Raw genomic sequence first — 55,084 nt, 5'->3', positions numbered from 1 at the left:
CGAGTTCAAGGCCTGGCTCCTGTCCCTTTTGGCCGGTTGACGGGACGGTCCGATAGCCTCAACGCATCCATTCATTGAAGGGGAACCATTCGCATGCCCAAGATCAAGGTGGAGGGTCCGGTCGTCGAGCTCGACGGCGACGAGATGACCCGGATCATCTGGCAGTTCATCAAGGACCAGCTGATCCTTCCCTACCTCGACGTCGACCTGAAGTACTACGACCTGGGGATCGAGTACCGGGACTCGACGGACGACCAGGTCACCATCGACGCCGCCAACGCCATCAAGAAGTACGGCGTCGGTGTGAAGTGCGCCACCATCACCCCCGACGAGGCGCGGGTCGAGGAGTTCGGGCTCAAGAAGATGTGGAAGTCCCCCAACGGGACCATCCGCAACATCCTCGGCGGCGTGATCTTCCGTGAGCCGATCATCATGTCGAACGTGCCGCGGCTCGTGCCCGGCTGGACCAAGCCGATCGTCGTCGGCCGTCACGCCTTCGGCGACCAGTACCGCGCCACCGACCTGGTCATCCCCGGCGAGGGCACCCTGACCCTCACGTACACGCCGAAGGACGGCTCCGAGCCGATCGAGCTCGACGTGTACGACTTCCCGGGCGGCGGCGTCGCCATGGCGATGTACAACCTCGACGAGTCGATCCGCGACTTCGCCCGCGCCTCCATGCGCTACGGCCTGGCCCGCAACTACCCGGTCTACCTGTCGACGAAGAACACCATCCTCAAGGCGTACGACGGCCGCTTCAAGGACATCTTCGCCGAGGTCTTCGAGACCGAGTTCAAGGCCGACTTCGAGAAGGCCGGGCTCACCTACGAGCACCGCCTCATCGACGACATGGTCGCCGCGGCGCTCAAGTGGGAGGGCGGCTATGTCTGGGCCGCCAAGAACTACGACGGCGACGTGCAGTCCGACACCGTCGCCCAGGGCTTCGGCTCGCTCGGCCTGATGACCTCCGTCCTCATGACCCCCGACGGCCAGACCGTCGAGGCCGAGGCCGCCCACGGCACCGTGACCCGCCACTACCGCGAGCACCAGAAGGGCAACCCCACCTCCACGAACCCGATCGCCTCGATCTTCGCGTGGACGCGTGGCCTGGCCCACCGCGGCAAGCTGGACAACACCCCCGCCGTGACCGACTTCGCCAACAAGCTGGAGCAGGTCTGCATCGAGACCGTCGAGGGCGGTCAGATGACCAAGGACCTCGCCATGCTGGTCGGCGGCGACGCCAAGTGGCTCACCACCCAGGACTTCCTGGCCGCCCTGGACGAGAACCTCAAGAAGAAGATGTCTGCTTGAGAGAAAACGGCCTCTACCTGCGGCTTCGTCGCACGGTAGGGGCCGTTTCGCATGCCCGGGGCCGTCCGCGGGCCGAGGCCGGCTCACCCGCTCACGCGGTCGGCGTTGAGCTCCGCGAAGGGCTCGCGGTCGGAGGGGCGCCAGGGCCGCAGCAGGAGGCGCCCGGTACGCAGCTCGACCGGCGGCAGGTGGGTGGAGTCGAGCACCGGGAGCATCTTATGCGCGGGGCGAGGTGGGGGAGCTCGTACTCTTGGTCCCGTGTTGAGTAGTAACCGGCTGCGTGTCCTGCTTGAGGTGTTCAGGACGGGCAGTATCGCCGGTGCGGCCAGGGTGCTGAAGTTGTCGCCGTCCGCCGTGTCCCACCAGCTGTCCCGGCTGGAGCAGGAGGCGGGGGTCGGGCTGGTCGAGCGCAACGCCCAGAGCCTGCGGCTGACCGAGGCGGGACGCCGCCTGGCCATCCGCGCCCAGGAGGTCGTCGACATCATCGAGGCGGCCGAGAAGGACCTGCTCGCCCAGGCCAGGGTGGACGCCGGCGAGCTGCGCATCGGCTTCTTCGCCTCCGCCGGGTACCGGCTGCTGCCGCTGGCGTTGTCGCGGTTCGCCTCCCGGTATCCCAAGGTGGCGCTCGACCTGGTGGAGGGCCAGCCGTACGAGCTGCTGCCCGATCTGGAGCGCGGCGCGCTCGACGTGCTGGTGGTCTTCGAGCACGCGCTGGACCCGTGGCAGTGCCCGGAAGGGGTGGAGGTCGTCCACCTGTTCGACGAGCCGCAGCTGCTGGTCCTGCCGACCGGCCACGCCGCCGCCCAGCGGCCCAAGGTGCGGCTGGCGGACCTGGCCGAGGAGCCGTGGATCACCACGTTCGGCGCCGAGCACCCGGTGTCGATCCTGGAACGGGCCAGCATGCTGGAGGGCTTCTCGCCGCGGATCCGCTGCCGCAGCGACCACTACGAGGTGACGATCGGCCTGGTACGGGCCGGGCTCGGCGTGGCGCTGGTGCCGAGCCTCGGCCTGCAGGGCGCGACCGGGCTGCACACCTGCCGGCTGACCACGCCGAACCTGTTCCGCAGGATCGGCGTGGCCAGGCGGCCGACCAATCCCAACCCGGCCGCCCGGTCGTTCCTGGCCTACTTGCGTACGGCCTCGGCCCAGCTCAGGAACTCGCTGGAGCCGTCGCTGCGCTGAGGCGGGCGGCGACGTCCAGGCCGGCCCGCCGTACGGCGGAGGTCAGGTCGTGCTCGCTGCCCGCGGGGCCGTGGGCCAGGACGGCGTAGGCGATGCGGCCGTCCATGATGCCGACGTCGGACCGGACGCCCTCGTCGGTGCCGGTCTTGTTGGCCAGCCAGTCGCCCTCGGGATCGTGCCTGACCAGGGCGGGAACGAGCCCGTGGTCGGTGTTCTGGCGCATCCAGCCGCGCATGAGCGCCTGCCAGCCGCCCGGACCGGCAAGCTGAGCGGCCAGGCCGGACAGCTCGGCCGCGGTGCCGATCGCGAACGTCGGCGGGTCCTGCGGGGTGCGCGGTTCCCTGATGCGGTCGAGCAGCCTGGTCCGCGACAGCCCGAGGGCCGCGGCGGCGGCGTTGACCCGGTCCAGGCCGATCGTGCGCAGCAGCGCGTTCGTGGCGGTGTTGTCGCTGACGGCGGCGGTCAGCAGGGCGAGGTCGCCGATCGTCCAGACGCGCGCGGACAGCGACGTGAGCAGCCCTGAGCCGCCGCAGTAGTCGTCGTCGTGCAGCGTCACGGGCGTGTCGGGAGCCAGGATGCCGCCCTCGACGCTCATCGCCACCTCGGCCAGCAGCAGCAGCTTGCCGACGCTGGCCAGCGGCAGCTCGGCGTCCTCGTTGACGCCGTGGAACTCGCCCGTCACCAGATTCCGCGTCGCGACGGCGAGCGTGATGTCGTTCACCGCCCGATGATCCTTCCTGGTCTGTCCTCGGTGAGCCTGTTGTCCTGCACGGCGAGCCGTCCGGCCACCACGACGGCCCTGATGCCGACGGGGGGCAGCAGCGGGTCGGCGTAGGTCGCGCCGTCGGCCACCGTGGCGGGGTCGAAGAGCACCAGGTCGGCGTGCGCTCCGTCGCGCACGACGCCCCGGCCCGTCAGCCCGAACCGGTCGGCCGCCATACCGGTCATCTTGTGGACGGCGGTCTCCACCGGGAACAGCCCCTGGTCGCGGGAGTAGCGGCCGAGCACCCTGGGGAAGGTGCCGGCCAAGCGCGGGTGCGGATGGCCCGGCTTGGGCACGCCGTCCGAGCCGATCATGGCGAACTCGCTCGCCAGGACCCGCTGGACGTCGTCCTCGCGCATGGAGTGGCTGATGATGGTCACCTCGCCGTCCTCGGCGAGCAGCAGCTCGGCCGCCGCGTCCACCGGGTCGCCGCCCAGCTCGGCGATCGTGCGGCCCTCGGCCTCGGGATGACGGGTGGCGCAGGCGACCGAAATGCGGTCCCAGCCGCCGTTGCCGACGGTGTTCTCCCAGCCCGGCACGCCGTCCTCGATGGCCGCGCGCATCCGGTCGCGCTGGCCGGGGTCGCGCAGCCGGTCGAGCAGCGCCTCGGTGCCGCCGTCGTTGGCCCACGGGGGGAACATCGCCGACAGCGACGTGCTGCCCTCGGTGTAGGGGTAGACGTCGCAGGTCAGGTCCATGCCCTGGGCGCGCAGCGCGGCGATGCGGGGGAGCGTGCGCAGGGTCTTGCCCCAGGCGTGCTTCCCGGCCGTCTTGTGGTGGCTGACGTGCAGCGCGGCCCCGCTCCTGCGGGCGATCTCGACGGCCTCCGCCAGCGCCTCCTCCACGCGCGACATCTCGTCCCGCAGGTGGGTGACGTACGGCTTGCCGTGCCGGGCCGCGACGCGGGCCAGCGCGACCACCTCGGCGGTGTCGCCGTACGTGCCGGGGGTGTAGATGAGGCCGGTGGACAGCCCGGCGGCGCCGGCCGCCAGCGCCTCGTCGAGCAGCGCGCACATGGTGGCGAGCTCGGCGGGGGTGGCCGGGCGGTCCTCGTAGCCGAGCACGCCGGCCCGCAGCGTGCCGTGGCCGACGAGGGAGGTCAGGTGGTTCGACCGGGGGGCCCGCTCGTGCGCCGCGACGAACCCGTCGTAGTCCTCAAAAATCGGGATGTCGCCGCCGAAACCGGCCCTGCTCGACCGGCGCAGCGCCGGCACCCGCTCGGGCAGCGCAGGGAACAGGCTCGACCCGCAGTTGCCGCAGATCTCCACCGTGACGCCCATGAGCACGGGCGCGGCGGCCAGCTCCCGGCCCGCCTCCCCGAGCAGGGTGACCGCGTCGGAGTGGGTGTGCACGTCGATGAACCCGGGCGCGACCACCAGCCCGGCGGCGTCGATCACCCGCCCTCCACCGCCGTCGGACGGGCCGCCCCCGGGCAGCAGGACGAGGCGGTCACCGCGGACGCCGACGTCGGCCCGGCGCAGCGGCGCGCCCGTCCCGTCGGCCACGAGGCCACCGCTGATCAGCATGTCGAGGCTCACGTGGCCGAACCCTCCCTGAGAAGCGAGCCGTTCACAGCACCTGCCCGAGGAAGGCGCGGGTGCGCTCGTGACGCGGCGCGGACAGCACCTCGCGCGGCGGCCCCTCCTCCACGATCACGCCGTCGTCGATGAACACCAGGTGGTCGCCCGCCTCCCTGGCGAAGCCCATCTCGTGGGTCACCACGATCATCGTCATCCCGCTGGCCGCCAGGTCGCGCATGACCTGCAATACCTCCTGCACCAGCTCGGGGTCGAGCGCGCTGGTCGGCTCGTCGAACAGCATGAGCTTGGGGTCCATGGCCAGGCTGCGCGCGATCGCGACCCGCTGCTGCTGGCCGCCCGACAGCTGCCTGGGGTAGTGGCCGGCCCGGTCGGCCAGCCCCACCCGGTCGAGCAGCGTCATCGCGCGCTCGGCCGCCTTCGCCTTCGGCAGGCGCTTGACCGTGCACGGGCCCTCCATGACGTTCTCCAGCGCGGTCATGTGCGGGAACAGGTGGAAGCGCTGGAAGACCATGCCGATCTCCTGGCGCTGGCGGCACAGCTCGCCGGGCCGCAGCAGGTGCAGCTTGCCGCCCTGCTCGCTGAAGCCCATGAGCTCGCCGTCGACCCACACCCGGCCCGCGTCGATCGTCTCCAGCCGGTTGACGCAGCGCAACAGCGTCGACTTGCCGGACCCGGACGGGCCCACGACGCAGACCACCGCGCCGGTCGGCACGTCGAGGCTGACGCCCTTCAGCACCTCCAGCTGGCCGAAGCGCTTCCGGACCGATTCGATCTTCACCATGCTAGTGGCCACGGCTGAACCTCCTCTCCAGGGAGCGCTGGCCGAAGGTGGCCACGGTGGTGAGCAGCAGGTACCAGGTGGAGGCGACCACCAGCAGCGCGATCACCTCGAAGTTGTCCAGGTAGATGCGCTGGGAGACGGTCAGCAGCTCCGCGCCGGAGATGACCGAGACCATCGAGGTGGTCTTCAGCATGGAGATGAACTGGTTGCCGGTCGGCGGGATGATCACCCGCATCGCCTGCGGCAGCACGACCCTGCGCAGGATCTGCCGGTGCGTCATGCCCAGCGACTCGGCGGCCTCCCGCTGCCCGGGATCCACCGAACGGATGCCCGCGCGGACGATCTCGGCCATGTACGCGCCCTCGTTGATGGTCAGCCCGAGCAGCGCCGCCGTGAACGGCGTGATCAGCTCGTTGGCCGGCCACTGGAGGAACATCGGCCCGCCGAACGGCACGCCGAGCCCGATCTCGGGGAAGACCAGGCCGATGTTGAACCAGAAGATGAGCTGCACCAGCAGCGGCGTGCCCCGGAAGAACCAGGTGTAGAGGCCGGCCGCGCCGCGCAGCACCGGGCTGTCCGACAGCTGCATGACGGCGGCGGCCACGCCGAGGGCGACGCCGATGACCATGGACAGCGCGGTGAGCGCGATCGTGATCCACAGGCCGCCGAGCACCCGGCCGTCCAGCAGGAACTCGGCGATGACGTCCCAGTGGAGGTTGGGGTTGACGATGACGGTGTAGGCCAGCCACGCCATCACCAGCGCCGCGACCACCGCCGCGACGAGCCGCCCGGGCCTGGGCGGCTTCACCGCCTCGATCGGGAGTTCCATCATGCGCCGGTGTTGATCGTGACCTTGGACACGGCGTTGGCCGTCGTGCCGTACTTCTCCAGGATCTTGCCGTACTCGCCGCTGTCGATCAGCTCCTGGAGCGCCTTGGCGACGGCGTCGCGCAGGCCGGTCTGCTTCTTGTCGATCGCGATGCCCCAGGGGCCGGCGTCGTACTGCTCGGCCAGGACCTCGTACTTGCCGGTCTCCTTGGCGTACATGGCGGCCACGGGGGAGTCGACGATCGTGGCGACGGTACGGCCGGAGTCGATGGTGAGCAGGCCGGTGGGGGCGTCCTCGCTCTGCATGATCTCCATCTTCTGGGCGCACTTCTCGTTCTGGCGCTTGCCGATCTCCAGGTTGGAGCTGCCCTTGGCCAGGACGACCTTCTTGCCGCACAGGTCCTCAAGGGTCTTGATGCCCTCGGGGTTGCCCTTCTTGACCATGATCGAGCCGCCGGCGTTGAAGTAGTCGACGAAGTCGACGGCCTTGCGGCGCTGTTCGAGGTCGCTGAGCGCGGCCATGGCGATGTCCCACCGGCCGCCCTGCAGGCCGGGGATGAGACCGTCGAAGGAGGCGTTGATGATCCGGGTCTTCAGCCCGAGCCGCTCGCCGACCGCCACGGCCAGGTCGGCGTCGACGCCGGTCATCTCCTGGGTGCCCGGCTTGTACATCTCCATCGGGGGATAGCCTTCCGAGGTCGCCATGCGGAGCTCGCCGGACTTCCGTACGGATTCCGGGACGAGGTCCTTGGCGCTCTTGCCGGCCGAGGAGGGCGGCGTGGGGGCGGCCGCCGTACCCGAGGTGGACCTCCCGCATCCCGCGCCGAGCGCGCAGGCCGCCACCAGGGCGATGACCAGGTGTGTTCGCATGGCATGTCATCGTGGCCAGGCCGTCAGGCGGCACCAAGCCTCGTGAAGGCATGCGACCCTCAGCAACGAATCCGTCGATGCTCGACCCCGCGTGCCCTCGCAGTTGTTTACGCTCGCCCTTCATGAGTTTGGACATCTGGCCCCAGACCGCCACATGGCACGACGGGGAGCTGCGGCTCGGCGGGATCGGCGCGGTCGAACTGGCCCGGGAGCACGGCACGCCCGCGTACGTGCTGGACGAGGCCGACTTCACCGCCCGCGCCCGCGCCTGGCTGGACGCGCTGCCCGACGGCGACGTGCACTACGGCGGCAAGGCGTTCCTCTGCCCCGAGGTGGTGCGCTGGCTGGACCGGCTGGGCCTGTCCCTCGACGTCTGCACGGGCGGCGAGCTGGCCGTGGCCATGGCCGGCGGGATGCCGCCGGAGCGGGTCGTCTTCCACGGCAACAACAAGTCGGCCGACGAACTGCGCCGGGCCGTGGCCTGGGGCATCGGCTGCGTGGTCGTCGACTCCTTCGCCGAGATCGCCAGGCTCGCCGAGATCGCCGCCTCCCTGGGCGTCCGGCAGCGGGTGATGATCAGGGTGACGCCGGGCGTGGACCCGCACACCCACGCCTTCATCGCCACCGGCGGCGAGGACTCCAAGTTCGGCTTCTCGCTGAGCGCCGGCGCCGCCGCGCTCGCGGTGGCGCAGGTGACCGCCGAGCCCGCGCTGGAGCTGTACGGCCTGCACTCCCACATCGGCTCGCAGATCTTCGAGCTGGACGGCTTCGGCACCGCCGCCGCCAGGATGGGCGCCTTCGCCGCCGAGACCGGCGTCACCAGGCTCGACCTGGGCGGCGGCCTCGGCATCGGCTACACGCCGGACGACCCCACCCCGCCCACGCCCGCCGAGCTGCTCGCCGTGCTCAGGAAGGAGACCGCGGGCCTGCACCTGGCCGTCGAGCCCGGCAGGTCGATCGCCGGGCCGTCCACGGTCGCCCTGTACGAGATCGGCACGATCAAGGGCCGGTACGTGAGCGTGAACGGCGGCATGAGCGACAACCCCCGCCCCGGCATGTACGGCGCCGCCTACACCGCCACCCTGGCCAACCGCTCCTCCGACGCCCCCACGAGCGCGTTCACCGTGGTCGGCAAGCACTGCGAGAGCGGGGACGTGCTGGTCAGGGACATCGCGCTGCCCGGCGACGTGCGGCCCGGCGACCTGCTCGCCGTCCCGGTGTCGGGCGCCTACCAGCGCTCGATGGCCAGCAACTACAACCACGTGCCCAGGCCGCCGGTGGTCGCGGTGCGCGACGGGGAGGCGCGGGTCATCGTCCGCCGCGAGAGCGAGGAGGACCTGCTGCGGCTCTACCTGTGACGCGGCCGCGAAGCCGCGCCGGCGGTCAGGGCGTGAGCTCGGCCCAGGGCGGGGGCGTGGACGGTCAGGGCGTGAGCTTGGCCAGGTCGGGGGCGTAGACGGTCATCCAGCTCGGGTGCAGCCGGTAGTAGACCACGTCGTTCTCCCAGTCGAAGGCGTCCGCGCCGTAGAAGTCCTTGAAGTAGTCCAGGAGGGCCGGCCAGTCGGCGGCCGGCTCGCCGTCCTGCGGGTTGAGGATCTCCACCCTGCCGTGGGTGAACACGCCCAGGTCCTCCCCGCGCATGTGGGCGATGCTGGCCGCCGGGCGGGCGGCGAGGTGGCGCGCCTTGGCGGCGTCGCGGGCCGTGCCGAAGTGCCACTTGCCGTGCAGGAAGTGGCCGTCGGCGCCGCTGATCCGCGGCTCGCCCTTCGCCGTCACGGTGGACACGGCGAGGACGCGCATGCCGGTCAGGATCCCGGTGAGCTGCTCGGCGTTCAGGGTGCGCTCGGTGACGATCGAGCGCAGGTGCGAGGTGGAGCGGGAGAGCGAGGCGTCGAGGAGCGCCTGGAGCTCTGCGAGCTCCTGCGGGGTTTCGCGCATTGAGGTCCTTGTCTGTACGTACGTACCGGCCCGCGGTCGGCGCCGGCCGGTGGAACAATGCTCGACCGGAAACCCGACACCCTGTGTCGTGTTTTCCGGAACTCAGGACGAATCTGTGACGCGTTCCCGTCCTGGAGATCGCAGCTGACGGCCCGGGGCGCCGGCCGGCTCGGCCTCGGCACGGGATGACGCTTTTCGCAATCCCTGACCCTTCTTTGACGAGGTCGCGGCGTGGCGCAGTTGATCATCTGGGTAAGGCCCAACCTGTAACAGTCGTACGCGTCTCGGGGGGTTCGGATGCGACTGGGTATTTTGACAGGAGCGGGGCTCCTTGCGGCCGCCGTCGTCCTGACCGGGTGCGACTCGCCGCCCGACACTGCCAAGATCACTGACAGCAAGGCCGAGGCCGCGGCCAGGCTGAAGCAGAGCAAGGCGGCCAAGATCGCGCTGGCGCGCAAGGTGAAGGCGAACGAGCTGGGCCAGATCCCGGTGCTGATGTTCCACCGGATCATCAAGAACCCGGCCACCACCGACGACAGGACGCCGCAGCAGTTCCGCTCGGACCTCGAACGGCTGGTCAAGGAGGACTACGTCCCGATCAGCGCGTCGGAGATGGTGACCGGGAAGATCAACGTCCCGGCGGGCAAGCATCCCGTGGTCCTGACGTTCGACGACTCCTCGCCCTCGCAGCTCACGCTGAACGAGATGGGCGTCCCGCAGCCGGACACCGCCGTGGCGATCCTGCGCGAGGTGGCCGCCAAGCACCCGGGTTTCCGGCCGGCCGCCACCTTCTACGTCACCCGCGACATGTTCGGCAAGACCGTGCGTGAGGAGCAGGCCCAGACGCTGGGCTGGCTCAAGGACAACGGCTTCGACATCGGCAACCACACCCGTGACCACGTCAACCTGCACGGACGCTCGGAGAAGGAGGTGGAGGACCAGATCGGCGGCATCGCCAAGCAGATCGACGACCTGACCAAGGTCAAGCCCAACTCCATCGCCCTGCCGTACGGCAACCAGCCGCGCAAGAAGGAATGGGCGCTGCACGGCAAGCTCTACAACCACGCCGGCGCCTTCTTGGCCGGGTACACGCCCGCGCCGTCGCCGTTCAGCAAGGCGTTCGACCCGGGCGGCATCCCGCGCATCCGGGTCATGGAGAAGAAGGGCGACTGCGCGCAGTTCTGCTCGGCGGCCTGGCTCGACTGGCTCAAGAACAACCCGGACATGCGCTACACCTCGGACGGTGACGTCAGCACGGTCGCGTACCCGAAGTTCAAGAACCCGTACCTGCGCAAGTCCTTCACCACCTGGAGCCTGCCCTACTGACGGACGCGCCCGAGCACCACGCTCAGCTCGGCGGGCCGCAGCATGAGGTCGGCCACCTCGCCGGTGACGTCGATCGGGCGGATGGCCGCGGTGCGCAGGTCCAGCACCAGGTAGGAGGTCTCGCCCAGCGGGCCGTCAGCCCTGACCGTGAGGGTGTCCTCGTCCTCCCAGCGCAGCAGGGAGGCGAGCCACCAGCCGGTGGCCAGTCGCGGCGTGACCGTGCGCACGTGCTCACCCGTCTCCGTGTCGAACAGGGCGACGCCCTGCTGGAGCACGCCGCCGGGGGTGAGTTCCCGGTGCCGTGACGCGATCAGGCGGCCGGAGGGGGACGGCTCGATGGTCCACTCCACGTTGCCCGGCATGGTGTATCTGCGCAGCAGGTCGCCCTTGGGCGAGTAGACGGCGAACCGCACCGACCTGAGGTGGCCCGGGGAGCGGCGGGAGGGCTCGCCGCTCTTCATGACGAGACCTTCCGACGTCCATCCGGCGACCTGCCCGCGGTCCGGGAGGCGGATGGCCGTGCCGCGCGCGACGTCCACGATCACGGGCGTCTCCAGCACCACGTCGGTGTCCTTGGTCAGCCGGTCGGGCTGGACGAGCACGTGGCGGCCGTCCAGGGAGAACAGCGGCGGCTGAGCTCCGAACAACGCCGTGACGGTCCCGCGCGGCTGCCTGACGGGGAGCCGTTCGACGACTCCCGTCCGCAGGTCGGCCACGACGTAGGTGTTGTCGCTGTCCCTCAGGAAGGCGGCACGCCGGCCGTCCCGGCTGAGGGCGAACATCGTCTCGTCGAAGCTGTACGGCAGGCGCCCGCGCTCCGCGCCGTCCCCGACGAGGATCATGTGCGCGCACGCGCCGGGGTCGTCGCAGCTCGGCGCGTACGCGTAGCGGATCGGGCTGGCGTACTTCGTGCGCTTCGCGGGCTTCGCCGGCTTCTCGGCCGTCTTGCTCGTCGTGACCGGCTGGGAGCGGACGAACCGCACGCCGGGCTCCGCCGGCAGGGGCGCGGCGACCCACGCGGCGGCCAGAACCACGGTCAGGGCGGCGGCCCCCGCCCGCCAGGGAAGCCTCCGGCGGCGCGTCACGCCAGCCTGCCGACGACGACCTCGCCCAGGCGGGAGGGGACGTTCTTCACCTGGCGGCTCTTCCCCGTCTCCAGGTCCACGAGGTACAGGACGGGATCGTCCCAGCCGAGCATGACCAGCAGGCGGCCGTCCTCCGTCCACCGCACCAGCTCGGCCTCGGCGCCCGGTCCGCCCAGCGTCGCGCGCGCCCGCACCCGGCCGCCGGTGCGCGGATCCATGGTCAGCACCTCGTTGTCCGAGACGAGGACCAGGCGCTCGCCGTCGGGGGTGAGCAGCGCCTGCAGCGCCGGGTCGAAGGGCGTCCTGGTGCGTACGGCCCCCCGCGCGTCGAGCGTGACCAGCTCGGTGTCGGGGGCGCCCTCCAGGGCCCGCCGGCCGGTGGTGGCCACCACCTTGCCGGGCACGACGCCGATCACGCGGCCGACGCCGGGCAGCCGCCTCCGGGCCCCGGTGACGGCGTCCACCAGGTCCACCCCGTTCGGCCAGGTCAGGATGACGTGCCGGTCGTCCTGACCGAAGGCCGCGTCAGGCACGCCTTCGCCGGGCCCGGTCAGCGGGCGCGGGGCTGACGATGACGTCGGCGCGGGGGGAGGACGGGCGCGCCCTGCCCCTGACGATCCCCGCCGGGCAGGGCGTGTCGCTGAGCCTCGGCCTGGTCGTCACGGACTGCGCGGCCGCCGCCTCCACGGGTCCCCATGTGGTGCTGGAGGTCGATCGCTGGTGGGGGAGCGTCGCCGTGCGGCCGGAGACCGGAGGCGACCTGTACCACGCGGTGGACCTGGACTGCCGGTGACCCGCTCGTGCCGCGCGGCGCGCGATCGTCGCCGGCGCGGGACGCCACTCCGTCCACGTGGTCTCCTCGGACGCGACCGGGAATGCGCTCTCTCCTGTTGATCAACCGTAGCGATCGGCAGAGTTAGGACGCCAGGTTGGAAGGAGGATTTCCTGATTGCAGCCTGATGTCCGCGGCGCGCGAGGAGGTCGTCGAAGACCCGATCCGTGATCTGCGACCAACCAGTCAAGACCGCTGTTACAGGGTCCGAATGGACGCTGTGTACGGGCTTTGTGCAAAAACCGGTGAGTCACGAACGGTTAACGGATCCCTGGGAAGTTGCTGAGCGTCGTAAAGTTTGCGTGGTTGGGGTTCAGTGAACGTGGGGAAAGACGAATGCCGCAGATCGCGCCGCTGGTGGCCGGCGATCCAGCGCTGCTGGGATCGTTCCGGCTGTCCGGACGGATCGGCGAGGGCGGCCAGGGGATCGTCTACCTGGGCGTCAACGAGCAGGGCGAACGGGCCGCGATCAAGCTGCTGCACGTGAAGTTCAGCGGTGACACGATCGCCAGGTCGCGCTTCGCCAGGGAGCTGAAGGCGGCCCAGCGGGTGGCCTCCTTCTGCACCGCGCGGGTGATGGAGGCCGACCTCGACGGCGACACGCCGTACATCGCCAGCGAGTACATCGACGGGCGGGCGCTGCGCGACATCGTCGAGACCGACGGCCCGCTCAGCGGCACGGTGCTCGACCGGCTGGCCATCGGCACGGCCACCGCGCTCACCGCCATCCACCATGCCTCGATCGTCCACCGGGACTTCAAGCCCGACAACGTGCTCATCGCCGCCGACGGGCCGCGCGTGGTCGACTTCGGCATCGCCCGCATCATCGACTCGACCGGCACGATCACCAGCCGCGCGATCGGCACGCCCGCCTACATGGCGCCCGAGCAGATCGCCGGCGACGACATCGGGCCCTTCACGGACGTGTTCGCCTGGGGCGCGACCATGGCCTTCGCCGCCACCGGGAAGGCGGCCTTCGAGGGCAAGTCGATCGCCGTGGTGCTCAACCGCATCCTGAACCACGAGGTCGACGTGGAGATGATGCACGAGCCGCTGCGGGGCGTGGTGCGTTCGGCGCTGGCCAAGTCGCCCGACGAGCGTCCCTCGGCCGACCAGCTCCTGCTGCGCCTGCTCGGGCAGACCGGCACGGCGGCCGGGGCCTCGACGGCGGTGCTCACCAGGGGCGTGCAGGTGGCCGGCGACGACACGACGCCGTTCATGCGGGTGTCGGCCACGTCCATCACCGACCGGCCCGCCACGCAGGCCACCGGCCACCCCACCGGCCACTCGTCCGGCACGGCCCCGGGCCCCGCCCCCGCCCGCCCGACCACGACCGGCACCGGCTCCGCACACCCGACCGGGACCGGCCCCGGCACTCCGCACACGACCGGCACCGGGACCGGTGTCTCCGGGCGTGTGGAGACCGTGCAGTCCGGCCAAGGCCAGGGTCAGGGCCAAGGTCAGGGCCCGGCGGCGCGGCCCCTTGACGAGCCCGTGCCGTCCGGCGGCCGGCGGCGGCTCAAGGTGTGGCTCGCGCTCGCCGCCGCGCTCGTCATGCTGGCGGTCGTGGCCGTCGCGGCGATGGCGAACGGCTGGTCGCCGCTGGCGTTCAAGGGCGAGGTCGTGACCCCCGCGCCGACGGGGAAGAAGAACCCGCGGCCCCCCACGTTCGCCTCGGTGGTGGACAAGGTGGCCCAGACCGGAAAGATCATCGTCGGCGTCAAGGGCGACCTGCCGGGCGTCGGCCTGCAGAACGGCGACGACTTCAGCGGGTTCGACGTCGAGGTGGCCAAGCTCGTGGCCGCCGCGCTCGGGGCCGAGGAGACGGTGTTCACCCGGGTCGGCCGGAACGACCGGGCGGCCGCGCTGGCCGAGGGCAGGGTCGACCTGGTCGTCGCCACGTACTCGGTGGACAAGAGCGAGACCAGGTTCGCCGGGCCGTACTACGTGGCCCACCGCGACGTGCTGGTCCGCGCCGGCACCGGCATCGACTCGCTGGACGACCTCAAGGGCAAGAAGATCTGCGCGCTCGACACCCCGACGGTCGGCGAGGTGCAGGACCGGGTGAAGGTCGAGCCCGTGACCGCCGGCGACTACGCGGCCTGCATGGACCTGCTCAGGAACGGCAAGGTCGACGCGGTGCCCGGCGAGGACCTGATCCTGGCCGGGTTCGCCAGCCGGGAGAACATGCGCTTCAAGATCATCGGTGCCAAGCTGGACAACGAGCGGTACGCGGTCGGCATCCGCGACGGCGACGCCAAGACCTGCACCGCGGTCAAGGGCGTCATCGCCGACCTCTACCGCACGGGCACCATCAAGAAGCTCCTGAACAGCCACTTCGACAAGGTCGACTTCCAGCCCGAGCTGAAGGTGCCCGCGATGGAGCCCTGCGGATGACGAGCGGTAACATCCGAAAGTCCAACGAATTCATCCAGTGAGTTAGGGGAAGGCCATGGCCACGCCCGTCAAGGTAACCGTCACCGGGGCCGCCGGTCAGATCGGCTACGCACTGCTGTTCCGCATCGCGTCGGGACAGCTGCTCGGCGCTGACGTCCCGGTCAAGCTGAGCCTGCTGGAGATCCCGCAGGCGGTGAAGGCGGCCGAGGGCACCGCCATGGAGCTCGACGACTGCGCGTTCCCGCTGCTGTCCGGCATCGAGATCACCGACGACGCCAACGTGGCCTTCGCCGGCGCCAACGTCGCCCTGCTGGTCGGCGCCATGCCGCGCAAGGCCGGCATGGAGCGCGGCGACCTGCTCGGCGCCAACGGCGGCATCTTCGGCCCCCAGGGCAAGGCGATCAACGAGCACGCCGCCGACGACATCCGCGTCCTGGTCGTGGGCAACCCGGCCAACACCAACGCGCTCATCGCCCAGCAGCACGCGCCCGACGTCCCGGCCGAGCGTTTCACCGCGATGACCCGCCTCGACCACAACCGCGCGCTGTCCCAGCTCGCCGCCAAGCTCCAGGTCCCGGTCACCGAGATCAAGAAGATGACCATCTGGGGCAACCACTCCGCCACCCAGTACCCCGACCTGTTCCACGCCGAGGTCGGCGGCAAGATCGCGGCCGAGCAGGTCGAGGGCGAGTGGCTGCGCGAGACGTTCATCCCGACGGTCGCCAAGCGCGGCGCCGCCATCATCGAGGCCCGTGGCGCCTCCTCGGCCGCCTCGGCCGCCAACGCCGCGATCGACCACGTCCACGACTGGGTCAACGGCACCGAGTGGACCTCGGCCGCCGTCGTCTCCGACGGCTCGTACGGCGTGCCCGAGGGGCTCATCTCGTCCTTCCCGGTGCGTTCGGTCGACGGCCGGTACGAGATCATCCAGGGCCTGGAGATCGACTCCTTCTCCCGCGAGCGCATCGACGCCAGCGTGCGCGAGCTGACCGAGGAGCGCGACGCCGTCCGCGAGCTCGGCCTCATCTGAGCCCGGCGCGACACCTCGGACGCGCGTCCCGGCTCAGCGGGGGCGCGCGTCCGCCGTCGTGCGGGGGAGCGCGGCCCCGCGGGTGCGCTCGGCCCAGCGGGTCACCGGCGGCACGGCGAGCCCGGCGGCCAGGAAGACCCCGCCGAACAGCAGCCAGCCCGGCAGCCCCCAGCCGACGATGACCGTGGTCATGACGGCGGGCACGACGATGTTGGACACCTGCTGGCCCATGCCGTACAGGCCCTGGTACTGGCCGATGGCGTGCGGCGGGGCCAGCTCGTACGACAACCCCCACGAGCCGGCGGCCTGCAGCAGCTCCCCGAAGACGTGCAGCAGCGCGCCGCCGAACAGGGCGACCACCGCCACCCAGGCCGGCTGTCCGGCGGCCAGGGCCAGCAGCACGCAGGCCAGCAGCAGGAACACGCCCGAGCGGCGCTGGGCGCGGGCCGCGCCGGCCGCGTCGTCGGTGCCGCGGCTGAGCCGCATCTGAAGAACGGTGACGGTGACGGTGTTGATCATGGCGACGGCCGCCACCGTCCACGTGGGCGCCGAGGTCCGGCCGGCCACCCAGAGCGGGATCGCGATGGTGAGCAGCCCGTTCTGCATGAACAGCACCGCGTTGAGCAGCGCCAGCACCGCGTACGGCCGGTCGCGCAGCACGATCCAGACCGGTTCGCCCGCCTTGCGCCGGACCGGCGCGACGGGCGGCACGCGGAACGTCAGCGCCGCGCTGCCGAGGTAGCAGAGCGCGCACCCGAAGATCATCCCCAGGTACATGGGACGGCTGTCGAAGTGCAGCGCCGCGCCCGCCCCGAGCCCGCCGACCGACCAGCCGACGTTGGTCACGGCCCGCAGGTACGCGCGCACCCGCACCCGGTCGGCCGCCGGCACCGCGCCCCCGACCAGCGCCGCCCGCGCGGTGCCCTCACCGGCCTCGGCGAACGTCACCAGGGTGACCACCACGACGAACCCGGCGAACCCCGACACCAGCGCGTACACCGGCACCAGCAGGCCGCCCGCGGCGGCGAAGGCCATCGCCACCCCGCGCGGGCCGACCACGTCGGACAGCCGCCCGGCGGGCAATCCGGCGGCGAGCCCGACGGCCGCGGCGATCGTCATCCCCAGCCCGATCTCGCCGTCCGACAGGCCGACCGACAGTTTGAAGAACAGCACGCTCACCGTGACGAACAGGCCGCGGCCGAGGGAGCGCAGGAGTGTGGCGTACGTGAGCGCGCGCACGGGCCCGCTCTCGGGGAGGAGTGACACGGCGGAACAGGCTACTGGTGCCGGGAATCGTCCGTTTCGTCCGCCCCCGGACAGGTGGGGACGGGCTGGGCGGCCGGCGCGGGCTGGGAGGTCGCGTAGATCACCCCGGCCGCCGCGGCGAGGCTGCCCAGCAGGATGAGGGCACCAAAGAGCAGCTTCGTGACCCTTGGTGAAAAGCTCCTCACATTTCGGTATCACAGCATATAAACGCCGCTCACATCAGGCGTTCCAGGAAAGTGCCGTCCACGCGTCGGAGACGATGTCGCGCAGCGCCGCCCGCTCCGCCTTCCAGCCCAGGTCGCGCTGGATCCGCGCGGACGAGGCCACCAGGACGGCCGGGTCGCCGGGCCGCCGGTCGCCGACGACGACCGGGATCTCGTGGCCGGTGACCTCGCGGCAGACCGAGATCACCTCCTGCACGCTGAACCCGGTGCCGCTGCCCAGGTTGTAGATCTTGTGCTCGCCCTCCGCGACCGCCTCCAGCGCCAGCAGGTGCGCCCGCGCCAGGTCGCCCACGTGGACGTAGTCGCGCACGCAGGTGCCGTCGGCGGTGGGGTAGTCGGTGCCGAAGACGCTCACCGAGTCGCGCTCGCCGGTGGCCACCTTGAGCACGTTCGGGATGAGGTGGGTCTCGATCGTGTGGCGCTCGCGGAAGCGGCCGTGGGCGCCGGCCACGTTGAAGTAGCGCAGGCTCACCGCGCCGAGCCCGCGGACGCCCGCGTAGGCGCTCAGGGCGGTGTCCACGGCCAGCTTCGAGGCGCCGTAGGGGTTGGTCGGGCGCGTCGGGTCGTCCTCCTCGATGGGGGAGCGCTCGGGCTCGCCGTACGTGGCCGCCGTGGAGGAGAAGACGATTCGGCGCACGCCCTTGTCGCGCATCGCGTCGAGCAGGGCCAGCGTGCCGCCGAGGTTGCTCGCCCAGTAAAGGCCCGGCTTCTCCACCGACTCGCCCACCAGGGACTTGGCCGCGAAGTGCAGCACGGCGTCCATGCCGTCGAGCGCGTCGTGGGCGTTCGTGATCGACTCACGCACGAACCGGGCGCCCTCGGGCACCGCGTCCTCGTGGCCCGTGGACAGGTCGTCGAGCACGGTCACCTCGTGCCCCGCCTCGACGAGCTGCGCGGCGACGACGCTGCCGACGTACCCGGCGCCTCCGGTGACCAACAGCCTCATGTGTACTCCTGTTTACATATGTTTGATTTTGTACGGCTTGCCGTTCAGCATACGCGGGAAACCCGCCGAGTACGCTGCCAACCACCATGTTTGACACCCTCGCGGCGAACATCGCCCTGGTCCTGCTCTTCATCCTGGTCGGCGGGTTCTTCGCGGGCGCGGAGATCGCGATGGTCTCCCTGCGCGAGAGCCAGGTCCGCAAGCTCGCCGAGCGCGGCCGGCGGGGCGAGCGCGTGGCCAAGCTGGCCCGCGACCCCAACCGCTTCCTGTCGGCGGTGCAGATCGGGGTGACCGTCGCCACGATGCTCTCGGCCGCCTTCGGCGCCGACCGGCTCGGGATGGAGCTCGTCCCGGTGCTCGAACGCTGGGGGGTGCCGCACGCGGTCGCGCCCGTGCTCGGGCTCGTGCTGGTGACGCTGGCCATCTCGTACGTCTCCCTGGTGCTCGGCGAGCTGGCCCCCAAGCGGCTGGCCCTGCAGCGCACCGAAGGGCTGTCGTTGTTCGTCGCGCCCTTCCTCGACCGGATCGCCGCCCTGTCGCGTCCGATCATCTGGATGTTGTCGAAGTCGACCGACCTGGTCGTCCGGCTGCTCGGCGGCAACCCGGAGGCCGACCGCGAGGAGGTCACCACCGAGGAACTGCGCGACATGGTCGTCGGGCACGCCGAGCTCACCGCCGACGAGCGCAAGCTCATCGCCGAGGTGTTCGCCGCCGGCAAGCGCCAGCTCCGCGAGGTCATGCTGCCCCGCACCGAGGTCGAGTTCATGGACGCCGAGACGCCGCTGGCCGAGGCCGCGAACCTGGCCGCCGCGCTCCCGCACTCCCGCTTCCCCGTGTACCGCGACTCATACGACGAGGTCATCGGTTTCGTGCACGTGCGCGACCTGCTCGACCCCCAGCTGATCGGGCGTACGGAGCCCATCAGCGCGGTCGTGCCGATCCGGCCCGCCAAGTTCGTGCCCGCCTCCAAGCGCCTGCTGAGCACCCTGAACGAGATGCGCGACGAGGGGCAGCACCTGGCCATCGTGGTCGACGAGTACGGCGGCACCGCCGGCATCGTCACCATGGAGGACCTGGTCGAGGAGCTGATCGGCGACATCAGGGACGAGTACGACGTCGAGGAGGACGTCGTCGTCCTGCCCGCCGGCGAGATCGAGATCGACGGCCTGACCAACCTCAACGACTTCGCCACCGAGACCGGCGTACGGCTGCCCGACGGCCCCTACGAGACGCTGGGCGGGTTCGTGATGGCCATGCTGGGGCACGTGCCCGCCGCCGGCGAGCAGGTGGAGATCCAGGGCTTCGAGCTGACCGTCACCGAGCTGGACGGGCGCCGGATCGCGCGGGTGCGGGTGAAACGCCGGGCCGCCGCCGAGTCGCCGCCCGACCAGGATTCCTGACACAATTGCCAGCTATGGCCAGACCTCGTGTTCTCTCCGGCATCCAGCCCACCGCGGACTCCTTCCACCTGGGCAACTACCTGGGTGCGGTCCGTCAGTGGGTCACCATGCAGGAGACCCACGACGCCTTCTACTGCGTGGTCGATCTGCACGCGATCACCGTGCCGACTGAGCCCGCCGCCCTGCGCAGGCGCAGCCGGGTGGCCGCCGCGCAGCTCTTCGCCGCCGGCCTCGACGCCGAGCGCTCGACCGTCTTCGTGCAGTCGCACGTGCGCGAGCACACCGAGCTCGCCTGGATCCTGATCTGCCTCACCGGCATGGGCGAGGCTGCCCGGATGACGCAGTTCAAGGACAAGTCGGCCAAGTTCGGCGAGAGCGCGGCCAGCGTCGGGCTGTTCACCTACCCGATCCTGCAGGCCGCCGACATCCTGCTCTACCAGGCCAACGCCGTCCCGGTGGGGGCCGACCAGAAGCAGCACCTGGAGCTCACCCGCGACCTGGGCCAGCGCTTCAACCACCGCTTCGGCGACACGTTCACGCTGCCCGACCCGTACATCCTCAAGGAGGTCGAGAAGATCACCGACCTCCAGGACCCGACGGCGAAGATGTCGAAGTCGTCCTCCAGCCCGGCGGGCATCCTCGACGTGCTGGAGCAGCCGGGGCCGCTGCGCAAGAAGGTCATGCGCGCGGTGACCGACACGGGCTCGGAGGTGCTGTTCGACGAGGAGAACAAGCCGGGCATCTCCAACCTGCTGCGCATCCAGTCGGCGCTGACCGGCACGCCCATCCCCGACCTGGTCGCCCGCTACGAGGGCCAGGGCTACGGCACGTTCAAGAAGGACGTCGCCGAGGCGGTCGTGGAGACGTTCACGCCGATCCGCGAGCGCACGGAGAAGCTGCTGGCCGACGAGGTCGAGCTCGACCGCCTGCTGGCCGTCGGCGCCGAGCGCGCCGCCGCCGTGGCGCGGCGGACGATGGCCGAGGTCCGCGACCGGGTGGGCTTCCTGCCCAAGGTGTGACGCGGGAAGGGCGGCGGGCCTGCCGCCCTTCTTCTGCTCGTCACAGGCGCCGGTCGAGTGGGCGTACGCGCAGGCGGGCGCGGAGCGCGGCCAGGCTCCGGCCGGTCAGCCGCACACCGCCCGACACGGCGGTCCATCCCGACCGTCCCCGGCTGAACGCCCAGCCGGGGAACTCGCGCATGGCCTCTTCCAGCAGGCGTTCCATGACGACGTCAGCACTCGGCGTTGTGGTCATGGACGCACAGTGCCACTCCGGACCCGCTCGGTGACGAACCGCGGCGACAGATCTCCCCGTTCGGCCGGAGCGAACTCAGAGTTCGGGGGGCGGCCTCACACGTCGATGTTGTGGCGTTCGGCGAGGAAACGCACCTCCGGCGCCCACGATGGCCGCGCGCGGCGCGCCAGCGAGCGCACCATCTCCCGCAGCAGCAGCTTGTGGTCGAGCTCCTCGGGGCTCTCGCGCTCGATCCGCAGCAGGTAGACCAGGCTCGCGGCGTCGTCGCCCAGGTCTTCGCAGGCGCGGGCGACGTGGCACAGATGCGTGGTGCGCCGCTCGATGGACGGGGTCCTGCGGATGTCGATGTCGTCGGCCAGCCGCAGCACGGCCTCGGGGCGGCCGGCGTCGTGCTCGATGCCGGCCATGTGGATGGCGACGTTGGTGGGGCCGAAGAAGGCCAGGTCGTAGGCGTCGGAGTGGTCGTCGGCGCGGTCGGCGAGCCGGGCGGCGGTGCCGCGCACGGTCTCCCTGGCCTGCTCGTCGTCGCCGCCCCTGGCCGCGCTGACGGCGGCCAGCAGGTGCAGCGCGCCGAGCGCCTTGATGTGCCGTACGTCGCCGTCGGCCACGTGGGGTTCGAGGATCTCGATGCCGCGCCGGGCCACGTCGTGGGCGATCTGGTGCATGTCGTCGGAGAGCATCGACTGGCCGAGGTTCCAGTGGGCCCAGGCGAGCATCAGCGGGTCGGCCGACTCCTCGGCGTAACGCATGGCCCGGTCGGCGGCCAGGTGCGCGAGATCCACCCGTTGCAGGTGCTTGAGCACCCCCCTGGCCAGCATGTACGCGTCCGTCGCCGTCCGGTAGGCCGCGGGGGTGCGCTCGGCCGCCAGGCTCTCGGCGTCGGCGACCAGCGAGGGCAGCGCGGCCATCAGGATCGAGTACCGGCGGGCCGAGGTGAACCAGGCGTTGCGCGCCGCCGCCACGCGTTCGGTCAGCTGCTCGGCGTCGGGCGGTTCGAGGTCGGGCTCGCCGGCGCGGCAGGCGAACAGGGCGCGCTCGATGTCGCGGATCTGCGGCCTGCTGGGCTCGTGGGAGTCGCGGGGGGTCTCGCCCAGGAGCACGGCGGTGCGTACGCCGAGCACCTTGGCGATCTCGCGGAGAAGGGGCAGCGAGGGGGTGCGTTTTCCGTGTTCGATCAGTTCGATGTGCCGGGTGGTGCAGCCGGACTGGGTCGCCAGCGCGGTCGTGCTCATGCCCCTTCGTTCGCGCTGGAGTCGCACCATCTGCCCGGTGCTGATTTCGGTCATGGGCGTGACGCCTCCTGGCTTGGTCCCAACACAGCACAGGCTAGGGTCAGCGGAGCGGCCCTGCCATGCGTTCCCCCTGGTCAGGAGGTATGTCGGCAAGCTCCCACGCCTCGGCTTTCACCAGGGTTTGCCCACTATTGGGGTGATCGGGCGTGGTGGTCGCGCAGCCGTCCGAGCAGCCCGACGAGCTGGTCGCGCTCGGGGCCGGTCAGGGGCGCCAGCAGCTCGTCCTGCACGTCGTCCACCAGTCCGTCCAGCCGGGTGAGCCGGTCGCGGCCGCGCTCGGTCATGGAGATGACGTTGCGCCGGCGGTCGGCGGGGTCGGGCGCGCGCTCGACGAGGCCGCGCTCGGCCAGCTCGTTGAGCAGCGCGACCATGTCGCTGCGGTAGATGCCGGTGAGCCGGCTCAGCTCGGCCTGGCTGGCCGGGCCGGACTCGCGCAGCGCGACGAGCACCGCGTAGTGCCACTTGCGCGCGTCGGCGCCCGCGAGCCGGTCGCTGACCAGCCGGTCGGCCTGCATCGCGACGTGGGCCAGCAGCCGGCTCGGCAGGCCGCGCAGGCGGTCGGGGGCGGCCCGGTCGGCCGCGTCGGACATGTCGTGGCTCATGCCGGTGATCCTATCCCGTTGCGTTAGTCGCACTAACGATGTATGTTCGTTAGTGTCATAAACGTTAGTGTGACAAACGAAAGAGGCGTGTCATGCCTGTTGCCGAGGTGCTGGACTCGACCATGTACTACGAGGACCGGGGGGAGGGCGCGCCGATCGTCTTCCTGCACGGCAACCCCAACTCCTCCCACCTGTGGCGCAACGTGCTGCCCGGGGTGGGGGCCGGCCGGTTGCTCGCGCCCGACCTGATCGGCATGGGCCGCTCGGGGCGGCCCGACCTCGCCTACCGCTTCACCGACCACGCCCGCTACCTCGACGCCTGGTTCGACGAGCTCGGCCTGGAGGAGGTCGTGCTGGTCGGCCACGACTGGGGCGGCGCGCTGGCCTTCGACTGGGCGGCGCGGCATCCGGACCGGGTGCGCGGGGTGGCCTTCTTCGAGACCATCGTGCGGCCGATGAGCTGGAGCGAGCTGGGCGACGGGCCGCGCGCCCGCAGCGAGCTGATCAGGAGCGAGGCGGGGGAGCGCCTGGTGCTCGACGACGACTTCCTGGTGCGGACGGCGTACACGGGCGGGGTGCTGAACCCGCTGGGCGAGGAGGAGCTGCGGCCGTACCTGGAGGCGTACGCGACCAGGGAGAGCCGCCGGCCGCTGCTGCAGTGGGCGCGCTCGATCCCGCTCGACGGCGACCCGGCCGACGTGGCCGAGGCCGTCGAGCGCTACGACAAGTGGCTGGCCAACAGCGACGAGGTGCCCAAGCTGCTGCTCACCTTCGACTCCTCGCCGACCCTGATGATCCAGGGCGACGTGCTCGACTGGTGCGCCCGCACCATCTCGGCCCTGGAGATCGAGCACCTGGGCCCGGCGGGTCACCACGCCCCGGAGGACCAGCCGGAGGCCATCGCGGCGGCGATCCGCTCATGGGCCGACCGCCACGCCCTGCGTGCGAACTGACGGGCGCGTCCGGCGGCCCGGCGGGCGCATCTGCGCGCGGGCCGGCGGGCTAGCGGAAGCGGCGGCGGCCGACGAGGGCGAGCACCTCGCGCAGGGCGTCGGCGGCGGCTCTGACGTCCTGCTCCGGCACCCCGGCCAGCACCTCCTCGTGCGCCCGCGAAGAGGCGTCGAGGGCCGCCAGGGCCACCCGGCGCCCCTCGGCCGTGAGCTGCACCCACCGGCTGCGCGCGTCGCCCGCGTTGGCCTCCCGCTCGACGTAGCCCGCCGCCGTCAGGCGCTGGAGCACGTTGCTGGTGCCTCCCGAGGTGAGCAGCAGCGCCTTGGACAGCTCGCTCGGCTTCATCCGGTGCGGCGCCGGTGTGCGGGCGAGCGCGGCCAGCACGTCGAACTCGGCGTAGGTCAGCCCCAGCTCGGCCAGCTCCGCCTTGATCGCCTGCTCGAAGACCAGGTGCAGCCGGGACAGGCGCTTGCTCAGCTCCAGACCGGCGATCAGCGACGACGACAGCCCGGACTCCACCCAGCGCGGCACCATCGCGTCGATCTCATCCGGTTTCACGCCATCGAGGATACCCATCGACAGATTGCTTTTTGAAAAGCTTCTCATTAAGCTTTTCGCCATGACAAAGACTCTGCTGATCAAGAACGGCACCGTGATCGACACCGAGCCCGAGCCCGTGGTGCTCGGCCAGGTCGACGTGCGCATCGAGGACGGCGTGCTCGCCGAGGTGGGCCCCGGCCTGCCCGACGTCCCCGGCGCCGAGGTGATCGACGCGACCGGGCGGATCGTGCTGCCCGGGTTCGTCGACACCCACCGGCACACCTGGCAGGCCGGCATCAGGGCGGTCGCCCCCGACGTCGCCTTCGACGGCTACCTGAGCCGCGTGCTCGGCGAGCTGGCCCCCGCCCACCGCCCGGCAGACGTCCACGCGGGCAACCTCGCCGGCGCGCTGGAATGCCTCGACACCGGCATCACCACGCTGCTCGACTGGTCCCACATCCAGCTCTCGCCCGCCCACACCGAGGCCACCGTGCGGGCGTTGCGCGAGTCGGGGATCAGGGCCGTGCTCGGCTGGTGCCACGGGGGCGAGCCGGGCGGGCTCGTCCGCGAGGGGCTGCGGGTGCACGAGGAGCACTTCGGCGCGGGCGGCGGCCTGGTCACCATGGTCGTCGCCGCGCTCGGGCCGGAGATCGTGACGGAGGAGCACGCGCTGGCCGAATGGCGGCTGGCCCGCGAGCTCGACCTGCCGGTCACCGTGCACATGGGCGTCGGCGGCCCGGACAGCGCCGCCCGCGGCCTGGCGTTCATGGAGGCGAACGGCCTGCTTGGGCCGCGGACCACGTACGTACACGCCAACAGCTACACCGACGACGACCTCAAGCGCGTCGCGGCCTGCGGCGGCAGCGTGTCGGTCTCGCCGGTCGACGAGATGACGCTCGGCCTCGGTTACCCGGTCACCGGGCGGGCCAGGGCGGCGGGCGCCCCGACCGGTCTCGGCATCGACACGGTGAGCTGCGCGCCGGGCGACATGTTCAGCCTGATGCGGGCGGCGTACCTGCTGGAGCGCGGCCGGCCGGACGGCGGCGGCACCGGCTTCACCACCCGCGACGTGCTGCGCATGGCCACCATCGAGGGCGCCGAGGTGGTGGGCCTGGGCGACGTCGTCGGCTCGCTGCGGCCGGGCAAGCAGGCCGACCTGCAACTGCTGCGCACGGACACCCTCGGCATGGCGGCGGCGCACGACCCGATCGGCGCCGTCGTGCTCAACGCCGACCCCGGTGTCGTGGAAACCGTGCTGGTCGGCGGGCGTGTCGTCAAGCGAGATGGGCAGATGCTCCACCAGGACCTGGCGGCGGTCCTCGCGTCACTGGCAGAATCGGCCGACGCCGTGACGAGGTGATCGTTCGCCTCCGGCGGGCGGGGGTGAGGGCGTGATGGCGAGTCTGAACGAGCGGATCGCGTCACTGCGCGCCTGGGGCCGGACGACGCTCGACCACTGGCGGGTCCGCAGGCTGTGGATCGACCACCTGGTCAGAGCCGTGCGCCGCTACCAGCTCCAGGGAGGCGACCGGCTGGCCGGCTCGGTCACCTACTTCTCGTTCCTGTCCTTCTTCCCGCTGCTCGCGCTCGGGTACGCGGTGCTCGGCTACACCCTCGACGCCAGCAGCGCCACCAGGAAGGCGCTGGAGACCGCCATCAACGAACGGCTCCCCGGCATGGCGACCGACCTCAACCTGGAGCAGATCGCCGGCGCCAGGACGACGGCGGGCATCATCGGCCTCCTCGGCCTCCTGTACGCCGGGCTCGGCGCGATGGACGCGCTGCGCGCGGCGCTGCGCGAGATGTCGATGACCACCGTGCCGCCCCCGAACTACTTCCTGGGCAAGCTGCGCGACCTGGTCTCGGTCATCCTGCTCGGGGCGACGCTGGTCGTGTCCACGCTGGTGTCCGGGGCCGCGACCACGGTCACGGACAAGGTGCTCGACCACGTCTTCGGCGACAACTCGCTGCTCAGCACCGAGGCGTTCCGGATCTTCGTGCTGGTGGCGAGCGTCGTGGCCGACTGGGTGCTGTTCGTGATCCTGCTCGGCTGGGTCGCCAAGCCGGCCGAGCCGTTCAAGGTCATCGTCAGGGGCGCGCTGCTCGGCGCGATCGGGTTCGGGCTGCTCAAGCAGGTGGCGAGCCTGCTGCTCAGCACCACGCTCAGCAACCCCGTCTACGGCGCGTTCGCCGCCATCGTGGGGTTGCTGGTGTGGATGAACTTCTCGGCCCGGCTCGTGCTGCTGGCCGCCGCGTGGACGTCCACCACGGGATTGTGCCCGCCGCCGTCCCCGTCGCCGATCCCGTCGATCGGCGACCCGCTGGAGGTGCCGGCGGCCGATCCGCGCCAGGCGGCCGGCCCCGAGTGCAGGGGCACGACCCCGCACCCGACCTCGGAGCCCTGACCCGGTCCTGACGCGCTCTCCGTCGTCAGAGGCGGGACCTGTTGCGCTTGCGGCGGATGCCGAAGCCGAGCCAGACCAGGCCGAACAGCAGGCCGCCGCCGATGACGGCCGAGCCGACCGTCCGGGTGGAGTCGGTCTGCTTGGAGGCCGCCGTGTCCAGCAGCGGCGGCTGGGCGGCCGGCGTCACCCGCGACACCGGCGCCTGCGGCGCGGCCCGCACCTGCGCGGGCACCGGCTCGACGAGCTGCCCGACGGGGGTCGCCTTCCCCCTGACCGAGAAGCCCCAGTCGAGCAGTTGGGCCACCTCGTCCCAGAAGTAGCCTTCGTGCCGCATGATCGTGACGAGGATCGTGTGGCCGCCGCGGGTGGCCGCGCCGACGAAGCTGCCCTGCGCCTTGGACGTCCAGCCGTTCTTGACGCCGATCATGCCCTGGTAGCGCCAGAGCAGCTTGTTGTGGTTGCTGATCTCGTAGTAGTCCTTGGGCGCCGGAAACTTGGCAACCTTTGTACTGATATATCGCCGGAAATCGGGATTCGCGAGGCCGGCGCGGGCGATGAGCGCCAAGTCGTACGCCGAGCTGCTCTGCCCGGGTTTGTCCAGGCCGCTCGGGGTCTTGGCCACCGTGTCGTACGCCTGCAGCCGCTTGGCCTCGGCGTTCATGTCGCGCATGGTCTGGGCCACGCCGCCGTTCGTCTCGGCCAGGGCCATGGCCGCGTCGTTGCCGGAGGACATCATCAGCGCCCGGAACAGGTCGTCGACCTTGTACGTCATCTTGGGCGTCAGCCCGACCGCCGTGCCCTCCTGGTTGCAGGCGTTCTGGCTGGGCCGGACCCTGCGGTTCTTGTCGAGCTTCGGCAGCAGCGTCAGCGCGGTGAGCGTCTTGAGCGTGCTCGCCGGCAGGTAGCGGCCGTGCGCGTCCTTCGCGGCGAGCACCTGACCCGTCTCCACGTCCGCGATGACGTAGGAAGTAGCCTTGCTCTTGGGGGGCGCCTTGACGCCTTGGGGTTGCACCAGCCCACGGCTTCCCAGCGCGTCACCGCCGACGGGTGTCGCCGGGGCGGCGGATGCGGTCCCGCTCGTGAGCGTGACCGCGGCGAGAAGTGCCGTAACCGGCACAAATTTCGTCCACATGGCGGTCTCAGCGTAGCTCCGTGTGAATGCCCATGTGGCGACACATTCCCCGGATGATCCGCCTTCGATACTGGAGAGATGACCATGTCACCAAAGATCGCCGGTTTCCTCGTCATCCTCGGCGTGTTCATGATCGTCGAGTGGATCAACCTCGGGTTTAACTTGGCCGACGGGCATCCCACCGGCTTCTACGTCGTGCACGGGATCCTGATCGGGGTCAACGTGATCCTCGGTGCGGTGCTGGCGGTGATCGGGTGGCGCGGACTGCGGGAGGCGGGGATCAGGCGTCGCAGAGAAGGCGGCGGGTGAGCGCGTGCAGCTCGTCGGCCTCCTCGCGCGAGTCGCCGATGGAGGTGAAGCCCAGCTTGCCGTACTCGGGGATGGCGCCGAGCAGGTGGAAGACGTTGCCCGTGCGCCGTTCGGCGTCGAAGCCGATCCCGAGCCGCCGGGCGGTGCGCATGACCTCGCCCGGCGTGCGGCCGCGCAGGCAGGAGGAGGAGCAGTTGTCGGTCGCGGTGTAGTACTTGGGCTGGTCCCCGGCCATCAGGAGGCCGGTGGCCGGGTCGTACCTGGCCCCGGTCGTCAGCACCACCGCGCCGTACGGGTGCGTCGTGCCGCCGATCCGCAGGTTGATCTCGCACAGCAGCGCGGCGTAGCCGGCGTCGGCCTTGAGGGCGAAGAAGTCCATGCCGAACAGGCCGACCACACCCCGTTCGGCCAGGATGGCGGCGATGCGCTCGGCCGACTCGCCCACCTCGTGCCGGTACTCGGGGGCGGCGGGGAACGTGCAGCCCTGGTAGACGTCGTTGTTGGGGCCGCCGAGCACCTGGTCGTGCGTGGCCAGCACGGCCGCGTGCCCGCCGGGCGTGATTCGGGCCAGGGCGCTCGGGTAGTAGAGCGGGCGATGTTCGATGAACTCCTCCACCACCGCGCCGCGCTCCCTGATCTTCGTCGTGAAGCTCGTCCAGGTCTCCCCGGCCGCCGAGAATCGGGTGAGCGAGCGGTCGGCCTTGTCGACGATGGCGTTGCCCAGGCCCGAGTAGCCGTCGTTGAGCTTGACGATCACGCGTTCGCCCGGCAGCGAGTCGATGGCCTCGTCGATCGCGATGATGCTGTGCACGTCGCCGAAACCGCGCGCCATGGGCACGCCGGCCTCGTGGCCGACCTCGCGGGCGCCGCTCTTGGAGCCGTAGTAGGCCAGCGCGGTGGCGGGGCCGTAGATGGGGACGTTGAGTGACGCGGCCAGCTCCTCCTCGGTCTCGCTGAGGACGAACGGCACCAGCCAGGTGTCGGCGTCGATCGCCGACCGTAACCGGTCGAGGACGTCGGGTCGGCGCAGCAGCGTCCGGGTGAGGGGTTGCGACCAGGGCTCGTCGAGACTGATGAGCTCCAGGCGCTTGGCGGCGTCGTCCGGGTCGGGGAGGAAGCCGAGGTAGTAGTCGATGATGTCGGGATCGATCGGCGCGGAGGAGAGGTAGATCACCTTGACCCCGGGTTCCCGGAGCGTCAGGAGGAGGAAGAGCAGGCGCTCCTCGTACGACCGGGCTGCCGTGATGCGGCGCAGCTCGTCCTGCGGCAGGGAGAGCGAGGGTACGACCACCAGGGTCCCCTCGCTCGGCTCGAAGATGCTCAACCCGGCATACTTCTCCCCGAACGGGATATTAGTGATCATATAGCGAGTGAAACACGCATTCTTCACAAATGCAGCAAGCGCCAAAGTGTCATGACCATGACAGAAGGTGACAGGATTCGAAATCGGTGAGCACGTTTGGAAGTGGCGACATCGGGTCACCATCTAATGATCCCTTGTGACTATTTTCCGGATCAGGTAGGCATGTGCGGAACGTGACCACCTGCGGTTACGGGCATGCCGTCGGCCAACTTTTGGTGTATCTGTCGGCGCGAAGGCGCACGGGGGCGATAAAGTCAGAAGCATCGCCACCGGGCTCGCGGCTTACCGTCGTGTACCCGGGCTGCTGCGACCGATGAACGCGAAGCCCGTGCTGACGATCTCGCACCGAAACCTACGGGTGTGGCTTTTGATTCGCCGAACGGCCGCCTCAACCAGGTGGCTGCCGCAGGATGGACTTTTTCGAGAGCGTTATGAGCCGCCGTCCGTGCGTGGGACGCGCGGCCTCGACGGGATGGATGGTGACATATGCGGGGACGTGAGCTGCGGGGAGAGCTGGACGCGTTCCTGGCGGAGATCGAGCAGGAGCTGGTGGCGTTCCGTCGCGACCTTCACATGCATCCTGAGCTTGCCTTCGCCGAATACCGCACGACCCAGCGCATCGCCGACCGGCTGACCGCCGCGGGGCTGACGCCGTCGGTGCTGCCGCGCGGCACCGGTCTCATCTGCGACGTGGGCAGCGGCGACGGGCCGACCGTCGCGCTGCGGGCCGACATCGACGCGCTGCCGCTGCAGGACGAGAAGGACGTGTCCTACCGCTCCACCGTCCCCGGCGCGTGCCACGCCTGCGGGCACGACGTGCACACCACCGTTCTGCTCGGCACCTCGCTCTTCCTGGCCCAGCAGGCCGCCGCCGGGCTGCTGCCCGGCCGGGTCCGGCTGATCTTCCAGCCCGCCGAGGAGCTGCCCGGCGGCGCCCTTGAGGTCATGGCCCACGGCGGCATCAGCGGCGTCGACCGCATCTTCGGCCTCCACTGCGACCCGCGCGTCGACGTCGGCCAGCTCGGTCTCCGGAGCGGCCCGATCACCTCGGCCTGCGACAAGATCGTGGTCAGGGTCTCCGGTCCCGGCGGCCACACCGCCCGTCCCCATCTGACGGCCGACCTGGTCTTCGCCCTGGCCAAGATCCTCACCGAGCTGCCCGCCGCGCTCTCCCGCCGGATCGACCCGCGCTCCTCGCTCAGCCTCGTCTGGGGCCGGGTCGAGGCGGGCTCGGCGGCCAACGCCATCCCCGACGACGGCATCGCCGAGGGCACGATCCGCTGCCTCGACGAGAACGCCTGGCACGCCGCCCCCGACCTGATCAAGGCCCTGCTGGAGTCCGTCGCCGGCGCGTACGGCGTCGAGGCCGTCATGGACTACACGCGCGGCGTGCCGCCGGTCGTCAACGACGAGGTCAGCGTCGAGATGCTGGCCGAGGCGGCCGAGCGGGCCCTCGGCGCGGGCGCGGTGGTGCCCACCCAGCAGTCGCTCGGCGGCGAGGACTTCGCCTGGTACCTGGAGTCGATCCCCGGCGCCTTCGCCCGGCTCGGCACGCGCTCGCCCGACGGCGTCACGTACGACATCCACCAGGGCACCTTCGACGTCGACGAGAAGGCGATCGCGATGGGCGTGCGGGTGATGGCCGCCACCGCGCTGACCGCGCTGTGGGACGTCGGCCCGATCGACTCCATCAGCAACGCCATGGCCTGAGCGCCGCTCCGACGGCCCGCCGCGTCGCGCGGCGGGCCGTCGGCATGTCAGCCGAGCCTGCCGAACACCACCGGCAGCCGCAGGGACGAGTGCCCCGGCGACACGGTGACCCGGGTGCCCGCCGGATAGCGCAGGGTGTAGTCGCGGTCGGTCGAGATGATCACCAGGCCCAGCCGGTGGCCCTTCTTGAACAGGTAGTCCTTGGGCTGGAAGTCCCAGGTGAAGGTGTACTCCTTGCCGGGGCGCAGCGGCTGCGTGCGGTCGGCGCGGTGGCGGTTGCGCACGTCGAGCCACCCCCTGGAGACGATCTTGTACGCGGTCGTCGCCGTGCCGAGCCGCCTGAGCGTCGTGCAGCCCGTGTCACCCGGGACGCCCTCGCCGTAGCAGTAGCTCTGGCCGGTCGACAGCAGGGTGCCGTCCGGGCGCACGTCGGTGCCGTAGTCCACCAGCAACGCCGTCAGGTACGGCGAGGCGCCGTCCTTGAACGAGGCCCGCACCGAGACCGTCGGCGTGCCGGAGATGCGCACGTCGGCGGGCAGCTCGCCGGTCCGGTACGCCAGCCGGTTCGGGTCCGGCCCGGTCGCCTCCACCAACTGCTCGGCCGTCCGCGCGCTCTGGTCCACGAAGGACTCCGCGGGCGACAGCGGCCGGGGCAGCAGGCCGAGCCGTTCGCCGGCGGCCGGATGGAGGGCGACCGTGGTGGCCCCGGGCAGCGGCCAGGAGGCGTGCTGCTGCCACTCGCCGACGCCGATCTCCACGTCGGCCTGCGGCTCGCGCATGATGCCCGAGTCGATGCCCTGCAGCCAGTAGTCGAACCAGCCGTGCAACTGGCGCAGCCACTCGGCGGTGCGCAGGTTGAAGGGGTTCATGTGGGTGCCCTGGTGCAGCCAGATCTTGCGCGGCACGTGCCGCTGGGCCAGGGCGTACCACCATTGGGCGAACTGCTTGGTCTTGACGTTCCAGTCGTTGAGCCCGTGCACGAGGAAGACGCTGGCCTTCACCTTGTCCACGTCGTTGAGGTAGTTGCGGGCGTCCCAGAGGGGGCCGTAGTCGCCGGTGATCCGGTCCTGGCTCGCGGTCAGGGCGTCCATCTTGGCGCCGCAGACCTCGAAGCCCCGGTCCCTGGTGAGCACGAACTTGGCCAGGACGTCCAGGTCCTCGCCCTGGTAGCCGCCGGGGGCCAGGACGCCGCCGTTGGCCCGGTAGTAGTCGTACCAGCTGGAGATGGCGGCGATCGGCACGATCGTCTTCAGTCCCTCGACGCCGGTCGAGGCGACGGCGTTGGGCAGGGTGCCGTTGTAGGAGACGCCGATCATGCCGACCTTGCCGGTGGACCAGGTGGCGCTGACCTCGTTGCCGTCGGCGTCGAAGCCGCGGGCGCGGCCGTTCAGCCAGTCGATGGCGGCCTTCGGGCCGGCGGTCTCGTTCCGGTCGCCGGTGGACGGGCAGCCGGTGGCGCGGGCGCTGCCGACGTTCTCGACCAGGGCGATGGCGTAGCCGCGGGGCACGAAGTAGTTGTCGTAGTAGCCGTCGAAGGGCTCGCCGGCGAGCTTGTTGGAGAGGGACTTCAGGGTGGGCAGGGGGTTGCCGTTCGCGTCGACGTCCACCGGGTGGTTGGGCACGTCGTTGCCGGGGGCGTAGTAGGGGCTGGCCTCCATGATCACCGGGACCTTGAGGCCCTGGTCGGTCTCCTTGGGGCGCAGGATGTCCATGGCGACGCGGTCGGGCTGCCCGTCGTCGTCGCTGTCGGTCCCGGCCACCTCGACGAAGACCGTCTGCTTGACGGCGTCGGCGCGGGAGAAGACGGGCTGGGTGGCGTTGTTCTCGATCTTGAGGGTAGGGGTGGCGGCCGTCGCCGGGGTGGGCCCGCTCAAGGTCACGGCGAGGATCGCGACCAGCGGTACGGCCAGTGTCTTCCAAGGCTGCATACGGGGCTCCGATACGAAATTTCCACCGTTGATCGGAATCTCTGCCATGATCGACCGCTCGGCAAGGGCCCCTTACATACCAAACTTGGGCAAAAACTTCCGAGGGCCGTCCCAAGTGCCTGAACCCAGATTCAGGTCACGGACGCGCTTGATGTCGATAACGGAGCGGTTGCGACCCTGTGTGCCGGTTTGGTCTGCCCTGGTCAAGCAACTATCTTCCGTGCAGGTGCCGTACGTTTCTTCGCGCCTGCGATGAAGTTCGACGGCGAGGAAATGGAAGGGAGTCGCCTTGCTCGGCAAGCGATTCAGCAGGATTGCCGTCGGCTCGGTAGCCGGCGTCATGCTCATGGCAGTCGCGGCCTGTGGCGGTGAGGGCGGAGGCACCTCGGCGAGCACGCAGCCGAGCTCCGGCGCCAGCAGCGAGGCCCCCAAGGGCGGCCTGAAGGTCGGCCTGGCGTTCGACGTCGGTGGCCGTGGCGACAAGTCGTTCAACGACGCCGCCTACGCCGGCCTGGAGAAGGCCAAGACCGAGCTGGGCGCCGACATCAAGGAGCTCAGCCCGGCCGCCGACGGCTCCAACCGCGGCGACCTGCTGCGCCAGCTCGCGGACGCGGGCTACAACCCCATCATCGGCGTCGGCTTCGCCTACGGCGACGACATCAAGAAGACCGCCGCCGAGTACCCCGACGTGCAGTTCGCGGTCGTCGACTCGGCCTCCAACGGCCCGAACGTGACCGGCCTGCTGTTCGCCGAGGAGCAGGGCTCCTACCTGGCGGGCGTCGCCGCGGCGACCAAGTCGGAGGCCGGCCACGTCGGCTTCGTGGGCGGCGTCGAGAACGACCTGATCAAGAAGTTCCAGGCGGGCTTCGTGATGGGCGCCAAGTCCGTCAAGTCGGACATCAAGATCGACATCAAGTACCTCACCCCCGACGGTGACTTCTCCGGCTTCAAGGCCCCCGACAAGGGCAAGGTCGCGGCCGAGAAGATGTACCAGGACGGCGCGGACATCGTCTACCACGCCGCCGGCGACTCCGGCCTCGGCGTGTTCCAGGCGGCGGCCGCGGCCAAGAAGAAGGCCATCGGCGTCGACTCCGACCAGCGCCAGACGGTCAAGGAGGCCGACCTGCAGTCGGTCATCATGACGTCGATGATCAAGCGCGTGGACGTCGGCGTGTTCGAGTTCGTCAAGGCTGTCCAGGGCGGCACCAAGGGCGGCAGCAACACCGTCTACGACCTCAAGGTCGACGGTGTGGGCCTGTCCACCACCGGTGGCGAGATCGACGACATCAAGGACAAGCTCGACGCTGCCAAGAAGGACATCGTCGACGGCAAAATCACGGTTCCGTCCAAGCCGTAATCTGGGTAGGAACGGACGACCGAGGGCCCGGAGTCCCCACTTCGGGCCTTCTGGCTATCCGCCCCGTCCGCCCCCCATGCTCTAGGAGAGGCGAAATGAGCTCGGACACCCTCGCCGCGGTGCAACCCGCCGTAGAGCTGGAGGGCATCACCAAGCGCTTCCCCGGCGTCGTCGCCAACCACGACATCCGCATCACCGTCGAACCCGGCACGGTCCACGCGATCGTCGGGGAGAACGGCGCGGGCAAGTCGACCCTGATGAAGATCCTCTACGGCATGCAGAAGCCGGACGAGGGCACGATCAGGGTCAACGGCCGGGAGGTCAGCTTCCGCACCCCCAGCGACGCCATCGACGTCGGCATCGGCATGGTCCACCAGCACTTCATGCTGGCCGACAACTTCACCGTGCTGGAGAACATCGTCCTCGGCGCCGAGCCCACCAAAGCCGGCGTGCTCGACACCGGCAGGGCGCGGGCCCGCATCGCCGAGCTGGCCAGCAGCCACGGCCTGCGCGTCGACCCCGACGCGCTGGTGGAGGACCTCGGCGTCGGCGACCGCCAGCGGGTGGAGATCCTCAAGGTCCTCTACCGCGGCGCCCGCATCCTCATCCTCGACGAGCCGACGGCGGTCCTCGTGCCGCAGGAGGTCGAGGAGCTGTTCGAGAACCTGCGCGAGCTCAAGGCCGAGGGCCTGACCGTCATCTTCATCTCGCACAAGCTCGACGAGGTGCTGAACATCGCCGACGCGATCACCGTGATCCGCCGCGGCACCACCGTCGCCAGCGTCAACCCCGCCGAGGTGACCGCCCGCCGGCTCGCCGAGCTGATGGTCGGCAGCGAGCTGCCCACGCCGGAGACCCGCGAGTCCACCGTGCGCGAGAGCGTCACGCTGAGCGTGTCGCGGCTGACGATGGAGGCCGACGGCTTCCGTCCCGTCCCCAGGGGCACCTCCGTCGACCTGTACGTCGACAAGCTGCGCGAAGAGGGCAAGCGCCTGATCCTCGACGACGTCTCCTTCGACATCCACGCGGGCCAGATCCTGGGCATCGCCGGCGTCGAGGGCAACGGGCAGTCCGAGCTGATCGAGGCGATCATGGGCATGCGTCCCGCCCACGGCACGATCACCCTCGGCGGCGTGGACATCAGCGCCTGGTCCACGCTGAAGCGCAGGGAGGCCGGCATCGGCTACATCCCCGAGGACCGCCACCGGCAGGGCCTGCTGCTGGAGGCGTCCCTGTGGGAGAACCGGGTGCTCGGCCACCAGACCAGGCCCCCGGCGCGCAGCGGCATCTGGGTCGACCGCCGCGCCTCCAAGGCCGACACCGAGCGCATCGTCAAGGAGTACGACGTGCGCACCCCCAGCGTGGACACCCTGGCCCTGGCCCTGTCCGGCGGCAACCAGCAGAAGCTGATCGTCGGACGCGAGATGAGCGGCGAGCCCTCGTTCCTCATCGCCGCCCACCCCACCCGCGGCGTGGACGTCGGCGCCCAGGCCGCCATCTGGGACCACCTGCGCAACGCGCGCGCCGCCGGCCTGGCCGTGCTGCTGATCTCGGCCGACCTCGACGAGCTGATCGGCCTGTCCGACACGATCAGGGTCATCCTGCGCGGCCGGCTCGTGGCCGAACTCGATCCTTCCGACGTCACGCCCGAGCGGCTTGGCGGTTACATGACCGGCGCCATCGCCGGCACTGAGGAGACGTGATGCCCGCCGGGCTCAACCGGGCGCTGCTCACCGTCGCAGGCGCCGTCGTCGCCATCATCCTGGCGATCGCGATCTCCAGCGTGGCCATCATCGCGGCGGGCGCCAGCCCGATCGACGCGTTCGCCGCCTTCTTCGACTTCGGCGAGACCGCGCGCTCGGTGTCCAACGGCATCGCGGCGTTCCTCAACCGGGCGGTGCCGCTGTTCATCGCGGGTCTCGCGGTGGCCGTCGGCTTCCGCATGAACCTGTTCAACATCGGCGTCGAGGGCCAGTACCGCATCGCGGCCATCTGCGCGGCCTACGTCGGCTCGACGTTCACCGCGCCGAAGCCGATCCAGATCCTGGTGATCATCGTGGTCGCGGCCGTCGTGGGCGGCGCGTACGCGCTGATCCCCGCGGTGATGAAGGTGACCCGCGGCGTGAACGAGGTGATCTCCACGATCATGCTCAACTACATCGCGATCGCCCTGGCCTCCTACCTGGTCCGCGGCCCGTTCGCGGGCCAGCGGGCGGCCGGCCAGCTCACCACGACCACGCCGCAGCTGCCCGAGTCGGCCATGTTCCCCAACCTGAACTTCGTCTTCGACTGGTTCGGGCTGCTGGCCCCCACCCGCGGCGGCGGCGTGTGGGGCTTCCTGCTCGTGGCCGTCGTGCTCGGCCTGGTGGTCTGGGTCGTGCTGGAGCGCACCCGCTTCGGCTTCAACGTCAAGGCCAGCGGGCTCAACGGCCCGGCCGCCTTCGCCTCGGGCGTCAACCCGAAGAAGATGGTCATCGCGGCCATGGTGCTGTCCGGCGCGATCGCGGGACTCATCGGCCTGCCCGAGATCCTCGGCGACAAGGGCGCCTTCAACTCCAACTTCACCGCCGGCCTCGGCTTCCTCGGCATCGCGGTGGCGCTGCTGGGCAGGAACAAGCCCGTCGGCATCGCGATCGCCGCGCTGCTGTTCGCCTTCCTCGACCGGGCGCAGGGCGCGCTGCAGATCGCGGACGTGCCGTCGTCGGTCATCACGATCATCCAGGGCGTCATCGTCCTGCTGGTGGTCATCGCGAACGAGGTGACCAACCGCATCGCCATGCGGCTTGAGGAGCAGCGGGCCGCCCGGCAGCTCGACACGAACAGACCGGTTGAGGTGGCAGCATGAGCAGGGTCGGCAAATACCATCTGGCGCTGCTCGGCGTCGCCGCGCTCATCCTGCTGCTGTCGCTGGTGCGGATCATCTCCGGCCAGGACGACCTGACCTCCTCCGGCACGTTCAACGCGGCGCTGCTGCTCGCGGTGCCGATCGGCCTGGCCGGTCTCGGCGGCCTGTGGGCCGAGCGGGCCGGCGTGGTCAACATCGGCCTCGAAGGCATGATGGTGCTCGGCACCTGGTTCGCCGGCTGGGCCGGATACCAGTGGGGCGCCGTGGCCGCGCTGGTCGCCGGGCTGCTCGGCGGCGCGCTCGGCGGGCTCATCCACGCGATCGCGACCGTCACGTTCGGCGTCGACCACATCATCAGCGGCGTCGCCATCAACCTGCTCGGCCCCGGCATCACCCGCTTCCTGTCCGAGGTCCTCTACGGCGAGGGCACCTCGGCCAGCGCGAAGGGCGCCGGCATCACCACCTCGCCGGCGATCAGCTCGGGTGCGCCCGAGGTGAGCCTGCCCGTTCTGTCCGACGGCCCCGACCTGCTCGGCAAGCTGGAGAGCACCCACTGGTTCCTGCTCTCCGACCTGGCCGGCATCCTGCGCGGGCTCACCCACGACGTGAACGCGCTGATCATCCTGGCGGTGCTGCTGCTGCCGGTGACGTACCTGGTGCTCTGGCGCACGTCGTTCGGCCTGCGGCTGCGGTCGGCGGGGGAGAACCCGTGGGCGGCCGAGTCGTTGGGCGTGAACGTCTACCGGATCAAGTACCTCGCGGTCGTCGTCTCCGGCGCGTTCGCCGGGCTCGGCGGCGTGTTCCTGGTCTTCGTCTCCAACAAGTACGTCGAGGGCCAGACACAGGGACGCGGCTTCATCGGCCTGGCCGCCATGATCTTCGGCAACTGGCGGCCCGGCGGGCTCGCGGCCGGTTCGTCCCTGTTCGGCTACGCCAGCGGCCTGCAGCTGCGCAGCTCCGGCGAGGCCAACGCGGTCACCACGTTCTTCCTGTTCGGCGCGCTGCTGCTGGTGGTCTACATCGCGCTGCAGATCCGCAGGCTGGTCGCGCCGAGCCAGCCGGCCGAGATCGTGGCCAGGGGCGTCAAGGACTACACCGTGATCGCCGCCGCGGCGGTCGGCGCGCTCCTGCTGTACTGGCTCTGGCGGACCGTGGAGACGCTGCCGGGCGAGTTCGTCTTCATCACGCCACACGTGCTCACGCTGCTCGTGCTCCTGGTCGCCTCGCAGCGTCTGCGGATGCCCAAGGCCGACGGCGTACGCTTCCGTCGGGGGGATAACCATTGAACATCGATTGGGACGGCCTGCGCGCCGAGGCCGCCACGGCCATGCGCAACGCCTACGCGCCGTACTCCAAGTTCCCGGTGGGGGCGGCGGCGGTCGTCGACGACGGCCGGATCGTCACCGGCTGCAACGTCGAGAACGCCTCGTACGGGCTCGGCCTGTGCGCCGAGTGCGGCCTGGTGTCGGCGCTGCAGATGTCGGGCGGCGGCCGGCTGGTGGCCTTCACCTGCGTGGACGGCCACGGCGAGCTGCTCATGCCGTGCGGGCGCTGCCGTCAGCTGCTGTACGAGTTCGGCGGTGAGAACCTGCTGGTCGAGACCGTCGACGGCCCCAAGCGCATGGCGCAGATCCTGCCGTACGCGTTCGGCCCCGACGACCTCAGCAGGAGCTCGTGACCATGGACGCCATCGAGGTCATCCGCGCCAAGCGCGACGGCGGCGAGCTCACCACCGCCCAGATCGACTGGGTGATCGCCGCCTACACCCGCGGTGACGTGGCCGACGAGCAGATGTCCGCCCTGGCCATGGCCATCCTGCTCAACGGCATGAACCGGCGCGAGGTCGCCGACTGGACGCAGGCCATGATCCGGTCGGGCGAGCGCATGGACTGGTCGATGCTCGACCGGCCCACGGCCGACAAGCACTCCACGGGCGGCGTCGGCGACAAGATCACGCTGCCGCTGGCGCCCCTGGTGGCGGCGTGCGGGGCGTACGTGCCGCAGCTGTCCGGGCGCGGGCTCGGGCACACCGGCGGCACCCTGGACAAGCTGGAGTCCATCCCGGGCTGGCTGGCCTCGCTCTCCAACGATCAGATGCTGCACGTCCTGCGCACGGCCGGCGCGGTGGTCTGCGCGGCGGGCTCCGGGCTGGCCCCGGCCGACAAGAAGCTCTACGCGCTGCGCGACGTCACCGGCACCGTCGAGTCGATCCCGCTGATCGCCTCGTCGATCATGTCGAAGAAGATCGCCGAGGGCACCGGCTCGCTGGTGCTCGACGTGAAGGTGGGCTCCGGGGCGTTCATGAAGACGACCGAGAGCGCCCGCGAGCTGGCCGAGACCATGGTCGCGCTCGGGAGCGACGCGGGCGTGCGCACGGTCGCCCTGCTGACGGCCATGGACCGGCCGCTCGGCCGGGCCGTGGGCAACGCGCTGGAGGTCGAGGAGTCGATCGAGGTGCTGGCCGGCGGCGGGCCGTCCGACGTGGTCGAGCTGACCGTACGGCTGGCGCGCGAGATGCTGGCGGCGGCCGGGGTCTCCGGCAAGGACCCGGCCGACGCGCTGCGCGACGGCTCGGCCATGGACGCGTGGCGGCGGATGATCTCGGCCCAGGGCGGCAACCCCGACGCGGTCCTGCCGCGGGCGGCCGAGAGCATGACGGTGGCGGCGCCGTCGTCCGGCGTGCTGGCCCACCTCGACGCGTACGCCGTGGGGCTGGCCGCCTGGCGGCTCGGCGCCGGACGGGCGCGCAAGGAGGACCCGGTGTCGTTCGGGGCCGGGATCGTGCTGCACGCCAAGCCCGGCGACCTGGTGCGCGAGGGCCAGCCGCTGCTGACGCTGCACGCGGACGAGACGGCCAGGTTCGAGCGGGCGCTGGACGCGCTGGACGGCGGCTACGAGGTCGCCGAGTCGGGGCGCGAGCTGCTGCCCCTGGTCATCGACCGCATCGGCTGACCACCGGAAGCACTCGTGCGCGGTGGCCGGACCCCTGCCCGGGGACGGCCGCCGCCGCTTTCAGGCGGTGACGGCGGGGACCTCGGGCACGTCGGTGAAGACGCCCGCGAGCACGGCGCGCTGCGTGGGCAGCGCCTCGGTGTACCGGGCGCGCCCCTCGTCGGTGATGCAGACGAACACGCCCCGGCGGTCGGAGTCGCACGTGCCGCGGGTGACGAACCCGCTCTTCTCCAGCCTGGCCACGACCCTGGACAGGGCGCTCTGGCTCAGGTGGACCTCTTCGCAGAGCTCCTGGATGCGCAGTTTCCTGTCGTGGTGGACGATCCGGTCGAGCACCTCGAACTCGCTGGGCCCGAGCCCGTGCCGCTCGCCCAGCTCCCGCTCCAGCGCGCACATGGCCTTCGCGTGTTTGGCCAGGACGTAATGCCAGGTCTCGACCACGAACTCCTCGTCCATGTCGCGGAGGTTACCATCTCGGGAAGATTCATGCAACGGCATTAAATGCGCTTGCATTAGATGCTGGTGCATGTATTGTTCTGACTCATGTCCTCTTCCTCATCCCGTTGGGGCGCGCTCGCCGTGCTCTGTGCAGTGATCTTCCTTGACGCCCTTGACGTCTCCATGGTCGGTGTCGCCCTGCCGGCCATCCAGCACGATCTGGGCCTCAGTACCTCTTCCCTGCAGTGGGTGGTCAGCGGCTACGTGCTCGGCTATGGCGGTCTTCTGTTGCTCGGGGGCAGGACCGCCGACCTGCTCGGGCGGCGCAGGGTGTTCCTGGTCGCTCTGGGCGTCTTCGCCGTCGCGTCGTTGCTGGGTGGTGTCGTGGACGACGGGGGCCTGCTGATCGCCGCCCGGTTCGTCAAGGGTGTGGCCGCCGCGTTCACCGCGCCCGCCGCCTTGTCGATCATCACCACCACGTTTCCCGAGGGCCCGGAGCGCAACAAGGCACTGAGCATCTTCACCGCCTGCGGCGCGAGCGGCTACTCGCTCGGCCTCGTGCTCTCCGGCCTGCTGACCGAGATCGGCTGGCGGTGGACGCTCCTCATGCCGGTGCCTGTCGCGATCATCGCGCTGATCGCCGCGTTGAAGGTGCTGCCGAAGGGCCGGGAGGAGCGCGCCGAGGGCGGCCACGACCTCGTCGGCGCCGTGCTGATCACCGCCTCCATGTTGCTGCTGGTCTTCACCGTCGTGCAGGCTCCCGAGGCCGGATGGGCCTCGTTCCAGACGATCGGCTCGCTGGTGGCCGTCGCGGTGCTGCTCGGCCTGTTCGTCCTCACCGAGCTGCGGATGAAGCACCCGCTGGTGCGGCTCGGCATCCTGCGCTCGGGCCACATCGTCCGGGCCAACCTGGGGCTGCTCATCCTCATGGGCTCGTACGTGGCCTTCCAGTTCGTGGCCATGCAGTACTTCCAGAACCTGCTCCACTGGTCGGCCCTCGGCACGGCCATGGCATTCCTGCCCGCGGGCCTGCTCGTCGCGGTCAGCTCGACCAAGATGGGCGACTTCGCCGACAGGTTCGGCACCGGCAAGCTGATCGTCATCGGCGCCGCGGCCCTGGCCGGCGGTTACGCGATCTTCCTGGGCATCGACGAGACGCCGAGCCTGGGCGGCATGGTGCTCCCCGGCATGGTCCTGCTGGGCATCGCGTTCGCCCTGTCCTTCCCCTCGCTGAACATCCAGGCCACCAACGGCGTGGACGACGACGAGCAGGGCCTGGCCTCCGGGCTGCTCAACACCTCCGGCCAGGTCGGCGGCGCGATCGTGCTGGCCGTGGTGACCGCCGTGCTGACCTCCGGCGGCGAGACGCTGTCGATCGGCGCGCTGCGCTCGGCGATCATGGTCGCGGTGGTGCTGGCCCTGGTCGGGCTGGTGATCTCGGCCACCGGGCTGCGCTCGCGCAAGGCCGCCGCGGTCGAGGCGGAGGACGTGAAGGTCTTCGAGGCCGTCTGACCTCCCTGTGATCGGAAGAGGGTTCCGCCGGGGGCGGGGCCCTCTTCCTCATTTCTCCGGCCTTCCTCATTTCTCCAGGGCGCCGAGCGGGTCGGAGTAGTCGATCCACTCCGTCGCCGAGTCGCCGAGGTCGGCGCTCTCGCCGGTGCGGACGTCCACCTGGACCAGGTAGACGTCCTCCTCGTCCCACAGGCGCACGAGGACCTTGTCGCGGCTCAGCCAGCGCTCCACCCTGATCACTTCGAGGCCGTCGACGTCCAGGCGGGGGCGGGGGCCGGTGACGCGGCCGGTGTGGGCGTCCATGGTGACCAGCCGGTCGTCGGCCGTCACCAGGGCCAGGGAGCGGCCGTCGGGGGCGAGCGCGGCGCCGTGCTCGATGAGGGCGGGGTCGATCCGGAAGCCCTTCGTGCGGGCGCCCGCGCCGTCCAGCCTCAGCGTGCTGACGGAGGCGTGGCCGGGGACGGCGGTGGTGTCCCGGCGTTCGGCGACCACGCGCGTGCCGTCGTCGTGGACGGCCAGGATCTCGACGTCCGCGCCGCGGACCGTGCGGGTCGTGCCCGTGCGGAAGTCGAGCACCGCGCTGTCGTCCGCGTCGCCGAAGGACAGCGCGAAGTAGCGGCCGTCCGGGGACGAGCTGATGTGCGCCTCGCCGTCCCCGGCCGTGGCGTCGATGCGCTTGACCACGCCCGTGGGCAGGTCGTGGACCAGGTAACGGCCCTGCGGGTTCTGGTAGAGGAGCCGGTGGCCGTCCTGGCTGAGGGCCAGCGGCATGTACTCGCCGGTGGCCGGGTCGTAGCCGGCCCGCGCGTCCGGCAGCCGCCACTCCGCGCCCGAGCGGGTCGTGAGCACCCACTGGCCGCAGGGCTGCGGGTGGCGGGCGTCGGCGTCGGCGTCGCGGCAGTAGCCCGTGTAGGCGAAGCGGACCGGGTCGGGGAGCGCGGCGGGCAGCGGGTCGCGGATCTCCTGGGCGGGGGCCCGCGTCCCGGGGCCGACGGGGGAGCGGTCCGTCGCCTCGTCCATGCGGGCGGCCAGCGCGGACAGCCCCGCGGCGGTCGCCGCGACCATCGCGGCGACCAGGCCGAGGGAGGCGAGCGTCCACACCGACGCCCGGAGCCGGCGCCGCGCCGTGATCCGGCGCAGGACGGTCTCGGCGAGGTCGGCGTGTCCGGCGCGCGGCATCCCGGCGGCCAGGCCGAGCAGGGCGGCCCGCAGGGCCGGATCCCCGGGGGCGGCGTCGTGGTGGCCCGCCGCCGGGGCGGCGGGCTCGGGAGCGGGGCCGAGCGTCCAGGGGGTGGCGGACGTCGGGTCCGTCGGGTTCTCGGACGGGTCCGCGGGGTCCTCCGTCAGGTCCGCGGGGTTCTCGCACAGGGGCGGGTGGGAGGCTCGGAGCTGGGTGCGGGCCCGTCGCAGCTCGTCGTCCAGCGCGCCGATCCACAGGCCCGTGACCTGGGCCGCGTGCGGCAGGCTCAGCCCGTCGTGGAAGGTGACGACGACGGCCGCGCGAGTCCGCGGGGCGAGCCCGGCGAGGAGTTGGCCCTCCGGGACCGGCCAGGGCGCGCCTGTCGCGCCCAGGAACCGTCCGTACAGCTCGCGCAGCACCGCGTCGGCCGGGCGGTGGTAGCGGATCGCGGACCACCGGCGGCAGGACGCGACGAGGGCCGCGGTGGCCAGCTCGCGGGCCTTGTCCGCGTCGCCCGTCAGCAGGTAGGCCGTCCGAGCGAAAGAAGGCCCATAAGACGTCAGAAAAGCCGATAAGTCGTGGGATTTGCTCACTTGTATGACTCCTTGGAGGTTGATCAGCGTAGAGGCAGTCCCGGCTCCGCGGAAGTGCCCGGGAAACCCGGGCCGATCCGCCGCCAAGCCGCTTGCAGGCCCGTGGGCTGGGCATCTACCGGGCATGCGCCCGTCATCCCCGGCCGGCGAGCGGTCGTCGCGCCTTCGCCTCGCCGTCCCGCTCGCCTGCCTCGCCGTGCTGACCGCGTGCGGCACCTCCTCGCAGACCGCCCGGCTGGACACCCCCGCGGACACCGGTCCCGGCACCGCCACGCCCCGCAGCACCCCCTCGGACGTCCCCACCAGCACCACCGAGGTGGACGTCGAGCGCGACGGCCTCGACCCGGCCGTGGTGACCGGCGTCCGGTACGCGACCCACGACGGCTACGACCGGGTGGTGATCGACCTCAAGGGCGACATCCCCGGATACAAGGTGAAATGGGTGGACGAATTCCTCCAGGACGGCTCCGGCGAGCCCATGGGCGTCCACGGCGGCGCGTACCTGCAGCTCACCCTCTTCCCGACCAACGCGCACGACGACGACGGCTACCCCACCTGGAAGGGCGGGCCCGTCTATCGGGCCGGCCTCAGGAACGTCTCCCACGTCGTCAGGACCGGCGACTTCGAGGGGCGCGTGGGCGTCGGCCTGGCGCTCGCCCGCCGGGCGGGCTTCCGGGTGAAGGAGCAGTCCGCGCCGAGCCGGCTGGTGCTCGACGTGGCACACTGAGCCCGTGGTGAGAAAGATCGAGGGCCCGACCCGCATCCCCGTCCCCGGCGGCAAGATCATCGACGAGCACGTGGGGCGCGTCAACAGCGGCGACGAGCAGGTCTCGATCGCCCACATGACCGCCCCGCCCGGCTGGGCCGAGCCCGCCCAGACCCCGTCGTTCACCGAGTACACCGTCGTCCTGCGCGGCAGCCTGCTCGTCGAGCACGACGGTGGCACGGTCGAGGTCGGCGCGGGCCAGTCGGTGGTGACGTCGCCGGGGGAGAAGGTGCGCTACAGCGTGGGCCCCGACGGCGCCGAGTACGTCGCCGTGTGCCTGCCCGCCTTCACGCCGGAGAGCGCCGGCCGCGACTGACCGGCCGCGACCGGCCGGGCGCGCCTCACGTGCCTGCCTCGCGGGCGTGCCTTACGGCTGTGCCGGAAGGGTTGTCCACAGGCGGGCGCGACGTGTGCGGCGGCGGAGGAGTGTGCTCATATCATGGCCAGATGAGCCCCACGCTTGACAAGATCCGGCTGGCTCCCAAGGTGTTGTTGCACGATCACCTCGACGGCGGGCTGCGCGCCGAGACGATCGTCGAGCTCGCACGGGAGATCGACTACGGGCGGCTGCCCTCCACCGACCCCGACAATCTGCGCCTCTGGTTCGAGGAGGCCGCCGACTCCGGCTCGCTGGAGCGCTACCTGGAGACCTTCGACCACACGGTCGCGGTCATGCAGACCCGCGAATCCCTGGTCCGGGTGGCCGCCGAGTGCGCCCGCGACCTCGCCGACGACGGCGTGGTCTACGCCGAGGTGCGCTTCGCCCCCGAGCAGCACACCACCATGGGGCTGAGCCTCGACCAGGTGGTGGAGGCGGTGCTCGAAGGGTTCACGCTGGGCTCGCAGGGCCGCGGCATCCGGGTCGGCACGCTGCTGACCGCGATGCGCCACATGGCCCGCTCGATGGAGATCGCCGAGCTGGCCGTGCGTTATCGCGACGTCGGCGTCGTGGGGTTCGACATCGCCGGGGCCGAGGCCGGCTACCCGCCCACCCGGCATCTCGACGCGTTCGAATACCTTCAGCGGGAGAACGCGCACTTCACGATCCACGCCGGCGAGGCGTTCGGGCTGCCGTCGATCTGGCAGGCCATCCAGTGGTGCGGCGCCGACCGGCTGGGCCACGGCGTCCGCATCATCGACGACATCACCGTGGCCGGCGACGGGTCGGCCAAGCTGGGGCGGCTGGCGGCGTACGTGCGCGACAAGCGCATCCCGCTGGAGATGTGCCCCACGTCCAACCTCCAGACCGGGGCCGCCGACTCGATCGCCGAGCATCCCATCGGGCTGCTGCGCAGGCTGCACTTCCGGGTCACCGTCAACACCGACAACCGGCTGATGAGCTCGACGAGCGTGTCCCTCGAGTTCGCCAAGCTGGTCGAGGCGTTCGGCTACGGCTGGGACGACCTGCAGTGGTTCACGGTCAACGCGATGAAGTCGGCCTTCCTCCCGTTCGACGAGCGGCTGGCGCTGATCAACGGCGTGATCAAGCCGGGGTTCGCGCAGATCAAGTGGCAGCCGTGAAACACACCTACCGGTCCAAGACCGGGTTCGTGCTGGGCTGCGCCTGGCTGGTCTTCGTGGCGTTCAACGTGTGGGACCTGACGGCCCACTACAACGGCAAGCCGTCCATGGTGGCGCTGGCCGTGCTCGGGGCGATGACGGCGCTCGTCTACGCGATCGCGGTCCGGCCCGCCACCGTGGTCGGCGAGGAGGGGCTGCTGGCCCGCAACCCGCTGCGCACGACGTTCCTGCCGTGGGCGTCCGTGGGCGAGGTGACGGTCACCCACTCCATCGCCGTCCGTTACGGCGGCGAGGGCGCCGACGAGCAGGTGCTGCGGTTGTGGACGCCCATGAGCAGCGCCAGAGAGCGATCCAAGGCGCAGCGGCGCGGCGTGCCCAAGCCCCAGCGGGGCGGCCGGTTTCGGGTCGAGGCCACGGTCAGCAGGGCCGAGCAGGCCGCCGCCGAGGCGTTCACCGGCAAGACCCACGCCGACTTCGTGGGCGACCAGATCCGCGACCGCGCCGAGGCCGCCCACCGCCGCGCGGAACCGGCGGCCCCGGCCAAGGTCACCTGGTCCTACGACTCGATCGCCGTCCTCGTGGTCGCGGTCGCCCTGATCATCGCCGCCATCGTCATCGCCTGACCACCCACCCTCCCGAAGGCGAGAGCCGGCGGGTCAGGGGGTTCGGCGGGTCAGGAAGCGGGTCATGCCGGCCTGGGCCAGGCCCGACTGCTCCACCTGCCGGGCGGCCACGGTCTCGGCCGCGAAGGCGCGCTCGACCTCGGCCGGCGGCGGGCGCAGCAGTCCCAGGTGCACGGCGGTGGCGGTGCCCGGCCGGGTCCAGTGGCGCACCCGCGCGACCGCCGTCTCCACCAGCTCCTCGGCGGGCACGAGCTCGTCCAGCAGCCCGGCCGCCAGCGCGTCGGCGGCGCTCAGCCGGGCCGAGTCCAGCACCAGCCGCAGCGCCCGGCCGCCGGCCAGCCGGAGCAGCAGGTGGCTCGCGGCGTTCGAGATCGACAGGCCGAGGTGGTTCTCGGGGAAGAAGTACTCGGCGGCGGGGGCGCCGATACGGCTGTCGAAGCAGAGCGTCCACTCGGCGGCGCCGCCGACGGCCAGGCCGTTGACCGCGGCGACCACCGGCACCCGGGTCTCCAGCACGGCCCTGGTCATGTCGTGGAACAGCTCGACCTCCGCCTCCAGCGGCTTGCCCGCCGCCTCGGCGATGTCCTCGCCCGCCGAGAACGCCCGGCCGGCGCCGGTCACCACGATGCCCCTGGCGGTGCGGCCGTGCGCGCGGACGGCCGCGGCCAGCTCCTTGCGCATGCCGGCGGTCAGGGCGTTCAGCTTCTCGGGGCGGGCGAGGGTGATCAGGGCCACCTCGTCGCGTACGGTCACGTCGATCATGCCGGGTCCTCCGTGGGGATGGCGGGGGCGGCGCGCTGGTCGCGGCCGGGGCGGAGCAGGTGACGCTTCTCGATGCGCGCGGACGGGGTGAGCGTGAACGACTCCACGAACTCCACGTACGCCGGCACCTTGAAACGGGCCAGGCGTTCCCTGGCGTGGGCGATGACGGCGGCGGCCGTGCCGGCGTCGGCGGCGTGACCGGGGCGGAGCTGGAGGAACGCCTTGGGCAGCTCGCCGAAGAGGTCGTCGGGGATGGGCACCAGGGCCGCGGACAGGACCGCGGGATGCCCGGCGAGCACGCTCTCGACCTCGGCGCACGAGATGTTCTCACCGCCCCTGCGGACCATGTCCTTGAGCCGCCCGGCGTGCCGGATGCGGCCTCGCGCGTCGCGGACGCCGAGGTCGCCGGTGTGGTACCAGCCGCCGCGGAAGGCGTGCGCGGTGGCCTCGGGGTGGTTCCAGTAGCCGGTCATCATGGGCGTGCCGCGGACCAGGATCTCGCCCGTCTCCTCGTCGAGCCGGACCTCCTTGCCGGGCGGCGGCGTGCCCAGGGCGCCGGTGCCGACGGTGTCGTCGGCGTCCGGGTCGGCCATCAGGTCGCAGCCGCTCTCGGTGGAGCCGTACAGCTCGCGCCAGGGCGCGCCCCAGCGCTCCTCGAACGCGCGGTGCAGGCCGGGGGCGATGCCCGAGCAGAGCACGAGCCGCATCCGGTTGTCGCGGTCGAGGGGGCTCGGCGGCTGCTTGTGCATCAGCAGGGGCATGGTGCCCAGTACGTACGTGAGGGTCGCGCCGTGCTCCCGGACGGCGGGCCAGAAGCCCGAGGCGGAGAAGCGGGGGAGCACCACCTGCGGGATGCCGCCGAGCAGGCAGACCAGGGTGGTCCACTGGGGGTCCATGTACGAGTACGCCTGGGCGATCAGCAGGACGTCGTCGTCGCGCAGGCGGACGAGGTCGGCGACGACGCGGGCGGTCCTGACCCAGTAGTCGTGGGTGAGCAGGCAGGCTTTGGGGAACCCCGTCGTCCCCGACGTGTACTGAAAATTGGCGACATTGTCCGCGCTGAGGGATATGTCGAGAGGCGGGCCGTCGGTCAGCTCGTCCACGAGGTGCACCACGCCCGGCACGCGCGCGGCGTGCTCAGCGCCGGTCAGGGTGGCGACCGCACCGGAGTCGCGCAGGACGTGCTCCAGGTCGGCGGCCTGGTACCGCACGTTCACGGGGACGGTGACCGCCCCCGCCTTCAGCACGGCGAACCAGCTCAACGGCCACCACGGCTCGTTGTCCAGCATGACGGCCACCCGGTCGCCGGGGCGCACCCCCTGGCCGGCCAGCGCGCGGGCCAGGCGGCCCGAGACGGCGTCGGCCTCGGCGAAGCTCAGCGAGGTCGCCGGGAGGGCGGGTGCGGAAGCGGGAAAACGGAGGAACTCGCGCTCGCCGTACGTGCTAGCGGCGTGCCTCAGCAGGTCGGGGATCGTGGTGTGCATCCGGCGGCTCCCACGGGAAGACGGGCAGCAGGCGTCGATCGAGGGGCGCCACGACCGGGCCGGCGGCGCGTACGGCGGCCAGGCCGATCGTGACGAACTCCGCGCACACCTGCTCCAACGTCGAGTCCCCGTCGGGGCGGTACCACTCGCTGGTGCCGGTGCACATGGACATGAGGGCGAGGCGGGTCAGCTTCTGGTCGGCGACGTGGAAGACGCCGTCGGCGACGCCGTCGGCCAGGGCGCTCTTCCAGTGGCTCTCGTAGGCGTCGCGCAGGGCGATGACCTCGGTGTGGGCGGGCGAGCCGGGGGTCAGGGAGCGGAGCTCGCCGTCCATGACGCGGCTGGTCAGGGGGGTGAGCGCGTGCAGGGCGGTGAGGGAGGTGATCAGCAGGGCGAGGCGGTCGGCGGGACGTGTGGCCCCGTCCAGGACGCGGGCGGTCGAGTCGATCAGTCCTTGCAGGCCGGTCCGCATGAGGTCGGCCAGCAGGGCTTCCTTGCTGTGGACGTGGTGGTAGACGCCGGCGTTGGTCAGGTTCACCGCCCTGGCCAGGTCTCTGATGCCGGTGGCGGCGTAGCCCTGCTGGGCGAAGAGCCGCACCGCGGCGGTCCTGATCCGGAGCAGTGGGTCCACGTCCATGGCGACCTAACGAACGTTCGGTTGCTTCTTACGCTGGAAAATACCCCATGTCCCTAGAAATCGCCATAGGTTGACTCTGACACCGTGTGAGCCCCTACTTCTGGACCCGACATGTTCAGCATCGGAGATTTCGCTCGGCTGGGGCTCGTGTCCGTACGCATGCTCCGCCACTACGACGCCATCGGCCTGCTGCGCCCCGCGCACGTGGACCCGCTCACCGGTTACCGGTCCTACCAGGCCGCGCAACTGGCCAGGCTCAACCGGATCGTCGCCATCAAGGACCTCGGCTTCACGCTGGAACAGGTCCGGACGATCCTGGACGAGAAGGTCAGCACCGAGGAGCTGCACGGCATGGTACGGCTGCGCCGCGCCCAGCTGGAGGCGCAGATCAACGCCGACCTGGCCAGGCTGCGCGGCGTCGAGGCGAGACTCCGCAGCATCGAGACGGAGGGGCACATGAGAACCGCGGAAGTCGTGCTGAAGAAGGTCGACCCGGTCCGGGTCGCGCAGCTCAGCGCCAGGGCGGCCAGCTACGAGGGCGAGGACGTCGGCCCGGTGATCGGGCCGCTGTTCGAGGAGATCTGCGCCCGTGTGGAGCGGGCGGACGTCCGGGTGGCCGGCCCCGGCCTGGCCTACTACCGCCAGGAGGACGACGGCTCGGTCATGGTCCACGCCTGCCTGCCGGTCAACGTGGACCCCGATCCCCGCCACGACTTCGAGATCACGGACCTGCCCGCGATCGGCACGGCGGCCACGATCATCCACCACGGCCCGATGGAGGCCGTCGGGCCGACCTTCCAGGCCCTGGCCCACTGGATCGAGGAGAACGGCTACCGCTCGCTCGCCCTGGCGAGAGAGGTGTCGCTGCACTGCCCGGAGGATCGCGCGGAATGGGTGCACGAGCTGCAGATCGAGGTGGCCCCGGCCTAGTGGAGGCGCCCGAGCTGGAACGCCACCGGGTCGAGCTGACCGGCTACTGCTACCGGATGCTCGGCTCGGGCTTCGAGGCCGAGGACGCGGTGCAGGAGACGTTCGTCAGGGCGTGGCGCACGTACGAGTCCGGGCGGGGGCCGTTGCGCCCGTGGTTGTTCCGGCTCGCCACGTCCGTCTGCCTGGACATGCTGCGCGGGCCGCAGCGGCGGGCGCGGGCGATGGACCTCGGGCCGGCGGCGCGTCCCGGCGACCCGCTCGGCGATCCGCTGCCCGGGGGCGCCTGGGTGTGGCCGGTGCCCGACGGGCGCGTGTTGCCGGCCGACCCGGCGGAGCTGGCGGTGGCCAGGGAGAGCGTGCGGCTGGCGTTCGTGGCCGCGCTGCAACGGCTGCCGCCGCGCCAGCGGGCCGTCCTCATCCTGCGCGACGTGCTGAAGTGGCGGGCCGCCGAGGTGGCGGACCTGCTGGGGGCGAACGGCGCGCCCGCCTTCGCCCAGTATCGGGACGGGGAGGCGTTCGCCCTGGTAGTCCTGGAGATCGGCGGCGGAGTCGTCACCGGCGTGACCACCTTTCTCGATCCCCGGCTCGTGCCGTTCTTCGGCCTGCCGATGAGTTTCGGACAGCCGTTCCGTACTGACAGGTGAAGGAGGACAGACACATGCCACAGATCGTCGAACTTCCCGAGCGTCCCTACCTCGGGATCAAGAAGACCATCACGATGACCAGCTTCGGTCTCGTCGGAGACCGGATCGCGGAGATGATCGGCTGGCTCGCCGAGCGCGGGCACACCATGGCCGGAGCCCCGTTCTTCCGGTACCACAGCATCGACCTGCCGCAGGACCGGCTGGTGGTGGAGGCGGGCGTGCCCGTCACCGAGCCTGTGGAGGGCGAGGGCGAGTTCCACGCGGGCACGCTGCCCGCGGGCCGTTTCGTCACCGAGTCCCACCACGGCCACCCCGACCGGCTCTCCGGCGTCATCGAGTCGGTGCTGACGTGGGCCGCCGAGCAGGGCCTGACCTGGGACATGACCGAGAAGGACGGCGTCGAGCACTGGGGCTGCCGGCTGGAGCTCTACCGGACGGACCCGCGGATCGAGCCCGACCTGAACAACTGGGACATCGACCTGCAGTTCCGCCTGGCCTGATCCGTCACGCCGCGTTCGCGCGGGGCAGCAGCGAGGTCAGCAGCGCGGCCAGCACGAACAGGGCCGCGCCCGCCAGGCCGATCGCCACGATCCCGCTGAAGAACGCGGCGTGACTGGCCGCCAGCAGCTCGGCGGCCCGCGCCGGGGCGAGCGTTCCGGCCACCGCCGCCGCGCCCGCCAGGGTCTCCCTGGCCGCGTCGGGCACGTGCGCGGGCAGGGCGTGGTGGTAGACGGCCGCGGCGACCGTGCCGAGCAGGGCCAGGCCGAGCGTCCCGCCCAGGAAGTTGCCCGACTCGGCCAGCGAGGCCGCCGACCCGGCCTTCTCCGGCGGCACCGAGCCGACCACGATCCCCGTGCCCAGGGCGAACAGCGGGCCGGTGCCCAGCGCCAGCACGGTGATGGCGGTGATCACCACCGGCAGCCCGGTCTCGGCCTGCGTGAGCAGCGCCGCCCCGGCGGCCGACAGCGTCAGGCCGCCCATGACGGCGGCGCGGGGGGCGACGCGGCGGGTCAGGGCCGGGGTCAGCGTGGTCCCCAGCGCGACGCCGAGCCCCATGGGCGCGAACCACAGCGCCGACTGCGCCGGGGTGTACCCCAGCACCGACTGCAGGTACTGGGTGACCAGCAGCCCGGTGCCCGCCATGGCGATGCCCGCCAGCACGAGCGCGGTCAGGATCAGGGTGAGCGGACGCTGGGCGAACAGGCGCAGGTTGAGCAGGGGAGCGTCGAGCGTGAGCTGCCGCCGTACGAACGCCGCCCCGAACGCGAGACCGACCGCGATCGCGGCGAGCGGCGCGGCGGGCCCGGCCGACGCCGACGAGGCGGCCAGCTCCTTGACGCCCCAGACCACCGGCAGGATCGCCAGCATCGACAGCGCGACGCTGGCCAGGTCCATCCGCCCGCCGTCCGGGTCGCGGTACTCCGGCAGCAGCAGCACGCCGCCCACGAGCAGCACCGCGATCACGGGGACGGCCATCAGGAACACCGACCCCCACCAGAAGTGCTCAAGCAGCAGCCCGCCGACGACCGGCCCGAGCGCGGCCCCGGCGAACTGGCAGGTGGCCCAGACGGCGATGGCCGTGCCGCGCTGCCGGGCGTCGCGGAACATGTTGGTGATGAGCGCGAGCGTGGAGGGCATGAGCGTGGCGCCGGCGACGCCCAGCACCGTACGGGCGGCGATCAGCATGGCCGGGCTGGTCGCGTACGCCGCCGCGAGGGAGGCGACGCCGAAGGCCGCCGCGCCGGTCAGCAGGAGCCGGCGGCGGCCGATGCGGTCGCCGAGGCCGCCCATGGTGATCACCAGCCCGGCGACCATGAACCCGTAGATGTCGATGATCCACAATTGCTGGACGGCGCTCGCCCCCAGCTCCACGCTCAGCCGGGGCAGCGCCAGGAACAGCGCGTTGATGTCGACCGCGACGAGCAGGGTGGGCAGGGCGAGCACCGCCAGCCCGGCCCATTCGCGCCGCCCGGCCCTGGGCTCGGCGGCGGTCTCGGTGAGATGCGGCATGTCGGGAGCCTCCTGGTGTCGTCGGTTTCACCAGGAGGTCGGAGCCCGGCTCGCGCGCTCGACGTGCTTTCCGGAAAAGTTTCGCAGGGCATGTCGAGAGGGACGCGCCGGCTCCGACCCCAGCACGACGGAACTCGCCAGACCACGAGGAGAGACGATGAAGTTTCTGTTGATCATGCAGGTGAACCAGCAGGTCATGGACACCCTGAGCGAGGAGCAGCGCGAACTGATCATGAGCGGCCACGGCGCGTTCATGAAGACGATCCAGGAGTCGGGCGAGATGATCGGCACGCAGGCGCTCGGCGACCCGTCCACCAGCGCCGTCGTCCGCACCCGCAACGGCCTGCCGGCCGTGACCGACGGCCCCTTCCTGGAGGCCAAGGAGTACATGGGCGGCTACTACATCGTCGACTGCGAGAGCCGCGAGCGGGCGATCGAGCTGGCCGGGATGATCCCCGACAGCCAGATCGAGGGCCTGGCCATCGAGGTCCGGCCGATCATGTTCTCGGCGGGCGCCGACATGTGACCGGCCGGTGGGCCCGCGGCGCGGGCCCACCGGTCCACAGGCCGGTCCACAGGCCGGTCTACAGGCCCAGGACGGCGGTCAGGTCGGCCTTGAGGGCGTCGAGGTCGCGGGCGGCCGACGCGCGCGCCTGCGCCACCTCACCGGTCACCGGCACCACGACCTCCAGGTAGCACTTCAGCTTGGGCTCGGTGCCCGACGGGCGGACCACGACGCGCCCGCCGTCCGACAGGTGGAAGCGCAGGCCCTCGGTCGGGGGCAGGCCGCCGTCGCCGCGGCTCAGGTCGTCCACGGCCTCGACCGTGTGGTCGCCCAGCGTGGCGGGCGGGGCGGCGCGCAGGCGGTCCATCGCGCCGGAGATCAGCGACAGGTCGGCGACCCGGAAACTGAGCTGGGACGTCGCGTGCAGGCCGTACCGGACGGCCTGGTCGTCGAGCAGGTCGAGCAGCGTACGGCCGGCGCGCTTGGCGGCCGCGGCGACGGCGGCCACGGTCAGGGCCGCGCCGATGCCGTCCTTGTCGTGGACCGGCAGGCCGGCGTCGGAGCCGACGCAGTAGCCGATGGCCTCCTCGTAGCCGAAGACCAGGCCCTCGCCCGCCTTGACGATCCACTTGAACCCGGTCAGCGTCTCGCCGTAGCGCACGCCGTGGGCCTGCGCGATCTTGCTCAGCAGGGTCGAGGAGACGATCGTGGTGGCCACCAGCCGGTCGCCGGTGGTGTGCGTGATCACGTGCTCGGCCAGCAGGCCGCCGACCTCGTCGCCGGTCAGCATGCGGCACGTGCCGTCGGGCAGCGGCACGCCGACCGCGCACCGGTCGGCGTCGGGGTCGTTGGCCAGCACCAGGTCGGAGCCGAGCTTGGCGGCCAGCGCGACCGCCAGGTCCATCGCGCCGGGCTCCTCCGGGTTGGGGAAGGCCACCGTCGGGAAGTCGGGATCGGGGTTGCGCTGCTCCTCCACGGCCATCGGCGTCTCGAAGCCCGCCGCGAGGAAGGCCCCCGTCAGCGTCCCCGAGCCCACCCCGTGCAGCGGCGTGTACGCCACCCGCAGGTCGCGCGCCTGGCCCAGCGGCAGGGCGGTGACCGCGTCGATGTAGTCGTCGA

The 55,084-nt window shown here is 71.2% G+C and carries 55 protein-coding genes (2 of these 55 running past the window's edge); 30 read left to right on the top strand and 25 right to left on the bottom strand.

Going from position 1 to position 55,084, the window contains the following annotated elements; all coding sequences use genetic code 11:
* On the top strand, positions 1-40 hold the 3' end of the coding sequence (locus ABT158_RS38155) for a DUF3017 domain-containing protein (RefSeq protein WP_352362080.1). Its footprint begins 260 nt before the window's first position; 40 of the gene's 300 nt are visible here — the last part of the coding sequence; the start codon falls outside the window, past its left edge; the stop codon is at positions 38-40.
* 53 nt (positions 41-93) lie between these two features.
* Positions 94-1,311, top strand: a complete 1,218-nt coding sequence (locus ABT158_RS38150; protein ID WP_352362078.1) for an NADP-dependent isocitrate dehydrogenase — start codon at positions 94-96, stop codon at positions 1,309-1,311.
* 83 nt (positions 1,312-1,394) lie between these two features.
* Here the strand turns inward: ABT158_RS38150 and ABT158_RS38145 are convergent, their stop codons facing one another.
* Positions 1,395-1,517: a hypothetical protein gene (locus ABT158_RS38145; protein WP_352362076.1), complete on the bottom strand. Its 123-nt coding sequence runs from the start codon at positions 1,515-1,517 to the stop codon at positions 1,395-1,397.
* A gap of 52 nt (positions 1,518-1,569) precedes the next feature.
* Here ABT158_RS38145 and ABT158_RS38140 point away from each other — a divergent pair, with 52 nt between their 5' ends.
* Positions 1,570-2,493, top strand: coding sequence for a LysR family transcriptional regulator (locus ABT158_RS38140; protein WP_352362074.1), 924 nt, complete (start codon positions 1,570-1,572; stop codon positions 2,491-2,493).
* Here the strand turns inward: ABT158_RS38140 and ABT158_RS38135 are convergent.
* The 5 genes from ABT158_RS38135 to ABT158_RS38115 are packed head-to-tail and all read right to left on the bottom strand — an operon-like array spanning position 2,462 to position 7,276.
* The gene (locus ABT158_RS38135; RefSeq protein WP_352362073.1) at positions 2,462-3,214 is read right to left on the bottom strand and encodes a serine hydrolase; all 753 of its coding nucleotides are present in this window, start codon (positions 3,212-3,214) and stop codon (positions 2,462-2,464) included. The genes ABT158_RS38140 and ABT158_RS38135 overlap by 32 nt on opposite strands.
* The gene (locus ABT158_RS38130; RefSeq protein WP_352362072.1) at positions 3,211-4,794 is read right to left on the bottom strand and encodes an N-acyl-D-amino-acid deacylase family protein; all 1,584 of its coding nucleotides are present in this window, start codon (positions 4,792-4,794) and stop codon (positions 3,211-3,213) included. Before ABT158_RS38130 ends, ABT158_RS38135 begins: the two co-directional genes overlap by 4 nt.
* A gap of 31 nt (positions 4,795-4,825) precedes the next feature.
* Positions 4,826-5,578 carry an amino acid ABC transporter ATP-binding protein gene (locus tag ABT158_RS38125; protein WP_352362107.1) on the bottom strand — a complete coding sequence of 251 codons (753 nt, stop codon included), beginning with the start codon at positions 5,576-5,578 and terminating at the stop codon, positions 4,826-4,828.
* Between the two features lies 1 nt (position 5,579).
* The gene (locus ABT158_RS38120) at positions 5,580-6,410 is read right to left on the bottom strand and encodes an amino acid ABC transporter permease (RefSeq protein ID WP_352362071.1); all 831 of its coding nucleotides are present in this window, start codon (positions 6,408-6,410) and stop codon (positions 5,580-5,582) included.
* Positions 6,407-7,276 (bottom strand): ABC transporter substrate-binding protein, encoded by an 870-nt coding sequence (locus ABT158_RS38115; protein ID WP_352362068.1) that lies wholly within the window; start codon positions 7,274-7,276, stop codon positions 6,407-6,409. The genes ABT158_RS38120 and ABT158_RS38115 overlap by 4 nt, the downstream gene beginning before the upstream one ends.
* Before the next feature lie 122 nt (positions 7,277-7,398).
* On the opposite strand from ABT158_RS38115, the gene lysA reads away from it, so the two are divergent.
* Complete coding sequence (lysA, locus tag ABT158_RS38110) at positions 7,399-8,634, top strand: diaminopimelate decarboxylase (protein ID WP_352362066.1); 1,236 nt, start codon at positions 7,399-7,401, stop codon at positions 8,632-8,634.
* 64 nt (positions 8,635-8,698) lie between these two features.
* Here lysA and ABT158_RS38105 read toward each other — a convergent pair whose 3' ends face one another.
* Positions 8,699-9,214, bottom strand: coding sequence for a pyridoxamine 5'-phosphate oxidase family protein (locus ABT158_RS38105; protein WP_352362064.1), 516 nt, complete (start codon positions 9,212-9,214; stop codon positions 8,699-8,701).
* Between the two features lie 297 nt (positions 9,215-9,511).
* Between ABT158_RS38105 and ABT158_RS38100 the strand changes: the two genes are divergently transcribed.
* Positions 9,512-10,540, top strand: a complete 1,029-nt coding sequence (locus tag ABT158_RS38100; protein WP_352362062.1) for a polysaccharide deacetylase family protein — start codon at positions 9,512-9,514, stop codon at positions 10,538-10,540.
* On the opposite strand, the gene ABT158_RS38095 is transcribed toward ABT158_RS38100, so the two are convergent.
* Both ABT158_RS38095 and ABT158_RS38090 read right to left on the bottom strand, forming a co-directional pair.
* Positions 10,534-11,625, bottom strand: coding sequence for a WD40 repeat domain-containing protein (locus tag ABT158_RS38095; protein WP_352362060.1), 1,092 nt, complete (start codon positions 11,623-11,625; stop codon positions 10,534-10,536). The genes ABT158_RS38100 and ABT158_RS38095 overlap by 7 nt on opposite strands.
* On the bottom strand, positions 11,622-12,158 hold the full coding sequence (locus ABT158_RS38090; RefSeq protein ID WP_352362058.1) for a TolB-like translocation protein: 537 nt from the start codon (positions 12,156-12,158) through the stop codon (positions 11,622-11,624). The genes ABT158_RS38095 and ABT158_RS38090 overlap by 4 nt, the downstream gene beginning before the upstream one ends.
* Positions 12,159-12,196: 38 nt before the next feature.
* On the opposite strand from ABT158_RS38090, the gene ABT158_RS38085 reads away from it, so the two are divergent.
* The 3 genes from ABT158_RS38085 (at position 12,197) to ABT158_RS38075 (ending at position 15,884) form a co-directional block, all read left to right on the top strand.
* A complete protein-coding gene (locus ABT158_RS38085; RefSeq protein ID WP_352362056.1) occupies positions 12,197-12,418 on the top strand; it encodes a hypothetical protein in 222 nt (73 codons plus the stop codon).
* A gap of 375 nt (positions 12,419-12,793) precedes the next feature.
* Entirely contained in the window at positions 12,794-14,854 is a 2,061-nt protein-coding gene (locus tag ABT158_RS38080) for a serine/threonine-protein kinase (RefSeq protein WP_352362054.1), read from the top strand.
* Between the two features lie 55 nt (positions 14,855-14,909).
* Positions 14,910-15,884: a malate dehydrogenase gene (locus tag ABT158_RS38075; RefSeq protein WP_352362052.1), complete on the top strand. Its 975-nt coding sequence runs from the start codon at positions 14,910-14,912 to the stop codon at positions 15,882-15,884.
* 33 nt (positions 15,885-15,917) lie between these two features.
* Here ABT158_RS38075 and ABT158_RS38070 read toward each other — a convergent pair whose 3' ends face one another.
* Together ABT158_RS38070 and galE are read right to left on the bottom strand one after the other, a co-directional pair.
* The gene (locus ABT158_RS38070; protein WP_352362050.1) at positions 15,918-17,150 is read right to left on the bottom strand and encodes an MFS transporter; all 1,233 of its coding nucleotides are present in this window, start codon (positions 17,148-17,150) and stop codon (positions 15,918-15,920) included.
* Between the two features lie 219 nt (positions 17,151-17,369).
* Entirely contained in the window at positions 17,370-18,320 is a 951-nt protein-coding gene (galE, locus tag ABT158_RS38065; RefSeq protein WP_352362048.1) for a UDP-glucose 4-epimerase GalE, read from the bottom strand.
* 86 nt (positions 18,321-18,406) lie between these two features.
* On the opposite strand from galE, the gene ABT158_RS38060 reads away from it, so the two are divergent.
* Positions 18,407-19,720: a hemolysin family protein gene (locus ABT158_RS38060; RefSeq protein WP_352362046.1), complete on the top strand. Its 1,314-nt coding sequence runs from the start codon at positions 18,407-18,409 to the stop codon at positions 19,718-19,720.
* Positions 19,721-19,734: 14 nt separating this feature from the next.
* The gene (gene trpS, locus ABT158_RS38055) at positions 19,735-20,739 is read left to right on the top strand and encodes a tryptophan--tRNA ligase (protein WP_352362044.1); all 1,005 of its coding nucleotides are present in this window, start codon (positions 19,735-19,737) and stop codon (positions 20,737-20,739) included.
* A 40-nt stretch (positions 20,740-20,779) separates the two neighbouring features.
* Here trpS and ABT158_RS38050 read toward each other — a convergent pair whose 3' ends face one another.
* The 3 genes from ABT158_RS38050 to ABT158_RS38040 form a co-directional block, all read right to left on the bottom strand.
* Positions 20,780-20,974: a hypothetical protein gene (locus ABT158_RS38050; protein WP_352362042.1), complete on the bottom strand. Its 195-nt coding sequence runs from the start codon at positions 20,972-20,974 to the stop codon at positions 20,780-20,782.
* Between the two features lie 95 nt (positions 20,975-21,069).
* Positions 21,070-22,260: a helix-turn-helix domain-containing protein gene (locus tag ABT158_RS38045; RefSeq protein ID WP_352362040.1), complete on the bottom strand. Its 1,191-nt coding sequence runs from the start codon at positions 22,258-22,260 to the stop codon at positions 21,070-21,072.
* Positions 22,261-22,394: 134 nt separating this feature from the next.
* Positions 22,395-22,868, bottom strand: coding sequence for a MarR family winged helix-turn-helix transcriptional regulator (locus tag ABT158_RS38040; protein WP_352362039.1), 474 nt, complete (start codon positions 22,866-22,868; stop codon positions 22,395-22,397).
* A gap of 92 nt (positions 22,869-22,960) precedes the next feature.
* Between ABT158_RS38040 and ABT158_RS38035 the strand changes: the two genes are divergently transcribed.
* On the top strand, positions 22,961-23,821 hold the full coding sequence (locus ABT158_RS38035; protein WP_352362037.1) for a haloalkane dehalogenase: 861 nt from the start codon (positions 22,961-22,963) through the stop codon (positions 23,819-23,821).
* Positions 23,822-23,870: 49 nt separating this feature from the next.
* Here ABT158_RS38035 and ABT158_RS38030 read toward each other — a convergent pair whose 3' ends face one another.
* Positions 23,871-24,377: a MarR family winged helix-turn-helix transcriptional regulator gene (locus ABT158_RS38030; RefSeq protein ID WP_352362035.1), complete on the bottom strand. Its 507-nt coding sequence runs from the start codon at positions 24,375-24,377 to the stop codon at positions 23,871-23,873.
* A 61-nt stretch (positions 24,378-24,438) separates the two neighbouring features.
* Between ABT158_RS38030 and ABT158_RS38025 the strand changes: the two genes are divergently transcribed.
* On the top strand, positions 24,439-25,719 hold the full coding sequence (locus tag ABT158_RS38025) for an amidohydrolase family protein (protein ID WP_352362033.1): 1,281 nt from the start codon (positions 24,439-24,441) through the stop codon (positions 25,717-25,719).
* A 34-nt stretch (positions 25,720-25,753) separates the two neighbouring features.
* Complete coding sequence (locus ABT158_RS38020; RefSeq protein ID WP_352362031.1) at positions 25,754-26,764, top strand: YihY/virulence factor BrkB family protein; 1,011 nt, start codon at positions 25,754-25,756, stop codon at positions 26,762-26,764.
* Positions 26,765-26,789: 25 nt separating this feature from the next.
* Here ABT158_RS38020 and ABT158_RS38015 read toward each other — a convergent pair whose 3' ends face one another.
* A complete protein-coding gene (locus ABT158_RS38015; RefSeq protein WP_352362029.1) occupies positions 26,790-27,776 on the bottom strand; it encodes a D-alanyl-D-alanine carboxypeptidase family protein in 987 nt (328 codons plus the stop codon).
* A gap of 198 nt (positions 27,777-27,974) precedes the next feature.
* Here ABT158_RS38015 and ABT158_RS38010 point away from each other — a divergent pair, with 198 nt between their 5' ends.
* Entirely contained in the window at positions 27,975-28,205 is a 231-nt protein-coding gene (locus tag ABT158_RS38010; RefSeq protein WP_352326812.1) for an SCO4848 family membrane protein, read from the top strand.
* Here the strand turns inward: ABT158_RS38010 and ABT158_RS38005 are convergent.
* Positions 28,177-29,568: a peptide ligase PGM1-related protein gene (locus ABT158_RS38005; protein WP_352362027.1), complete on the bottom strand. Its 1,392-nt coding sequence runs from the start codon at positions 29,566-29,568 to the stop codon at positions 28,177-28,179. The two genes, ABT158_RS38010 and ABT158_RS38005, sit on opposite strands and share 29 nt — an antisense overlap.
* Before the next feature lie 486 nt (positions 29,569-30,054).
* On the opposite strand from ABT158_RS38005, the gene ABT158_RS38000 reads away from it, so the two are divergent.
* Positions 30,055-31,278: a M20 family metallopeptidase gene (locus tag ABT158_RS38000; RefSeq protein WP_352362025.1), complete on the top strand. Its 1,224-nt coding sequence runs from the start codon at positions 30,055-30,057 to the stop codon at positions 31,276-31,278.
* Between the two features lie 47 nt (positions 31,279-31,325).
* Here ABT158_RS38000 and ABT158_RS37995 read toward each other — a convergent pair whose 3' ends face one another.
* Positions 31,326-33,206 carry a Xaa-Pro dipeptidyl-peptidase gene (locus ABT158_RS37995; RefSeq protein ID WP_352362023.1) on the bottom strand — a complete coding sequence of 627 codons (1,881 nt, stop codon included), beginning with the start codon at positions 33,204-33,206 and terminating at the stop codon, positions 31,326-31,328.
* Positions 33,207-33,495: 289 nt separating this feature from the next.
* Here ABT158_RS37995 and ABT158_RS37990 point away from each other — a divergent pair, with 289 nt between their 5' ends.
* The 6 genes from ABT158_RS37990 to ABT158_RS37965 all read left to right on the top strand — a co-directional run bounded on the left by ABT158_RS37990 (position 33,496) and on the right by ABT158_RS37965 (position 40,360).
* Positions 33,496-34,563, top strand: a complete 1,068-nt coding sequence (locus tag ABT158_RS37990) for a BMP family lipoprotein (protein WP_352362021.1) — start codon at positions 33,496-33,498, stop codon at positions 34,561-34,563.
* Positions 34,564-34,658: 95 nt separating this feature from the next.
* Positions 34,659-36,266, top strand: coding sequence for an ABC transporter ATP-binding protein (locus ABT158_RS37985; protein WP_352362019.1), 1,608 nt, complete (start codon positions 34,659-34,661; stop codon positions 36,264-36,266).
* Positions 36,266-37,408: an ABC transporter permease gene (locus ABT158_RS37980; RefSeq protein ID WP_352362017.1), complete on the top strand. Its 1,143-nt coding sequence runs from the start codon at positions 36,266-36,268 to the stop codon at positions 37,406-37,408. The genes ABT158_RS37985 and ABT158_RS37980 overlap by 1 nt, the downstream gene beginning before the upstream one ends.
* Positions 37,405-38,694: an ABC transporter permease gene (locus tag ABT158_RS37975; RefSeq protein ID WP_352362015.1), complete on the top strand. Its 1,290-nt coding sequence runs from the start codon at positions 37,405-37,407 to the stop codon at positions 38,692-38,694. The genes ABT158_RS37980 and ABT158_RS37975 overlap by 4 nt, the downstream gene beginning before the upstream one ends.
* Positions 38,691-39,086 (top strand): cytidine deaminase, encoded by a 396-nt coding sequence (locus ABT158_RS37970; RefSeq protein ID WP_352324863.1) that lies wholly within the window; start codon positions 38,691-38,693, stop codon positions 39,084-39,086. The genes ABT158_RS37975 and ABT158_RS37970 overlap by 4 nt, the downstream gene beginning before the upstream one ends.
* A 2-nt stretch (positions 39,087-39,088) precedes the next feature.
* A complete protein-coding gene (locus tag ABT158_RS37965) occupies positions 39,089-40,360 on the top strand; it encodes a thymidine phosphorylase (protein WP_352362013.1) in 1,272 nt (423 codons plus the stop codon).
* Between the two features lie 60 nt (positions 40,361-40,420).
* On the opposite strand, the gene ABT158_RS37960 is transcribed toward ABT158_RS37965, so the two are convergent.
* A complete protein-coding gene (locus ABT158_RS37960; protein ID WP_352362012.1) occupies positions 40,421-40,816 on the bottom strand; it encodes a MarR family winged helix-turn-helix transcriptional regulator in 396 nt (131 codons plus the stop codon).
* Between the two features lie 135 nt (positions 40,817-40,951).
* On the opposite strand from ABT158_RS37960, the gene ABT158_RS37955 reads away from it, so the two are divergent.
* Positions 40,952-42,310: an MFS transporter gene (locus tag ABT158_RS37955; protein WP_352362010.1), complete on the top strand. Its 1,359-nt coding sequence runs from the start codon at positions 40,952-40,954 to the stop codon at positions 42,308-42,310.
* 66 nt (positions 42,311-42,376) lie between these two features.
* Here the strand turns inward: ABT158_RS37955 and ABT158_RS37950 are convergent, their stop codons facing one another.
* Positions 42,377-44,083: a hypothetical protein gene (locus ABT158_RS37950; RefSeq protein WP_352362008.1), complete on the bottom strand. Its 1,707-nt coding sequence runs from the start codon at positions 44,081-44,083 to the stop codon at positions 42,377-42,379.
* 124 nt (positions 44,084-44,207) lie between these two features.
* On the opposite strand from ABT158_RS37950, the gene ABT158_RS37945 reads away from it, so the two are divergent.
* The 4 genes from ABT158_RS37945 to ABT158_RS37930 all read left to right on the top strand — a co-directional run bounded on the left by ABT158_RS37945 (position 44,208) and on the right by ABT158_RS37930 (position 46,993).
* A complete protein-coding gene (locus ABT158_RS37945) occupies positions 44,208-44,810 on the top strand; it encodes an AMIN-like domain-containing (lipo)protein (RefSeq protein WP_352362006.1) in 603 nt (200 codons plus the stop codon).
* A gap of 4 nt (positions 44,811-44,814) precedes the next feature.
* Positions 44,815-45,165, top strand: coding sequence for a cupin domain-containing protein (locus ABT158_RS37940; RefSeq protein ID WP_352324870.1), 351 nt, complete (start codon positions 44,815-44,817; stop codon positions 45,163-45,165).
* 131 nt (positions 45,166-45,296) lie between these two features.
* Positions 45,297-46,370, top strand: coding sequence for an adenosine deaminase (locus tag ABT158_RS37935; RefSeq protein ID WP_352362004.1), 1,074 nt, complete (start codon positions 45,297-45,299; stop codon positions 46,368-46,370).
* A complete protein-coding gene (locus ABT158_RS37930; protein ID WP_352362002.1) occupies positions 46,367-46,993 on the top strand; it encodes a PH domain-containing protein in 627 nt (208 codons plus the stop codon). The genes ABT158_RS37935 and ABT158_RS37930 overlap by 4 nt, the downstream gene beginning before the upstream one ends.
* A gap of 33 nt (positions 46,994-47,026) precedes the next feature.
* Here ABT158_RS37930 and ABT158_RS37925 read toward each other — a convergent pair whose 3' ends face one another.
* The 3 genes from ABT158_RS37925 to ABT158_RS37915 are packed head-to-tail and all read right to left on the bottom strand — an operon-like array spanning position 47,027 to position 49,876.
* Complete coding sequence (locus ABT158_RS37925) at positions 47,027-47,755, bottom strand: enoyl-CoA hydratase/isomerase family protein (protein WP_352362000.1); 729 nt, start codon at positions 47,753-47,755, stop codon at positions 47,027-47,029.
* Positions 47,752-49,239, bottom strand: a complete 1,488-nt coding sequence (locus ABT158_RS37920) for an AMP-binding protein (RefSeq protein ID WP_352361998.1) — start codon at positions 49,237-49,239, stop codon at positions 47,752-47,754. Before ABT158_RS37920 ends, ABT158_RS37925 begins: the two co-directional genes overlap by 4 nt.
* Complete coding sequence (locus tag ABT158_RS37915) at positions 49,199-49,876, bottom strand: TetR/AcrR family transcriptional regulator (RefSeq protein WP_352361996.1); 678 nt, start codon at positions 49,874-49,876, stop codon at positions 49,199-49,201. Before ABT158_RS37915 ends, ABT158_RS37920 begins: the two co-directional genes overlap by 41 nt.
* A gap of 111 nt (positions 49,877-49,987) precedes the next feature.
* On the opposite strand from ABT158_RS37915, the gene ABT158_RS37910 reads away from it, so the two are divergent.
* From ABT158_RS37910 to ABT158_RS37900, 3 genes are read left to right on the top strand one after another with little or no spacing between them, the layout of a single operon-like run.
* Positions 49,988-50,806, top strand: coding sequence for a MerR family transcriptional regulator (locus tag ABT158_RS37910; protein ID WP_352361994.1), 819 nt, complete (start codon positions 49,988-49,990; stop codon positions 50,804-50,806).
* Positions 50,806-51,450: a sigma-70 family RNA polymerase sigma factor gene (locus ABT158_RS37905; RefSeq protein WP_352361992.1), complete on the top strand. Its 645-nt coding sequence runs from the start codon at positions 50,806-50,808 to the stop codon at positions 51,448-51,450. The genes ABT158_RS37910 and ABT158_RS37905 overlap by 1 nt, the downstream gene beginning before the upstream one ends.
* A gap of 14 nt (positions 51,451-51,464) precedes the next feature.
* Entirely contained in the window at positions 51,465-51,950 is a 486-nt protein-coding gene (locus ABT158_RS37900; RefSeq protein ID WP_352361990.1) for a GyrI-like domain-containing protein, read from the top strand.
* A gap of 4 nt (positions 51,951-51,954) precedes the next feature.
* Here ABT158_RS37900 and ABT158_RS37895 read toward each other — a convergent pair whose 3' ends face one another.
* Complete coding sequence (locus tag ABT158_RS37895; RefSeq protein ID WP_352361988.1) at positions 51,955-53,460, bottom strand: MFS transporter; 1,506 nt, start codon at positions 53,458-53,460, stop codon at positions 51,955-51,957.
* A gap of 157 nt (positions 53,461-53,617) precedes the next feature.
* Here ABT158_RS37895 and ABT158_RS37890 point away from each other — a divergent pair, with 157 nt between their 5' ends.
* Positions 53,618-53,986: a YciI family protein gene (locus ABT158_RS37890; protein WP_352324881.1), complete on the top strand. Its 369-nt coding sequence runs from the start codon at positions 53,618-53,620 to the stop codon at positions 53,984-53,986.
* Positions 53,987-54,044: 58 nt separating this feature from the next.
* Here the strand turns inward: ABT158_RS37890 and ABT158_RS37885 are convergent, their stop codons facing one another.
* Positions 54,045-55,084: the 3' portion of a phospho-sugar mutase gene (locus ABT158_RS37885; RefSeq protein ID WP_352362106.1), read on the bottom strand. 595 nt of this gene lie beyond the right edge of the window; the window shows 1,040 of its 1,635 coding nt (coding positions 596-1,635); its start codon lies off the right edge, out of view; the stop codon is at positions 54,045-54,047.

The sequence above is a fragment of the Nonomuraea sp. NPDC001636 genome, from assembly GCF_040298265.1.
Classification (GTDB): Bacteria; Actinomycetota; Actinomycetes; order Streptosporangiales; family Streptosporangiaceae; genus Nonomuraea.
The sequence above is the reverse complement of the archived record's forward strand: the minus strand, read 5'-3'. Positions and strand labels throughout refer to the sequence as shown.

Excerpts from the sequence above, each read along its gene's own strand:
- ABT158_RS38150 (WP_352362078.1), top strand. The coding sequence starts at position 94 with ATGCCCAAGATCAAGGTGGAGGGTCCGGTCGTCGAGCTCGACGGCGAC.
- ABT158_RS38125 (WP_352362107.1), bottom strand. The coding sequence starts at position 5,578 with ATGGTGAAGATCGAATCGGTCCGGAAGCGCTTCGGCCAGCTGGAGGTG.
- ABT158_RS38120 (WP_352362071.1), bottom strand. The coding sequence starts at position 6,410 with ATGATGGAACTCCCGATCGAGGCGGTGAAGCCGCCCAGGCCCGGGCGG.
- ABT158_RS38115 (WP_352362068.1), bottom strand. The coding sequence starts at position 7,276 with ATGCGAACACACCTGGTCATCGCCCTGGTGGCGGCCTGCGCGCTCGGC.
- lysA (WP_352362066.1), top strand. The coding sequence starts at position 7,399 with ATGAGTTTGGACATCTGGCCCCAGACCGCCACATGGCACGACGGGGAG.
- ABT158_RS38105 (WP_352362064.1), bottom strand. The coding sequence starts at position 9,214 with ATGCGCGAAACCCCGCAGGAGCTCGCAGAGCTCCAGGCGCTCCTCGAC.
- ABT158_RS38100 (WP_352362062.1), top strand. The coding sequence starts at position 9,512 with ATGCGACTGGGTATTTTGACAGGAGCGGGGCTCCTTGCGGCCGCCGTC.
- ABT158_RS38085 (WP_352362056.1), top strand. The coding sequence starts at position 12,197 with ATGACGTCGGCGCGGGGGGAGGACGGGCGCGCCCTGCCCCTGACGATC.
- ABT158_RS38080 (WP_352362054.1), top strand. The coding sequence starts at position 12,794 with ATGCCGCAGATCGCGCCGCTGGTGGCCGGCGATCCAGCGCTGCTGGGA.
- ABT158_RS38075 (WP_352362052.1), top strand. The coding sequence starts at position 14,910 with ATGGCCACGCCCGTCAAGGTAACCGTCACCGGGGCCGCCGGTCAGATC.
- galE (WP_352362048.1), bottom strand. The coding sequence starts at position 18,320 with ATGAGGCTGTTGGTCACCGGAGGCGCCGGGTACGTCGGCAGCGTCGTC.
- ABT158_RS38060 (WP_352362046.1), top strand. The coding sequence starts at position 18,407 with ATGTTTGACACCCTCGCGGCGAACATCGCCCTGGTCCTGCTCTTCATC.
- trpS (WP_352362044.1), top strand. The coding sequence starts at position 19,735 with ATGGCCAGACCTCGTGTTCTCTCCGGCATCCAGCCCACCGCGGACTCC.
- ABT158_RS38050 (WP_352362042.1), bottom strand. The coding sequence starts at position 20,974 with ATGACCACAACGCCGAGTGCTGACGTCGTCATGGAACGCCTGCTGGAA.
- ABT158_RS38045 (WP_352362040.1), bottom strand. The coding sequence starts at position 22,260 with ATGACCGAAATCAGCACCGGGCAGATGGTGCGACTCCAGCGCGAACGA.
- ABT158_RS38040 (WP_352362039.1), bottom strand. The coding sequence starts at position 22,868 with ATGAGCCACGACATGTCCGACGCGGCCGACCGGGCCGCCCCCGACCGC.
- ABT158_RS38035 (WP_352362037.1), top strand. The coding sequence starts at position 22,961 with ATGCCTGTTGCCGAGGTGCTGGACTCGACCATGTACTACGAGGACCGG.
- ABT158_RS38025 (WP_352362033.1), top strand. The coding sequence starts at position 24,439 with ATGACAAAGACTCTGCTGATCAAGAACGGCACCGTGATCGACACCGAG.
- ABT158_RS38020 (WP_352362031.1), top strand. The coding sequence starts at position 25,754 with ATGGCGAGTCTGAACGAGCGGATCGCGTCACTGCGCGCCTGGGGCCGG.
- ABT158_RS38010 (WP_352326812.1), top strand. The coding sequence starts at position 27,975 with ATGACCATGTCACCAAAGATCGCCGGTTTCCTCGTCATCCTCGGCGTG.
- ABT158_RS38005 (WP_352362027.1), bottom strand. The coding sequence starts at position 29,568 with ATGATCACTAATATCCCGTTCGGGGAGAAGTATGCCGGGTTGAGCATC.
- ABT158_RS38000 (WP_352362025.1), top strand. The coding sequence starts at position 30,055 with ATGCGGGGACGTGAGCTGCGGGGAGAGCTGGACGCGTTCCTGGCGGAG.
- ABT158_RS37995 (WP_352362023.1), bottom strand. The coding sequence starts at position 33,206 with ATGCAGCCTTGGAAGACACTGGCCGTACCGCTGGTCGCGATCCTCGCC.
- ABT158_RS37985 (WP_352362019.1), top strand. The coding sequence starts at position 34,659 with ATGAGCTCGGACACCCTCGCCGCGGTGCAACCCGCCGTAGAGCTGGAG.
- ABT158_RS37980 (WP_352362017.1), top strand. The coding sequence starts at position 36,266 with ATGCCCGCCGGGCTCAACCGGGCGCTGCTCACCGTCGCAGGCGCCGTC.
- ABT158_RS37975 (WP_352362015.1), top strand. The coding sequence starts at position 37,405 with ATGAGCAGGGTCGGCAAATACCATCTGGCGCTGCTCGGCGTCGCCGCG.
- ABT158_RS37965 (WP_352362013.1), top strand. The coding sequence starts at position 39,089 with ATGGACGCCATCGAGGTCATCCGCGCCAAGCGCGACGGCGGCGAGCTC.
- ABT158_RS37960 (WP_352362012.1), bottom strand. The coding sequence starts at position 40,816 with ATGGACGAGGAGTTCGTGGTCGAGACCTGGCATTACGTCCTGGCCAAA.
- ABT158_RS37945 (WP_352362006.1), top strand. The coding sequence starts at position 44,208 with ATGCGCCCGTCATCCCCGGCCGGCGAGCGGTCGTCGCGCCTTCGCCTC.
- ABT158_RS37935 (WP_352362004.1), top strand. The coding sequence starts at position 45,297 with ATGAGCCCCACGCTTGACAAGATCCGGCTGGCTCCCAAGGTGTTGTTG.
- ABT158_RS37925 (WP_352362000.1), bottom strand. The coding sequence starts at position 47,755 with ATGATCGACGTGACCGTACGCGACGAGGTGGCCCTGATCACCCTCGCC.
- ABT158_RS37920 (WP_352361998.1), bottom strand. The coding sequence starts at position 49,239 with ATGCACACCACGATCCCCGACCTGCTGAGGCACGCCGCTAGCACGTAC.
- ABT158_RS37915 (WP_352361996.1), bottom strand. The coding sequence starts at position 49,876 with ATGGACGTGGACCCACTGCTCCGGATCAGGACCGCCGCGGTGCGGCTC.
- ABT158_RS37910 (WP_352361994.1), top strand. The coding sequence starts at position 49,988 with ATGTTCAGCATCGGAGATTTCGCTCGGCTGGGGCTCGTGTCCGTACGC.
- ABT158_RS37900 (WP_352361990.1), top strand. The coding sequence starts at position 51,465 with ATGCCACAGATCGTCGAACTTCCCGAGCGTCCCTACCTCGGGATCAAG.
- ABT158_RS37895 (WP_352361988.1), bottom strand. The coding sequence starts at position 53,460 with ATGCCGCATCTCACCGAGACCGCCGCCGAGCCCAGGGCCGGGCGGCGC.
- ABT158_RS37890 (WP_352324881.1), top strand. The coding sequence starts at position 53,618 with ATGAAGTTTCTGTTGATCATGCAGGTGAACCAGCAGGTCATGGACACC.